This window comes from Rhizobium sp. P2_G2 (genome assembly GCF_056403555.1).
Genome location: NZ_JBFUFF010000026.1, coordinates 1 through 57164, shown reverse-complemented (window position 1 = coordinate 57164; position 57164 = coordinate 1). Strand labels below are relative to the sequence as shown.

55 protein-coding genes and 2 pseudogenes (1 of these 57 running past the window's edge) are annotated in these 57164 nt (G+C 60.0%); 37 read left to right on the top strand and 20 right to left on the bottom strand.

Annotated elements, in window-relative coordinates:
• On the top strand, positions 1–64 hold the final stretch of the coding sequence (locus AC1D06_RS19435; RefSeq protein WP_477987501.1) for a hypothetical protein. 194 nt of this gene lie to the left of the window's left edge; 64 of the gene's 258 nt are visible here — the last part of the coding sequence; the start codon falls outside the window, past its left edge; its stop codon occupies positions 62–64.
• A gap of 302 nt (positions 65–366) precedes the next feature.
• Complete coding sequence (locus tag AC1D06_RS19430) at positions 367–1080, top strand: Crp/Fnr family transcriptional regulator (protein ID WP_477877967.1); 714 nt, start codon at positions 367–369, stop codon at positions 1078–1080.
• 696 nt (positions 1081–1776) lie between these two features.
• Here the strand turns inward: AC1D06_RS19430 and AC1D06_RS19425 are convergent.
• The 3 genes from AC1D06_RS19425 to AC1D06_RS19415 all read right to left on the bottom strand — a co-directional run bounded on the left by AC1D06_RS19425 (position 1777) and on the right by AC1D06_RS19415 (position 4108).
• Entirely contained in the window at positions 1777–1953 is a 177-nt protein-coding gene (locus tag AC1D06_RS19425) for a hypothetical protein (RefSeq protein ID WP_477987500.1), read from the bottom strand.
• Between the two features lie 127 nt (positions 1954–2080).
• Positions 2081–2629 carry a sigma-70 family RNA polymerase sigma factor gene (locus tag AC1D06_RS19420; protein WP_477987499.1) on the bottom strand — a complete coding sequence of 183 codons (549 nt, stop codon included), beginning with the start codon at positions 2627–2629 and terminating at the stop codon, positions 2081–2083.
• Positions 2630–2986: 357 nt separating this feature from the next.
• The gene (locus AC1D06_RS19415) at positions 2987–4108 is read right to left on the bottom strand and encodes an AI-2E family transporter (protein ID WP_477987498.1); all 1122 of its coding nucleotides are present in this window, start codon (positions 4106–4108) and stop codon (positions 2987–2989) included.
• A 1330-nt stretch (positions 4109–5438) separates the two neighbouring features.
• On the opposite strand from AC1D06_RS19415, the gene AC1D06_RS19410 reads away from it, so the two are divergent.
• A complete protein-coding gene (locus AC1D06_RS19410; protein ID WP_477877963.1) occupies positions 5439–6218 on the top strand; it encodes a LuxR C-terminal-related transcriptional regulator in 780 nt (259 codons plus the stop codon).
• Between the two features lie 295 nt (positions 6219–6513).
• Here AC1D06_RS19410 and AC1D06_RS19405 read toward each other — a convergent pair whose 3' ends face one another.
• Positions 6514–6807: an ElaB/YgaM/YqjD family protein gene (locus AC1D06_RS19405; protein ID WP_477877962.1), complete on the bottom strand. Its 294-nt coding sequence runs from the start codon at positions 6805–6807 to the stop codon at positions 6514–6516.
• A 561-nt stretch (positions 6808–7368) separates the two neighbouring features.
• Between AC1D06_RS19405 and AC1D06_RS19400 the strand changes: the two genes are divergently transcribed.
• The 3 genes from AC1D06_RS19400 to AC1D06_RS19390 all read left to right on the top strand — a co-directional run bounded on the left by AC1D06_RS19400 (position 7369) and on the right by AC1D06_RS19390 (position 11468).
• The gene (locus AC1D06_RS19400; protein WP_477987497.1) at positions 7369–7722 is read left to right on the top strand and encodes a hypothetical protein; all 354 of its coding nucleotides are present in this window, start codon (positions 7369–7371) and stop codon (positions 7720–7722) included.
• A 126-nt stretch (positions 7723–7848) separates the two neighbouring features.
• Positions 7849–10176: a glycosyltransferase family 4 protein gene (locus AC1D06_RS19395; protein WP_477877960.1), complete on the top strand. Its 2328-nt coding sequence runs from the start codon at positions 7849–7851 to the stop codon at positions 10174–10176.
• Positions 10173–11468, top strand: a complete 1296-nt coding sequence (locus tag AC1D06_RS19390) for a glycoside hydrolase family 130 protein (protein ID WP_477877959.1) — start codon at positions 10173–10175, stop codon at positions 11466–11468. Before AC1D06_RS19395 ends, AC1D06_RS19390 begins: the two co-directional genes overlap by 4 nt.
• Positions 11469–11676: 208 nt before the next feature.
• Here the strand turns inward: AC1D06_RS19390 and AC1D06_RS19385 are convergent, their stop codons facing one another.
• Both AC1D06_RS19385 and AC1D06_RS19380 read right to left on the bottom strand, forming a co-directional pair.
• Entirely contained in the window at positions 11677–11910 is a 234-nt protein-coding gene (locus tag AC1D06_RS19385; protein ID WP_477877958.1) for a DUF6894 family protein, read from the bottom strand.
• A gap of 46 nt (positions 11911–11956) precedes the next feature.
• The gene (locus AC1D06_RS19380; RefSeq protein WP_477987496.1) at positions 11957–12394 is read right to left on the bottom strand and encodes a BON domain-containing protein; all 438 of its coding nucleotides are present in this window, start codon (positions 12392–12394) and stop codon (positions 11957–11959) included.
• A 115-nt stretch (positions 12395–12509) separates the two neighbouring features.
• Here AC1D06_RS19380 and AC1D06_RS19375 point away from each other — a divergent pair.
• Together AC1D06_RS19375 and AC1D06_RS19370 are read left to right on the top strand one after the other, a co-directional pair.
• A pseudogene (locus AC1D06_RS19375) lies at positions 12510–13002 on the top strand (class I SAM-dependent methyltransferase).
• A gap of 155 nt (positions 13003–13157) precedes the next feature.
• Positions 13158–13412: a hypothetical protein gene (locus AC1D06_RS19370; protein WP_477878710.1), complete on the top strand. Its 255-nt coding sequence runs from the start codon at positions 13158–13160 to the stop codon at positions 13410–13412.
• Here AC1D06_RS19370 and AC1D06_RS19365 read toward each other — a convergent pair.
• From AC1D06_RS19365 to AC1D06_RS19355, 3 genes are all read right to left on the bottom strand, one after another.
• Positions 13409–13672 carry a hypothetical protein gene (locus AC1D06_RS19365; protein ID WP_477878709.1) on the bottom strand — a complete coding sequence of 88 codons (264 nt, stop codon included), beginning with the start codon at positions 13670–13672 and terminating at the stop codon, positions 13409–13411. The two genes, AC1D06_RS19370 and AC1D06_RS19365, sit on opposite strands and share 4 nt — an antisense overlap.
• A gap of 305 nt (positions 13673–13977) precedes the next feature.
• Positions 13978–14358, bottom strand: coding sequence for a response regulator (locus AC1D06_RS19360; RefSeq protein ID WP_477878716.1), 381 nt, complete (start codon positions 14356–14358; stop codon positions 13978–13980).
• A gap of 214 nt (positions 14359–14572) precedes the next feature.
• Positions 14573–16807, bottom strand: coding sequence for an MHYT domain-containing protein (locus tag AC1D06_RS19355; protein WP_477987495.1), 2235 nt, complete (start codon positions 16805–16807; stop codon positions 14573–14575).
• On the opposite strand from AC1D06_RS19355, the gene AC1D06_RS19350 reads away from it, so the two are divergent.
• The 3 genes from AC1D06_RS19350 (at position 16752) to AC1D06_RS19340 (ending at position 20412) form a co-directional block, all read left to right on the top strand.
• On the top strand, positions 16752–18680 hold the full coding sequence (locus tag AC1D06_RS19350) for a sensor histidine kinase (protein WP_477878707.1): 1929 nt from the start codon (positions 16752–16754) through the stop codon (positions 18678–18680). The genes AC1D06_RS19355 and AC1D06_RS19350 overlap by 56 nt on opposite strands.
• 43 nt (positions 18681–18723) lie before the next feature.
• Positions 18724–19161, top strand: coding sequence for a hypothetical protein (locus tag AC1D06_RS19345; protein WP_477987494.1), 438 nt, complete (start codon positions 18724–18726; stop codon positions 19159–19161).
• Positions 19162–19497: 336 nt separating this feature from the next.
• Positions 19498–20412, top strand: coding sequence for a DUF4118 domain-containing protein (locus AC1D06_RS19340; RefSeq protein ID WP_477987493.1), 915 nt, complete (start codon positions 19498–19500; stop codon positions 20410–20412).
• Positions 20413–20418: 6 nt separating this feature from the next.
• Here AC1D06_RS19340 and AC1D06_RS19335 read toward each other — a convergent pair whose 3' ends face one another.
• Both AC1D06_RS19335 and AC1D06_RS19330 read right to left on the bottom strand, forming a co-directional pair.
• Positions 20419–22344 (bottom strand): hybrid sensor histidine kinase/response regulator, encoded by a 1926-nt coding sequence (locus AC1D06_RS19335; RefSeq protein WP_477987528.1) that lies wholly within the window; start codon positions 22342–22344, stop codon positions 20419–20421.
• Positions 22345–22429: 85 nt separating this feature from the next.
• The gene (locus AC1D06_RS19330) at positions 22430–23923 is read right to left on the bottom strand and encodes an ATPase domain-containing protein (RefSeq protein WP_477987492.1); all 1494 of its coding nucleotides are present in this window, start codon (positions 23921–23923) and stop codon (positions 22430–22432) included.
• 255 nt (positions 23924–24178) lie between these two features.
• On the opposite strand from AC1D06_RS19330, the gene AC1D06_RS19325 reads away from it, so the two are divergent.
• From AC1D06_RS19325 to AC1D06_RS19295, 7 genes are all read left to right on the top strand, one after another.
• A complete protein-coding gene (locus AC1D06_RS19325) occupies positions 24179–25168 on the top strand; it encodes a sugar phosphate isomerase/epimerase family protein (RefSeq protein WP_477987491.1) in 990 nt (329 codons plus the stop codon).
• Positions 25169–25195: 27 nt separating this feature from the next.
• Positions 25196–26242 (top strand): sugar ABC transporter substrate-binding protein, encoded by a 1047-nt coding sequence (locus AC1D06_RS19320; RefSeq protein WP_477987490.1) that lies wholly within the window; start codon positions 25196–25198, stop codon positions 26240–26242.
• A gap of 64 nt (positions 26243–26306) precedes the next feature.
• A complete protein-coding gene (locus AC1D06_RS19315) occupies positions 26307–27818 on the top strand; it encodes a sugar ABC transporter ATP-binding protein (RefSeq protein WP_477987489.1) in 1512 nt (503 codons plus the stop codon).
• Between the two features lie 17 nt (positions 27819–27835).
• Positions 27836–28810, top strand: a complete 975-nt coding sequence (locus AC1D06_RS19310; RefSeq protein WP_477987488.1) for an ABC transporter permease — start codon at positions 27836–27838, stop codon at positions 28808–28810.
• Positions 28807–29679 carry a MurR/RpiR family transcriptional regulator gene (locus AC1D06_RS19305; RefSeq protein ID WP_477987487.1) on the top strand — a complete coding sequence of 291 codons (873 nt, stop codon included), beginning with the start codon at positions 28807–28809 and terminating at the stop codon, positions 29677–29679. Before AC1D06_RS19310 ends, AC1D06_RS19305 begins: the two co-directional genes overlap by 4 nt.
• A complete protein-coding gene (locus AC1D06_RS19300) occupies positions 29676–30575 on the top strand; it encodes a ribokinase (protein WP_477878698.1) in 900 nt (299 codons plus the stop codon). Before AC1D06_RS19305 ends, AC1D06_RS19300 begins: the two co-directional genes overlap by 4 nt.
• Before the next feature lie 17 nt (positions 30576–30592).
• A complete protein-coding gene (locus AC1D06_RS19295; RefSeq protein WP_477987485.1) occupies positions 30593–31033 on the top strand; it encodes an RbsD/FucU family protein in 441 nt (146 codons plus the stop codon).
• A 69-nt stretch (positions 31034–31102) separates the two neighbouring features.
• Here AC1D06_RS19295 and AC1D06_RS19290 read toward each other — a convergent pair whose 3' ends face one another.
• Complete coding sequence (locus AC1D06_RS19290) at positions 31103–32926, bottom strand: HAMP domain-containing methyl-accepting chemotaxis protein (protein ID WP_477987484.1); 1824 nt, start codon at positions 32924–32926, stop codon at positions 31103–31105.
• Between the two features lie 381 nt (positions 32927–33307).
• Here AC1D06_RS19290 and AC1D06_RS19285 point away from each other — a divergent pair, with 381 nt between their 5' ends.
• From AC1D06_RS19285 to AC1D06_RS19235, 11 genes are all read left to right on the top strand, one after another.
• Positions 33308–34147 (top strand): cyclase family protein, encoded by an 840-nt coding sequence (locus AC1D06_RS19285; protein WP_477987483.1) that lies wholly within the window; start codon positions 33308–33310, stop codon positions 34145–34147.
• Between the two features lie 103 nt (positions 34148–34250).
• Complete coding sequence (locus AC1D06_RS19280; protein ID WP_477878694.1) at positions 34251–34601, top strand: cupin domain-containing protein; 351 nt, start codon at positions 34251–34253, stop codon at positions 34599–34601.
• Positions 34598–35404, top strand: coding sequence for an SDR family NAD(P)-dependent oxidoreductase (locus AC1D06_RS19275; RefSeq protein WP_477987482.1), 807 nt, complete (start codon positions 34598–34600; stop codon positions 35402–35404). The genes AC1D06_RS19280 and AC1D06_RS19275 overlap by 4 nt, the downstream gene beginning before the upstream one ends.
• Positions 35405–35406: 2 nt before the next feature.
• Positions 35407–36318 carry a 3-hydroxyacyl-CoA dehydrogenase family protein gene (locus AC1D06_RS19270; protein WP_477987481.1) on the top strand — a complete coding sequence of 304 codons (912 nt, stop codon included), beginning with the start codon at positions 35407–35409 and terminating at the stop codon, positions 36316–36318.
• A 53-nt stretch (positions 36319–36371) separates the two neighbouring features.
• A complete protein-coding gene (locus tag AC1D06_RS19265) occupies positions 36372–37658 on the top strand; it encodes an ABC transporter substrate-binding protein (RefSeq protein WP_477987480.1) in 1287 nt (428 codons plus the stop codon).
• Positions 37659–37707: 49 nt separating this feature from the next.
• On the top strand, positions 37708–38439 hold the full coding sequence (locus AC1D06_RS19260) for an ABC transporter ATP-binding protein (protein WP_477987479.1): 732 nt from the start codon (positions 37708–37710) through the stop codon (positions 38437–38439).
• Positions 38432–39136, top strand: coding sequence for an ABC transporter ATP-binding protein (locus tag AC1D06_RS19255; RefSeq protein WP_477987478.1), 705 nt, complete (start codon positions 38432–38434; stop codon positions 39134–39136). Before AC1D06_RS19260 ends, AC1D06_RS19255 begins: the two co-directional genes overlap by 8 nt.
• Positions 39137–39138: 2 nt before the next feature.
• Entirely contained in the window at positions 39139–40002 is an 864-nt protein-coding gene (locus AC1D06_RS19250) for a branched-chain amino acid ABC transporter permease (protein WP_477987477.1), read from the top strand.
• Positions 40002–41015 (top strand): branched-chain amino acid ABC transporter permease, encoded by a 1014-nt coding sequence (locus AC1D06_RS19245; RefSeq protein WP_477987476.1) that lies wholly within the window; start codon positions 40002–40004, stop codon positions 41013–41015. Before AC1D06_RS19250 ends, AC1D06_RS19245 begins: the two co-directional genes overlap by 1 nt.
• A 25-nt stretch (positions 41016–41040) precedes the next feature.
• The gene (gene kce, locus AC1D06_RS19240) at positions 41041–41979 is read left to right on the top strand and encodes a 3,5-dioxohexanoate:acetyl-CoA acetone transferase (protein WP_477987475.1); all 939 of its coding nucleotides are present in this window, start codon (positions 41041–41043) and stop codon (positions 41977–41979) included.
• Positions 41980–42022: 43 nt separating this feature from the next.
• Positions 42023–42787: an IclR family transcriptional regulator gene (locus AC1D06_RS19235; RefSeq protein ID WP_477987473.1), complete on the top strand. Its 765-nt coding sequence runs from the start codon at positions 42023–42025 to the stop codon at positions 42785–42787.
• 61 nt (positions 42788–42848) lie between these two features.
• Here AC1D06_RS19235 and AC1D06_RS19230 read toward each other — a convergent pair whose 3' ends face one another.
• Positions 42849–44294 carry an MFS transporter gene (locus tag AC1D06_RS19230; RefSeq protein ID WP_477987472.1) on the bottom strand — a complete coding sequence of 482 codons (1446 nt, stop codon included), beginning with the start codon at positions 44292–44294 and terminating at the stop codon, positions 42849–42851.
• Positions 44295–44361: 67 nt separating this feature from the next.
• Here AC1D06_RS19230 and soxR point away from each other — a divergent pair, with 67 nt between their 5' ends.
• The gene (soxR, locus tag AC1D06_RS19225) at positions 44362–44856 is read left to right on the top strand and encodes a redox-sensitive transcriptional activator SoxR (protein WP_477878713.1); all 495 of its coding nucleotides are present in this window, start codon (positions 44362–44364) and stop codon (positions 44854–44856) included.
• Here soxR and AC1D06_RS19220 read toward each other — a convergent pair.
• Positions 44827–45798, bottom strand: coding sequence for a quinone oxidoreductase family protein (locus AC1D06_RS19220; RefSeq protein ID WP_477878684.1), 972 nt, complete (start codon positions 45796–45798; stop codon positions 44827–44829). The two genes, soxR and AC1D06_RS19220, sit on opposite strands and share 30 nt — an antisense overlap.
• A 68-nt stretch (positions 45799–45866) precedes the next feature.
• Between AC1D06_RS19220 and AC1D06_RS19215 the strand changes: the two genes are divergently transcribed.
• From AC1D06_RS19215 to AC1D06_RS19205, 3 genes are all read left to right on the top strand, one after another.
• A complete protein-coding gene (locus AC1D06_RS19215; RefSeq protein ID WP_477987527.1) occupies positions 45867–46733 on the top strand; it encodes a LysR family transcriptional regulator in 867 nt (288 codons plus the stop codon).
• Positions 46734–46961: 228 nt separating this feature from the next.
• Positions 46962–47603, top strand: coding sequence for a DUF1326 domain-containing protein (locus AC1D06_RS19210; RefSeq protein ID WP_477878683.1), 642 nt, complete (start codon positions 46962–46964; stop codon positions 47601–47603).
• 9 nt (positions 47604–47612) lie between these two features.
• Positions 47613–48428, top strand: a complete 816-nt coding sequence (locus AC1D06_RS19205) for a DUF2182 domain-containing protein (RefSeq protein WP_477878682.1) — start codon at positions 47613–47615, stop codon at positions 48426–48428.
• Positions 48429–48637: 209 nt separating this feature from the next.
• On the opposite strand, the gene AC1D06_RS19200 is transcribed toward AC1D06_RS19205, so the two are convergent.
• Complete coding sequence (locus AC1D06_RS19200) at positions 48638–48850, bottom strand: DUF1127 domain-containing protein (protein WP_477878681.1); 213 nt, start codon at positions 48848–48850, stop codon at positions 48638–48640.
• A gap of 93 nt (positions 48851–48943) precedes the next feature.
• On the opposite strand from AC1D06_RS19200, the gene AC1D06_RS19195 reads away from it, so the two are divergent.
• Positions 48944–49819, top strand: coding sequence for a LysR family transcriptional regulator (locus AC1D06_RS19195; RefSeq protein ID WP_477987471.1), 876 nt, complete (start codon positions 48944–48946; stop codon positions 49817–49819).
• A gap of 124 nt (positions 49820–49943) precedes the next feature.
• On the top strand, positions 49944–50648 hold the full coding sequence (locus AC1D06_RS19190; protein ID WP_477878679.1) for an NAD-dependent epimerase/dehydratase family protein: 705 nt from the start codon (positions 49944–49946) through the stop codon (positions 50646–50648).
• Between the two features lie 592 nt (positions 50649–51240).
• On the opposite strand, the gene AC1D06_RS19185 is transcribed toward AC1D06_RS19190, so the two are convergent.
• Both AC1D06_RS19185 and AC1D06_RS19180 read right to left on the bottom strand, forming a co-directional pair.
• Entirely contained in the window at positions 51241–51966 is a 726-nt protein-coding gene (locus AC1D06_RS19185; RefSeq protein WP_477878674.1) for a helix-turn-helix domain-containing protein, read from the bottom strand.
• A gap of 33 nt (positions 51967–51999) precedes the next feature.
• Entirely contained in the window at positions 52000–52332 is a 333-nt protein-coding gene (locus tag AC1D06_RS19180; RefSeq protein WP_477987529.1) for a hypothetical protein, read from the bottom strand.
• Between AC1D06_RS19180 and AC1D06_RS19175 the strand changes: the two are divergent.
• Together AC1D06_RS19175 and AC1D06_RS19170 are read left to right on the top strand one after the other, a co-directional pair.
• Positions 52301–52444: pseudogene (locus tag AC1D06_RS19175) on the top strand (DMT family transporter); the annotation flags it as partial. The gene AC1D06_RS19180 and the pseudogene AC1D06_RS19175 overlap by 32 nt on opposite strands.
• Positions 52445–52471: 27 nt before the next feature.
• A complete protein-coding gene (locus tag AC1D06_RS19170; protein WP_477987525.1) occupies positions 52472–53002 on the top strand; it encodes an EamA family transporter in 531 nt (176 codons plus the stop codon).
• 122 nt (positions 53003–53124) lie between these two features.
• Here AC1D06_RS19170 and AC1D06_RS19165 read toward each other — a convergent pair whose 3' ends face one another.
• The 3 genes from AC1D06_RS19165 to AC1D06_RS19155 all read right to left on the bottom strand — a co-directional run bounded on the left by AC1D06_RS19165 (position 53125) and on the right by AC1D06_RS19155 (position 56913).
• Positions 53125–54306, bottom strand: a complete 1182-nt coding sequence (locus AC1D06_RS19165) for a calcium-binding protein (RefSeq protein WP_477987470.1) — start codon at positions 54304–54306, stop codon at positions 53125–53127.
• A gap of 57 nt (positions 54307–54363) precedes the next feature.
• The gene (locus AC1D06_RS19160) at positions 54364–55539 is read right to left on the bottom strand and encodes a calcium-binding protein (RefSeq protein ID WP_477987469.1); all 1176 of its coding nucleotides are present in this window, start codon (positions 55537–55539) and stop codon (positions 54364–54366) included.
• Positions 55540–55689: 150 nt separating this feature from the next.
• Positions 55690–56913 carry a calcium-binding protein gene (locus AC1D06_RS19155; RefSeq protein WP_477987468.1) on the bottom strand — a complete coding sequence of 408 codons (1224 nt, stop codon included), beginning with the start codon at positions 56911–56913 and terminating at the stop codon, positions 55690–55692.
• Positions 56914–57164: the final 251 nt, after the last annotated feature.

The window sequence follows — 57164 nt, the reverse complement described above, 5'->3', positions numbered from 1 at the left end:
GTCGATGACGGCGTCTTATATGCGATTTTTCGAGCTGACAGATGACAATGCCGGCAGGGCATGACTTCGGTCGCCCCGCTCTATGCGGCGGGGCGAGGCCGCTGGGTCATGCCGCACAGGTCCGAACGTAGGCATGACTTTAATTATCTTCAACCTGTTCATGCAGCAGAACCCTGCGGTCCGGCGAAGATAAGAGCCCTCCGACTTGTGTCCGATATCGGACAACAGCCACCCTTCCCCTTGTAAGCGATTTTGCGCGGCCTTAAACCCGACACCATTGTCGGGTATGCAAGTCCTATCGTTCACAACTCCATGGCGTGGACGGCTAGGAGACCCATTTGCTCTTGCCCTCATGAAGGAAGAGCGATGGCCTACCCGGATAGAATTCCAACCAATAACCGCCTCCTCGCCAATATGTCCGACGCTGACTTCGGCCGGCTGTCGCCGCAGATGGAGCATGTGGAACTCCCACGTGCGCTTGCTTTGGCAGCTCCGGGTCAGATCGCTGATTATTGCTATTTCATCGAGAGCGGAATCGGATCGATCGTACTCGAATTCGAAAGTGGCGTGCAACGGGCGGAAATCGGCATCGTCGGGCGCGAGGGCATGGTGTCGACGGCTTCGGTGCTGAATGCACCGTCCGCACCTTTTTCGATCTTCATGCAGGTGGCGGGTAGCGGTTACCGCCTCAACGCTGGTCTGCTCTCGTCTGTGATGGTCGAGAGCCTCACATTGCGGAATCTGCTGACGCGCTATGCGCAGACAATGTCGGTGCAAACCTCGTATACCGCCCTCGTCAACGCTACCCAGCATGTCGACCAGCGCCTCGCGCGGTGGATTTTGATGTGCCATGACCGTGTGGACGGCGACACCATCATTCTCACCCACGAATTTTTGGCGATCATGCTGGCGGTACGCCGCCAGAGCGTCACGGAGGCTCTCCCCCTGCTGGAAGGCACGGGTCTCATCAAGGCCGAACGCAGCCGCATCAGAGTACTCGACCGCCCAGGCCTGATCAAATTTGCCGGTGATTCGTATGGCGCGCCGGAGGCGGAATACAGGCGCCTCATGGGCTTTTGACGGGGTCGGTTGCTGCGTGTCCCGATCGATCCGGCGGCTGGCTGCGGCTGACCTTGAACGGGAGTGATGACGGACGATCTCGCAAAGCCGTCGCGCCTCGCGTCGTGTCGCTAAAGGTAATCGCAAAGCCCGAGTAATCTCGCTATCAAATTTGTCCGGTACCGGACATCAGTCGCTTATCGGCAGAATCGAGGCCTCGCAAGCACCCGAATCCTCTGTCCGATATCGGACCGTAATATCGCTCGCGCGTAAGTATTCAGGCGCGTAAACTCCCTTTCCGCGTCGATGTTCGTTGGTCATCGCGGCCATTATCGTCGGCGGGGGCAGCTCGGGTGGTCCGGTGCAGGGCAGACCGAACGAGGACGGTGAGGGTCCGCTCTCCTCTGGCGGTTTACCGCCACACCCGATGCACCCCCTGGCGGGGATTTTTGACCGATCTCGCGTCGCGGATCAGGCGAAGCTACCCGTGCTCCAATGAGACAAAAGGTCGAGATAGTTCGCCCCGGAATACGTCAGCCGCGACCTCGATGTCCCATGGACATGCGGGCATTCATCTGTCAGACGAAACCTCCCGACATAGGCACAGATCCGAGTGATCTCACGTGCGGACGGCGACAACGACCAAGTTCGCGCCACCCAGCAAACTGGACACCGAAGATGGCGAGGCCCTTCTGAGACCTCGCCGCTGACCGAATGCTAATTCATGACCTTCATGGCCTTTGCCATGTGCATCTTACAGTCTTTTACCTTGTTGGCCTTCATCGACACCCGGGCCATGTCCATTTCTTTCATCGCCTTGTCCTTCATGCCTTCCATCTGGGTTTTCATCATCCCCATAGAGGCGTTGTCGCACGTGGTTTCCATCGCCAGCACCGGGATCGCAACATGCTCGCGACCAGCGCGACAGCGAGTGTGAATTTCAACATTGCAGTCTCCTGGGAGTTGGCCTGATCGCCCGGCAGGTTCATTTGGCAGGTTTGCGATGATCGTCTGCCGTTTCTCATAAGCAAGCGCTGTAGGCGTCTTGGTTCGACGCGTTGCCCAGGGCCACTGTCAAGGAGTGTCTCGCGCGGCTGACGCGGCTTTTCACCGTTCCCAGCTCACAGCCCAAGCTGGCTGCGACGTCGTTGTAGCTGTGACCCATCGCGACCCGGATCACGGCGTCGCGATTGGTGGATGGAAGTTGGTCCAGCGCGGCCCGCAACTCGTTTGAACGGACTGCCCACTCCTGGGACGGCGCGACCTGGACGCTCATCGCGGCGACCTCATCGTCGACGTTCGGCTCCCGGCAAAGTCGATGGTAGCCGCTAATGAACGAGTTTCTCATGATCCTGCCGGTCCAGTTCTTCATGCTGGTTCCCGGTTGGAACCGCGCGAGCGCTCCGAGAGCGTTGAGCATCGTCGTCTGCATAAGGTCCTCCGCGTCGCAGCCGTTTCGCGAAAGCCGTAACGCCAGGCGCATCAGGAGAGGACGAACGTTCAACAACTCGCGCTCCAACGCCGCTCGCAGTTGAGGCGTCAGTATATTATCTTCGCGTTTATCGATCATCGCACCCTCCTTTGGACTGTCCGATAACGTACAATTCCCTGTATTGTTCAGGCAGCGCGGAAAATATTTGCGGGACAACGACGATGATGATGCAGAAAACAAGGTATTTTCCAAATAAAACAACAGAATTTCCCTCGTAATCAGCCTAAAAAATATTTCTTAGGCGAGATTTCGGTTTCGAAAATCTCTGACATTTCTATCGGAAAATCGATTGAAAGCATTCGTGTAAAAGTAAAAATCTCAATCACCTTCAGGTGGTTCCGAGGTAGCCGTGAAAACTCTCGGAACGATTGCATTCTCCGTTTCTTGGCGACAGCTTGGTTTCAACCAACGCCAAAATGATGGCGCTGCATTGCATTACTCCTCACCAYTTAGAAAATGCCCGATGGCGGCGAGCGGGCGAACGCCATCACAAACGATCTTGGTGATTGCCAGCATCGGCACCGCGAGAATCGCTCCTGGTACGCCCCACATCCAGAACCAGAAGATCAATGCGATGACCACGAGCACGGGATTGAGCGTGAAGCGCCGGGCGAGCAGAATAGGCGTGATGATCTCACCCTCGACAACGTGGATTGCGCAATAAAGCGCCGCCGGCAGAAGCGCCATCCAAAGCGTGTCGATGACCAGCAGACCGGCAAGAAGAAAAATCCCAACGCCGAGCAGCGGTCCCATGATCGGGACGTAGTTGAGCAAAAAGGCGGCAACGCCCCACAGGACCGGGTCACCAAGTCCGGTCAGCCACATGGCAATGCCCGTCGCAAGACCAACGCTGGCATTCATCACGGTGATGGTAACCAGGTAGGCCGAGATGTTTTTCTCGACATCCTGCGACAACTCGACGATCTGCCGCTTTTCCTTGAAATTGGGTAATATTTCGACGGCGCGTCTGAGAAAGGTGCTTCCGGATACGAGCAGAAAAAACAAGATGATGATCGTCTCGAAGAAGCTGGCAGCGAAGTGTGTCGTACCGGCAAAAAGCGTAGCAGCAATGGTTGCACCCGAGCCGCCGCCTGGCACCGACCCCTGTTGCATCAAGCCGTCGATCTTATGCAGGAATGTCTGCAAAACTCTGACGGGTTCATCCAGGAACTTCAGGCGCTCCTGCAGCCTGGGAATCCCCTCCGGCAGTTTGGCGGCCCATTCTGTCGCAGGGCCGGAGATCGCAGCTCCAATGCCGACAATGGCGCCGAAGACGAAAAGGATCAGTGCCAAGGCCGCAAGGCTTCTCGGAAGATGCAATTTCTCCAGCAATCGCATGCCCGGTTGGAACAGAAGCTTAAGAACAAGCGCCAGAACGATCGGCAACACGATTTCGGCCGCCACGTAGGCGATGCAGAGGACGGCGAGCCCAACCAGAACCGAGAGCAGAACGATAATGGGATCGGAAGGCAGGTTGAGCGGCTTGGCTTGCGTGGCTGAAACAACTTTTGAATCAGCAACGTCTGGCGTCAAATCTCTTTTGTCCTCATCTAACATGGCACTTTTCTTTTGAGTGGGGCTTCGAAGAGCCGCCGACACGATCGGCAGGAATTAACCGTCGAGGGGAAGATTTGCGCCCACGAAATCGAATGAGGTGACAGATCATAGTCGCCAAGTCAGCGAGCAATGGTGGCTCCAGGCACACTATTGACTGTAGCTGGGGGCGATAAACGCCCGGGTCTCACATCCTTGTCACGCGCTTTGACAACTGCGACCAGTCGCTTATGTTCCACGCAATAGTCCTGAGCCTGGGCTACGTCCCACGTGATGGATGCGCAAACAGGATATCTTGCGTTGGTCCGCGGGCCACTCATAGAGCTGCAGCCCTGCTGTTCAGATCCGGCGATCGAAACAGTCCTGACACCGAGCCTAGTGTTGGGCCTGCGGCAGCGCCGGACGGGGGTTTGAGTGGATCGCTGTTACGATTGATGACCTTGGATCTCGCCGACAATTAATCACAGAGCCCTGGGTTCAACAGGCGTTTGCCCCGGCCGGTTATTCGATATCCGTCAACTCGCTCAATCCACCCATTGCTCATCATATTGCGAAGTGTTTTCAAGCCAACCTTGGAGAGGGAGTTAGCGGTCACTATCGCATCGCCGGCAAAAAGGTTCAGGACCTTCAATTCTTTGGAACTAGGCTTTTCCATCATCTTATCCCTTTCGACTCGGGTAACCGACATCATACCCCACCCTTGCCAATGACGATGATGGCCAGCGACAGGCGACGGGCATCGACAGACGAGACTCATTTTCTCTTATCGGCGAACGTGAGGCAAGCGGCATAAAAGGCGCGCACCAGCGTGTCCGGCTGAGGGGCAATTTCTTTACAGGTCGTGGACGGTGCGACGATCCACTCGAAAGCCACGCTCCTTGAACATTTCTTGGGGGTCACGATGGCTCAACGGATAGTGCAACGATCAGCACACCCGCGTGAATGATCAATCTCACCTTAAACCGCCGACTTTTGAAAATCGCATTGGACGGGCGCATTGGCGCTTCGAAAAAAAGGATTGAATAATGTACGCTATCAAGTTTTTATGCATTTCCTGAAGATTATCTTTAGCGCCTAAAAAGTCAAAAAGTACGCTCAATCGCAGGCGGGGAGAATTATCTTTCGCAAAATCTCGCATGAAGAAATTTATTATTAATAGCTCTGTACCACAGCACCAATTCGGATTATGTAATAAACCACTAATGGATAATTTTATTTAATTCCGAACTTGAGTCGTCGGCGCAATGATGCGGTTACGAGTGAAAAAGATAATGACCTCAATAATCAAGAGCGACAAATCTAACACCTTTTGGGTTATCGGAGCGAGAAAGCCATGAACTCTACAATGATAACTGACGAAAACAATATTCAGACGAAGACTATCCCGCTCAATGGACTGGATCATTCGAGCACAGTTCGCAGTTCGTCCATTTCACCCGCGACTGGAACGCGTGAGCTTTTGATCGTCATCATCGATAATCGTGCCCTTGATCGGCAGTGCCTTGCGCGATGCATCACGGCAACGCGCGCCGATGTTGCGGTATTGACGGTGGATTCCGTGGAGGAATGGCGAAGGCGCGATGAAGAGGTGATGCCCGCGGCGATCCTTTTGAACATCGGCAGCACCAGAATGTCAGACCGCGTGGTCGCCGAAGAGATCCAGACGCTCGCGTCGGAATTCGCCGCACCGATCGTCATACTTGCGGATTCGGATGATCCCGCGGAAATCGTGCGAGCGCTCGAATGTGGCGCCAAAGGATATATCCCCTCCTCGGTGAACATAGACGTTTGCATCGAGGCGATCGCACTGGCAATGGCAGGCGGAATCTTCGTGCCGGCCAGCAGCCTGCTTTCGATGCGCCATGTTCTGAATACTGCATTCCCGGCGCCCCGCCCGCTTTCGGGCATGTTCACCGTGAGGCAGACCGAAGTCGTCGATGCTCTTCGCCGCGGAAAGGCCAATAAGATTATTGCCTATGAGCTCAACATGCGGGAAAGTACCGTGAAAGTTCACGTCCGCAACATTATGCGGAAGGTCAAAGCCACCAACCGCACGGAAGTGGCGTATAAGATCAACGACCTTTTTCCTATGGATATTCAGCCGACGAACTAGGCGCGCCATGAATGGATAGGGGAATTTTCTGTCACTCACGACGAACGTTCCCCATTCCGCATCGGACGATAGGAGCGCGCAAGGAGGATTGACTTCATTGACGATCAAGGAGCTTTTCTCTGATTTGGTCTTTTGAAGCCAAGCTGCTGCCGATTTGATTAGGATCATATTGCCGCGCCGAGGCCTGTTACAGGTCTTTCGCATTGACCCAGCTTTGACAATTCGGCGGTGATTGGGGCAGGGTTTTCAACTCTATAGCGGCAATGTGCGTTTCAATTGCCGCCCACCAAAAACCTTATCGCCTGCTTGTTGACGTCTGAGCTCCGCCAATAACATATCCAATGGCCAGCCCGAGGAGACCGGCTGAGATTGCAATGGTGGACGCGGTGCCAGGATTGTCCCGCACCACTGCGACCATTTCTCGCCCTTGGTCTTCGACGCGATGTGCTGCGTCGCGTAGACCGTGTGTGCTGTAGTCGAGTGCGTCACTCGCATTTTTCGAGGCAATCGATGCGATCGACTGCGACAGGTCGACGATTTCCGCTTTCAGGTCTGTGAGTTGTTCCTGCAATTCTTGCTGTGTTGCCATCTTCGCGCTCCTTGCTATCTTCCAACTGAACGGAAGCGGAGACCGCTTGTTCCACACGACCTCGCATGGTCATGTTTTGCCTGATCTCGGTCACGGCAAGAAGATATTCGACGAGTGAACGCCGCACCGGAACTTCAAGCGTTCCGACGACCAACTGCTATCTATGGTTGAATAAGCGGTGATGGCGGCCCTATCCAAGGGGATGTCTATTGTCGCAGGTCATCCAGGCGTGCCAAGGCTTGTTGCGGATCCGGGCAGCGCGGCACAATGACCGCCTACCTCCCCTGGTTCGGCGATGCAACGACCACCAGTTGATGCGAGACCGGCCGTCAAACGCTCGCGCATAAACGTCCAGCCAGGACATGGAACGTCAAAGAGTTGCGCTGTGGGCGACCACGATAAAACCCTTCCTGCCGACGCCAAAGGAAAGCGCAACTCACGTTTACGACAATGATTCCTTGCTTATCTCCGCGCGTAAGCGCATTGTTGGTTGTTAGCAGCATTTGAAGCGGGCGCTGCTTTTTAGGGTTGAAACCCTAGCCCCAACCGAAGGAGGACACGATGTCTTCCGCACCTATTCGACAATATCTCACATCCAAAGACCTGAACATGCTCGCCCGCGTGCTTGACACTGCCGGCATGTACGATGTCGCCACCGCATGGCACAACAGACAACGGGAGAACGGCGCTCGCTTTTTGATTGATCGCTTCCAAGAAGGGATTGCTACAGAAAATGAATTGTTCATAGCGCTTATCCGGAGCGTGGCCGTTCTCGACCCCTCCTCCATTCCCAATTCTCGTCGGACCAAGGTCAGGGTTCTCCCTCAAAAAAACAGCACGCGGTTCGCATCCGGATTCGCGCATCGGAGGGACACTTTCGTCAGCAAATTGCCGTGTGCGGGCGAAGCATTCTGACACGATCATTATTTTTTTGAACAGCGAAAGCGCGTCCGCTTATCCAGCGAAGAGCGCCAGGGAAATCATGCATCGCTCTCGCCTCAAGTGAAAGCGATGCATGATTTCCGATATGGAGAAACGGTTATGAACATGATTCAGCGCATAGGCTTTATCGGCAACTCCCTGCCGCGCCGCTGCGGCATCGCCACCTTCACGAGTGATCTCAGCCGGGCGATTTCCCTGTCTCCCGACAGGATTGAAACAGGCATCGTCGCCATGAGGGATGGCGATCGCATCTATTCCTGGCCGCCCGAGGTTAAATTCGAAATCCGCGACAATATTGTCGATGACTACGAGCGGGCCGCCGATCACCTCAATGCGGGCAGGTACGACATCGTGTCGCTGCAACACGAATTCGGCATCTTCGGCGGCCAGGCCGGCAGCCATGTCATGGCACTTTTATCCCACTTGCGGATGCCGATCGTCACGACGTTCCACACCGTTCTGTCGAAGCCGGATGCGATGCAGCGCATGGTGATGGAGCAGATTGCCACTGCCTCCTCCCGTGTCGTCGTCATGGCGGAAAAGGGACGCGAATTGTTGCAGACGGTTTACCAGGTGCCGGCGTCGAAGATCGATGTCATCGCCCATGGCATTCCGGATGTCGCTTTCAGCCAACCGGACGATGCGAAGGCGAAGCTCGGCTTCAGCGGGAAATCGGTCATTCTTACCTTCGGGCTCTTGTCTCCCAACAAGGGCATCGAAGTGGTGATCGACGCCATGCCGGCGATCCTGCGGACCTGCCCCGATGCGGTCTATGTGGTTCTGGGCGCGACGCATCCCAATCTGATGCGCGATGAAGGAGAAGCCTACCGCGAGAGTCTTCAAGCCAGGGCGAAAGCGCTCGGCGTCGATCGCCAGGTTATTTTTCTCAACGAATTCGTCGACCAGGCACGGCTGCTTGTCTTCATTGCGATGTGCGACGTCTACGTCACGCCTTATCTGAACGAGATGCAGATGACCTCCGGTACGCTGGCCTACAGTTTCGGCCTCGGCAAAGCGGTGGTCTCCACACCCTACTGGCACGCTCGTGAACTGCTCGACGACGGATTGGGAATCCTCGTTCCCTTCGCCGACCCGGCCGCCACCGGCGCGGCGATCGCCCGCGTTCTCGGCGACCCATCGCTGCGCCAGGACATGCGTGAGCGCGCTTATGAAAGCAGCCGGTCGATGACATGGGAGAGGACTGCGGGAAAATACCTTGCGACTTTCAATTCGATCCTGCGCGGCCAATCCAGGCAGTGGATATCGGCGCCCAGGGGAAATCTGCGGGAAACATCCGCCGTCAGGCCGGACGTGAAGATGGGCTATTTTCTGTCCATGTGCGACGATACCGGGATTTTGCAGCATGCCGTCCATTCCGTGCCGGATCGGACCCACGGTTATTGCGTCGATGACAACGCCCGCGCCCTTCTGCTGGCCTGCACCCTGGGCCTGAGCGGTGAGAAACCCATGCCTGATATCATGACCGCTCGTTTCGCCGCCTTCGTGCAACATGCCTGGAACCCGGACACGGGACGATTCCGCAATTTCATGAGTTTCGGCAGGCAATGGCTCGAAGACCAGGGGTCTGAAGACAGTCACGGACGGACGTTGTGGGCGCTCGGCGCCTGTGCATCCAACGACACCGACGCGGCCCGGCGGCGCTGGGCAGCCGCTCTGTTCTCGCAGGCGCTGACAGCGGTCGCGGGCTTCACCTCACCCCGCGCATGGGCTTTCACCCTGCTCGGCCTCGATCCCTATTGCGCAGCCGCACCGCAGGACAGTTTCGCCGCCGATTTCCGCGTCCGGCTTGCAAACCGGCTGCTTTCACGGCTCTCCCAGATCGAAACGAAAGACAGGCCGTGGTTCGAGGAAGGCCTTACTTACGATAATGCGCGCCTGCCGCAGGCACTGATCCTAACGGGCATGGCAACCGGCAGATCCGATTGTGTCGACGCCGGCCTGCGGTCGCTGGCATGGCTCATGACCCAGCAGACTGCGCCGCGGGGACATTTCAGGCCGGTCGGTACTGACGGCTTCTTCGATATCGGCAAATCCCCTCGCCCGTTCGATCAGCAACCGCTCGAGGCAACAGCGACGATTTCCGCCTGCCTCGCCGCATGGAATGTCACGGGGGACAACCACTGGCGCGAGACCGCGTTTCGGACATACGGCTGGTTCACGGGTGACAACGACCTTTCAATTTCGCTGGTCGACGCGGAAACCGGGAGCTGCCGCGACGGATTGCATAATGACCGGGCAAACGAGAACCGAGGGGCTGAATCCGTCCTCTGCTATCTCATCAGCTGCTCCGAGATCCGCCACCTTTACCGCAGTCGCAAGAATGAATGGCAAGGCAACCTGATCCCTGTCGCCGCGGTATCCCCAATCAAAAGCAACGTCGTCCAGGCGACATCGAGGCATTCTTGACCTATCCGGCATTCCTGAACCGACAGGCGCTTTACCTGCGCCCCGATCCCGCACGCGTGATCGTGCGCCCTTTCAAACCTGCCACCGAACCACGCGACCTCAACCCTACCGACAAGACGCGGGCCGACCACATCGTCGAACGGGTGCTGGCTCTCGACCCCGGTGAAACAAAGAACCAGCTTACCGATGTCCTGGAGAATTTCGAGGGGCGGCATCGTAACCTGTTACGCATCTTCGAGGCCCGAGCCCTGTCGATGGAAGAGGCGTTTTCCGGGCATGTCGCCTTCAGCCAGCAGCAAAGACAACTGATCGGCGCCTACTTCATGAACGAATATTCGTTCGAGGCGGCGGCCCTTTTCAACCCAAGCATCGTCATGCATCCAGACCAGACAGGCGTTTCAGAGGGCGCGCAACGGTTCATCCTCAGCCTGCGGGCGGTTGGCGAGGGGCACATATCGTCCCTGACCTTCCGTTCGGGCGAAATCGCCGCGAGCGGCGCTGTCCGTATCGATACCCCTGCGCGCCTCGCATCGCTGCCGGCCGTCAGTGATGCCTTAGCCGACGACGATGCCACCCGCCTGACATTCGAACAAGACAGCGACATCAGCGAACGGGTTATCTTTCCGATAACGCCATCCCAATCCAACGGCATCGAGGATGCGCGCTTCGTCGAATTCAAAGATGAGGGGAAAAAGACATATTACGCGACCTATACCGCCTATAGCGGCCTTGCCATCCGCTCGGAACTGCTCGAAACCTCGGATTTCCTTTCCTTCCGCATGACGCCGCTCAAGGGCAGCGCGGCGCGCAACAAAGGCATGGCTCTGTTTCCCCGCAAGATCGGCGGAAAATTCGCCATGATCGCCCGGCAGGACAACGAGAATCTCTATCTCGTCTATTCCGACGATCTCTATACATGGGATGGCGGGAGCATCCTCATGTCGCCGAAATATCCTTGGGAATTCGTGCAGATCGGCAATTGCGGCTCGCCGATCGAACTCGACGAAGGCTGGCTGCTTTTGACACATGGCGTCGGACCCGTACGCCGCTATTCCATCGGCGCAACCCTGCTCGACAAGCATGATCCGTCAAAGATTCTCGCGCGTTCGGTGCAGCCGCTGGTACGGCCGGAACCTACCGAGCGGGAGGGTTATGTCCCCAATGTCGTCTACACCTGCGGCGCCATACGTCACAATGATCTCGTCGTGCTACCCTATGCGGTATCCGATACGTTTTCCAATTTCGCCACTACCGATATCAAGGCGCTTCTGGCCAGCATGGAGGGGGTATAGAGAGCCGCGCCGGGTCTCGATGGCCAAGCCCCGCCGACGAGGTCGGGCTGCCGATTGTCCTGGCGCTCGTGCTCAAGCTTCTGTTCCATCCTGAGCAGAAAAATTGATGGCTTCATGCAGCCAGCAGCATCAACAGCAGTCCCGGCTCGACAACCGCCACGGCGCTTTTCACCAGCAGACGGTCTGCTCATGAGCCTTCTTCACGGCCTCAAGCCTTCAGCGCGTCCGTCACGGGAAAAGCGTCAACCAGAGCGCCTTTGGCATCATGGATTTCAAATCTTGCACGACTAAGATCTTCGCGCGCTTCGATCTGCTGAGCCAGCATGCTTCTGGCGGCGGCTTCGGCACACTGGCGCGCTGCGGCGAGATCGACCTGCTCCGTGCCGCTGATGTCGTGGGTTACGGTCTCACCATCCGTTATACTGAAAAAGTAGTTGGGCATGGGCAGGGTTCCTGTAAGTGAGGTGCGGCCGGGCCTATTGGCTCGGCTAAAGAGCCGTGGAAAGCTCGTTGCGAATGGCTTCGACGCCCTTCACACCGGCGGCAATCGCGTTGGAGCAAGAGATCTCGGCTTTCGATGAAACCCAGCCCGCCAACGTGATGTCAAGGCCGGACGCCGACACGAATATGTAGCTGCTGTCCAACTCGCCCGAACGGGCGAATGCATTCTCCACCGCGGAGACGATATCTCCAGCCTCGGGGGCGGCAGGGTAACCGGCCAAATCAAGTGGCTCGAGGCGGTCACCTGGCGCGTTCGGGTGAGGACCATATTCCTGGAACTGCCCGATAAGCACGGCAGCCGCCTGCATTCTCATCGTTTGCTGGGCTTCGTTCCGGAAATTCTTCATACCTGCATCCTCGAGAATGCCATCGAGGATTTTGGACGATGCGGCTGATCGACATTTCTGGGAGTGCTGGGAAGACATGAGTCCTCCTTTGATTGGGGCTGGGCAACCTGAATCGCCCCGGCCGGTAGCGCCCGTAAAAGTGACCACCGATAGCGTGATTTTGTCATGCCAATGTGGTCTCCATAAGGCTCCTATGGACATCGGAAGAAGAGGGCGGCTCCCGTTGAAATCCGGTCAGCGCGTTCTTGATATCGGCTGCGGCCCGGGCTGGTTTTGGGCGGCAACGGCGACGCCGCTGCCGGAAAACCTGCAGGCTGACGCTCTCCGATCTTTCTCCGGGCACGGTTCAGGAAGCCGTCGAGCAATGCAAAGCCTTATCTATCGGCGACTTCAGGGGTCAGCAGGCCGATGCTGCGGCGCTGCCGTTTGCCGACGACTCCTTTGACGCGGTGATTCAATGCATATGTGCTATCACTTGCCGGACCCGTTCAAAGCCATCGCGGAAATGTATCGCGTGCTGAAGCCGGGCGGTTCCTGGCGCTAACCTCTTATCCCCCGGCGATGAAGCCGACGAGGCGCGGCTTGCCGCGTTTCGCAAGGCAATCGACGAAGCATTTCTGGCCGGCGATGGCGTGCTCGATGTCGACAAGGAAAGTGCGCTGTTTGTCAGCCACAAAACCAACTGAATTGATCCGCCAGACCTCCGGATGGGGTCGCTAAGTTGCCGATACGCTTTCACTTGAAGCGCCCGTGCGCTGAGGGCAACAGTCGGAAAATTGTCGAAGCACCACGGAACCATTTCGAGGATAGCTGGTTGAGGCCGAAACCGATGGAGGCGCCGATGCGGGGATGGTTTGCCAGAAAATGGGTGTCGCGTGTCGAGTACGACAACACCGTCAGTGAATTTCAGCATCAAATCAACGACCTTCAGGAACAGGTGCTCCTGAACCGGCAAGCACTCGAAGCGCTGGCGCTCATGCGGTCATCCGAGCAGCTCCGGAATCCGAAGCCAGTCTGGGTGAAGCGGCGGCGAAAGCTGGTTTACCGGCACGCCCATGACAATGTGATCATCGCCAATTTCCGGGACCGCGATTAGGCGTCTTCAATCTCGCGGCCATTGTCATTGGCGGGATTCATCACGATGTCGGCAACGCGCGTCAGATGCACGTAGTGGTCTATCAGAACGATCCAACCCAAAGCGCTCGCATGGATCATGGTGCCTTCCATTTCGTCCAGGCTGAACCCGCGGTCGATGCCGTATTCTATGATAGCATCGATGGGCACACCGTCGCCGGACGGCGATCCATGCTCGGAAATATATTCCAGGATCAGGTGGAGGTGCGGGTTGGTCTTCAAGGCATTCCTTCCATACGACATGGCTTCGAAAAAGCTCCGCATGCCTGGTCAACGACCGGGCGGCACTTCCGTTCCTGTTCGGGAGGAAGCCACGGACGCGCCGCTCCGCGCAATTCGATGTCCAGGCCATCTTCGGCGCTCAAAGAGATCGTCGTGGCCCGCCTTGGATCCCTCGATGCTTTTGTGGCCTTCAGACGCTATCAGCGCAATTGAGGGGGCAGGCGCTCGAACACAATATGCGCCGCCTCACGAGGCGATGAAGTCGCCGCTGTAACGATCAATCTCGCAGCCCCATCTGCCCCGCCTCAAGCCTGAGTTCCGGATGGCCCGTCAGGAGTCGCGGCAATCGCGGGGACGGCAGCACGTGCAAGTGCTGCGGCAAGCTGGGATTCGCTGAACGGCTTGCCAAGCTGCTGGATCGCGGTCGCGGCCCGGTCGGGCAGATTGGCGTAGCCGGACACCATCAGGACGGGGGTACCGGGGTGCCGCCGCTCGACTTCGAGGATCAACTGGTAGCCGTTCATTCCCGGCATAGCGAAATCGGTCACGAGCAGATCGAATTTCCCCGAGCCGAGCTTCTGCAAGGCCTGTTCCGCCGACGTCGCCTCAGTCACCTCATGCCCGAGTTCCTCAAGCATCATCATCGTGTTCATGAGAACGAGATAATCATCATCGACGCAAAGCACGCGCAAGAAAAACTCCTAGCTCCAACCGCGGCATCGGCATTCCGCCAAACGTGTGGCGATCTCAGGGATTACCTGCCGGCGCTTTGGCCCTTTTCACGCATCTCTTATCCCGAAACCGGCTGCCGCTTTCGGGAGACATGCGTCAGCAAAAGTTCCAAACGCGCCAGAGCGCAATTGGTTCCCGACAATCCCAGGCAACAGTTGCTCAGAAATATCAGATTCTTTCGCTGGACAACAGGCGTTGCAGGGCTCTCGCCAATTGTGCAGGACCGAACGGCTTGTCGAGCGTCGGCGTGGCGCCGCGGTTGGGCAGCTCGGCATAGCCCGTGGCGATGAGAACCGGAATTGCCCGCCCGCTTCCCGTGAGACGGTGGGCCAGTTCCAGCCCCGTCATGCCCGGCATCCCCTGGTCCGTGACAATGGCATCGAAAGTGCCGTCCTTGCCGAGAATCGCCAGTGCTTCTTCGCCGCTCGAAGCTGCCTGCGCCGAATGACCCAATTCTTCCAGCATCGACACCGTGCTGAACAGAACCAGCGCATCGTCGTCGACCGCCAATATCTTCAGGCTTTTCGACGCGCCGCCGGCAATGCCTTCCGGATGGTGGGTGGGGGTGGCATCGGCGTCGGTGGCCGGCAGCCAGAGCGCCACCGTGGTGCCCCTGCCGGGAGTGCTGACCATGTCCATCCATCCGGAACTCTGTTCGACGAAACCATGCACCATCGACAGGCCCAGGCCGGTGCCTTTGGAAACGCCCTTGGTGGTGAAAAACGGGTCCGCTGCCTTTGCCAGCGTCTCCGCATCCATTCCCGTGCCATGATCGATGACCGAGAGAACGGCGTAGTGCCCCTGGGCATCGTCGGCATGAACGCCGCGAGAGTCTCGCCTTTGCGCCGCAATCACGATCGTTCCGGCGTCGCCCAGCGCGTCGCGGGCATTGACGACGAGATTGAGCAGAGCGAGTTCGAGCTGGTGGGCGTCGACAAGCGCGACCACCGGATCGTCCGGAAGCTGGAGTTCGATCTGATGGCGTGGGCCGATGGACCTCTGCAGCAGGTTCAGCATCCCCCGCACGAGATCGCCGACATCGACGGGTTTCGGATCGAGCTTCTGGCGCCGGGCGAAGGACAGCATTCGTTGCGTCAGTGTCGCGCCGCGCGTGCCCGCTTCCATGGCGGATTCGACCAGGCGGTTCAGTGGGCTCTCGGGGCCGAGCCGTTTCTTCAGGATTTCGAGGCTGCCGATGACGACAGAGAGCAGGTTGTTGAAGTCGTGCGCCACGCCGCCCGTCAACTGGCCGACCGCTTCGAGCTTCTGGCTTTGACGGAGTGCAGCCTCTGCCCTCTTTCTTGCCGTGATGTCCACGAGGCCGCCCAGGATCAACACGCTGTCGGCACTGCGGAACACCTGCGCGGAGGTCATCACGTCCAGTTCCACGCCGTCGGCGGCCTTGAAAGCGTATTCCTCCTCCGATCGGCCGGCGTCGTTCAACAGCCGCTTCAGCGCATCAAGCCAACGTCCCGGAGAATCGCCGGTCATGAAGTCTTCCAGCCGCTGACCGACGACTGCGCTCCTCGTGGTCCGCAGGAGTGCCAGGGACGAATTCGACACTTCGGTGAGCCGGCCTGCGGCATCCATGGAAAACAACGGCATCGGCGTTTCGCGATAGAGCGATCGGAACCGCTCTTCGCTGGCGCGCAGCGCCTCCGCCTCGTTTGCCGCAAGACGGGCGAAGCGCCGATCGGCGATCGACGCGACAAGCGCCAGCGCCAGAATGAAGAAGGTTGTCAATGCCACCCCTGCCGCCAGTCCCGGCTGGCTTATGCCGGTAAAGCCGCGCGTCGCGCCGGGCATTGTCATCGGGGTGTAAGAGGCCGCCATCATGCCCGCATAGTGCATCCCGGCAATTGCGGCTCCCATGAAGATGGAAGCGACAATGCGCTGCAACGCCCCAGTGCGCGCGAAAGACACCCAGAGTGCTGCCATGGAAGCGCCGATGGCGATGAGGATCGATATCGACACCCAGGTCGCGTCATAGAAGAGCGTTGCCGGCATGCTCATCGCCGCCATTCCGGTATAGTGCATTCCGGCGATGCCGGCGCCCATCAGGGCGCCGCTGAGCGGCAGTGACCAGGCTCTATGACCATGGCGGGCGACCACCAGGAAGCCTATGCCGGTCACCGCGATGGCAAGCGCCAGCGAAAGCAGCGTCAGACCGACGTCATAGGAGGCCTGCATGCCTGGAACGCTGAATGCCAGCATGGCGACGAAGTGCATCGACCAGATGCCTCCTCCCATGGCAAAGGCCGCCGCACAAAGCCATGCCGCCCAGTTCTCGCTCGAGCGTGCGGCGTTCATCCGCCCCGCAAGGTCGAGCGCGGTATAGGAGGCCGCGATGGCGATCATGATCGAAAGCAGGACGAGCGTCGGGTCCAGTGTGCCGGTGGTCATGCGTGATTCACTCCTCGCGCAGAAGTACCCGATCCGGCGTGCAGATTCCATAGCGATGAAGCCGGCGGACCGGGCGAATGGTCGGCCTCCGCAATGTCCGGACGAATACCGGACCGTGACATCGCCCAGCATTGCCTTTCCAGCAGACGCATGCGATGTCTCGCGCATCACGGAGACAACGGCCATTACATCGAGGTCCTCACTCTCGTTTCGCCTGTTCGCCCTGGTGCTCGCCGCCATGCTGCCGCTCGTCGCGATTCTGTTCTGGAACCTCTATTCGATTCGCGCAGCGAAAGAGCGGGAGGTGCATGCGGAAGCTTTCCGCGTCGGCCAGCTCGCGGCTCTTGAAATGCAGCATCTGCTGGATGGCTTCGAAAATACGCTGTCGGCGATCTCGGTCGCTCCAGCCGTCCAGAGCATCGACCCAGTGAGCTGCAACCAATATGTCGCTCGTGTCGCCAAGCATCTGCCGCAGTTCGCCGGCATCGCCGTGCTTGACGCGCAAGGGATCATTCGCTGCCGCCAGGAGCCGGCGGGCATAGGCGTCTCGCTCGTCGACAAGAACTATGTCCAGGGCGCTCTCAAGGGCAGGTTCTCGGTGGGCGAATACAGCATTGGCCGGGTGAGCAAAAAACCGATCCTGGCAGTGGCGGTTCCGGTGCAGGACGACGATGGCAAGACCATCGGCGCCGTCGCGGCCTCGCTGGACCTCAATTGGCTCGATCGCAGGCTCGCCGGGCGCAGTTACGCCCGCGACAGCAATCTCACCGTTGCCGACCGCACCGGCGTCATCCTCGCGCGTCATCCCACTCCGGAAAAATTCGTCGGCACCCGTATCCCCGAGCCGTATCAATCACTCGTTCATGCCGAAGCGCCGGGGACGATCGAGCTGATAAGCCAGGACGGGACGCGGCGCATCCTGGCTTATTTTCCACCCTCGGCGGCCCAGCCGGGTCTCTATGTCAGCGTCGGCCTTTCGACCACCGACGAATATGCGTCAGTGACGAAGGCGACATATTACGGCCTCGCCGTCACCGCGGTCGCCGGCGGGATCGCGCTGCTGCTGGCAAGCCTGACGGGACGCCACTCGATCCGGCGCCCGGTCGAACGCCTGCTTGCGACCGTGGAGGCCTGGCGCGGCCAGGACGAAAGCGCCCGAACCGGCATGGACCCGAAGAGCGGCGAATTCGGACGCCTGGGCGCGGCAATCGACGCCTATATGGACGAACTCGTCCTCGCCCGGGAGCAGCGCCGGCAGGACGAGGAGCAGCGCGAGCTTCTCGTCGGCGAGCTGGACCACCGGGTCAAGAACCTGCTGGCGACAGTGCAGGCCGTCGCCAGGCAATCATTCAAATCGGCCGGCCTCGACGCGTCGGTGCTTGAAACCTTCAATCAGCGACTGACCGCGATGGGCGAAGCGCATTCCTTGCTGATGAAAGGGCAATGGCAGTCGGCAGCGCTCAGCGAACTGGTCGAAACGTCGATCCGCCCGTTCGACAATGCCGCGTCATCGCAATTCCTGGTCTCCGGTCCTGAGCTGAGGATAAATTCGCGCGCGACGCTGGCACTCGGGATGGCTCTCCACGAGCTCTGCACCAACGCGGTCAAATATGGCGCGCTTACCAGAGAAAACGGCCGTGTCGACATCGCCTGGCGCATCGAAAACGGAGACGGCGGGGACCGCCTGACCTTCCAATGGCGCGAAAAGGATGGACCACCTGTGGTTGCTCCGGAGGGCAGCGGCTTCGGATCGACGATGATCGAGCGCATGCTCAGCCGCCAGGTCGGCGGCGAGGTCGAAACCAGCTATGAACCGGATGGGTTCAAGTTTGCCTGGCAGGTCGCGGTCACGGCCGTCGAGATGGACGGCTGACTGGGGGCTCGCTGCCGGCAAGGAGCCCGACGGCGTCGCGGCGATGGATACCAACCGCACAGGCGGTTTCTGCGGCTCGCTGGCCGACTTCTTCTTCCCGGCGGAGAACCGTGAAGTCTATGCCGAGGGCCTGCGCCGCGGCGACTTGCTCGTGACCGTCACGGACCTGGACACGACGCAACACCAGATCGCCCTCGACATTCTCGACGACCAAGGCTCGATCGATGTCGACGAATGGACAGACAGCTGGCGCGCCGAAGGTTGGACGCCCAGCGCCACCGCCGAAAGCGACCAGATCGCCAATGCCGCTCGCGCCCGCGATGCCGCCGACGAAAGCGTTGCCTCCTTCAGCGCTGGTCGCACCACGACCAGTGAACGCGTGCAAGGCGTCCGCGACGCGCGAGTCGTGGGATCGCGGGCCCGGTCCTATGTTTATGACAAGTCGGACGGGCGCAACCTGGGGGAGCCGCCGCGCGCCTGAATTCGGCGTGATGGGGCTTCGAATTCTTCCATCCGCCCGTGGAAGTCCGAGGTCCGATGGGAGCCGCGCTCGCTTGGCTGAATCCAGGCGGCGCGGAGCGGCGCTTTTCAATATGAGCAATCGGCGCCGGCAGAACGTTTATCATTTCCTTATGGACAAAGGCTCAAAGACATCTCGAACCCTTATTTTCACGTTCATATCTAAGTGTCAGGCTCGCACGCTTTGTCGTGCGCGAGCACTCGACATTTGTCCGTGGGGCTGCCGCGCGCGCCCGAAGGCACGGACCGCTGCGATTGCTGGCCCGGGATTACAGCGGCATGAAAAGGAGATGATCCGATGCCCAAGGCACATATGAGAGCCGATCGCGACGATCGGTGGCTTGCGGCTTCCGAACCTTTGCCGCATCACACACAGTCGGTCGCCGGCGCTGCTCTCGGCTATCTCGCCTCGATTGCGATGACCGCGGCGGCGACACTGATCGCCATCGGTCTCGACAGCGGCATGACAATCCCCAACCTGTCCCTGGTATTTGTCGTGCCGGTGATCATAGCAGGGATCAGTTTCGGCCTGGGACCATCTGTTGTCGCGGGCGTGCTTGGCGCGGTTTCCTACAATTTCTTCTTTACCGCGCCACGCTACTCGCTGATGGTTACCGACCCGGCGAATATCTGGGCGATCGCATTGCTGCTTGTCGTCGGCGGCATCGTCAGCACCATAGCCTTCACCGCACGCCGGAGGGCGGCGGATGACGCAAGCCTCAAACAGCGGATCGCCGTCCTGCAGCGCTACAGCCACGACATTGCAACCGCCACCGATGTGGCCGAGATCGTTTCTATCACGTCCGAGGCCCTTGCATCGGCTTTTCAAGCGCCGGCGGCGGCCATGTTGATCACGAAGGACGATGTGGTTTTGCTCAAATCGGTCGGTCGTCCCCAGCCGAAGGCGGCGGAATTCGAAGCCGCGCGGGCATCCCTGGCAAGCGGGGTCGTGGTGCGAACGCGAACCTTTCCTGCCCTGGACTCGCGTTTCGACTTCTGGCCCGTACCGACTGCGCTGCAGGAAGGCGTCGTCATCGGTCTGGCATTCGACCACAATGCCCGTCCCCCGATGCAAGACGAATTGGTGGACATTATCAGGGGCAGCCTGGCGCTCGCACTCGACCGCGTGCATTTTCGCCTACGTCAACAGCAGACGGCGCCCGGAGAACCACCTATGACCGATGCGAAATCATTACGAGGAAAACCTTTGTAACCGGCTCTACTGTGCATCACCAAGCACCTTGCCGATCTCAGTCTCCAGCTGTTCCTGCGAATAGGGCTTTCCCAGTCTAGGCAAATCAACGTTCGACCCTGGGGGGAGATCGGCATATCCGGTTGCCAAAAGAATCGGCAGGTTGGGCCTCAATTTACGAGCGGCAATTGCCAGCTGCGCCCCATTCATTCCCGGCATCGAGTAATCCGAAATCATCAGGTCGATCTGGGCGTCACCCGACAAAATCTCCAGCGCGTCCGCACCTGAATTCGCCTCGAGGACGTGATGGCCGAGGTCCTCGACCATGTCGACCGTGCTCATTGAGATCAACACATCGTCGTCGACGATCAGGATCGTGGCGGCGGATTTGACGTGTACGGGCTGCGGGTTGGTTTCGTGCGGCAATTCAATCTCCAATTCGGTGGCGGGAAACCATAGTTCCGCGGTCGTCCCGACGCCGACTTCGCTTTTCAGTTTAAGCGCGCCTTGCAGCTGCAGCGCAAGGCCGTGGATCATCGACAGGCCGAGGCCAGTCCCTTTGCCGAGTTCCTTCGTCGAAAAGAACGGGTCGATGGCGCGCTGCAGCGTTTCTGCATCCATCCCACAGCCATTGTCGGCGACGCTGAGGCAGAGATAGCGACCCTGAGGAAGATCCTCGCGCGGCTTGGCATTTTGCTCGTCCCGCAAAGATATCTCGATGGCCCCACCGCCCGGCATCGCATCGCGGGCGTTGACGACCAGGTTCAGCAAGGCGAGTTCAACCTGATTGCCGTCTGCGAGCGCCCGTGGCAATTCATTCGGAATGCGCGTGCTGATCTCGACAATGCTGCCAACCGAGCGGGCGAGCAGGTCCCGCATGCTTTCCACGAGTTGGCCGAGGTCGGTAGGAGCGATCTCAAGCTCCTGCCGTCTTGCAAAGGCAAGCAGGCGCTGGGTCAATGACGCGCCTCGCCGCGCGCCCTGCAAAGCCCCCTCGATGAGCCTCGCAGACTTGGGGTCGTCAGCCAGATTTTTCCGCAGCAGGTCCAGATTGCCGAGCACTACCATCAACAGATTGTTGAAATCGTGTGCAACTCCGCCGGTCAGCTGACCGATGGCCTCGAGCTTCTGCGACTGACGCAGTTTGGCCTCTGCATTCGCACGTTGGCTGACCTCCTCGCGCAGCGCCCGGGTGCGCTCCTCCACTCTTTGCTCGAGAGTCTCGTTCAAACGACGGAGATCGGCTTCGGCGCGTTTGCGGGGCGTCACATCCGAAGACACGCCCACGACGCGTATCGGGCGACCATCCCGGCCCTTGACAAGGCGACCACGCATCTCGACCCAGTGCTCACTGCGATCCGGCCATATCGTGCGGAACTCGATCAGGAAATCGTCGTCTGTCGAAATCGTCAACGATATGGAGCTGAGCAGGTTGGTTCGATCCTGGAAATGAATCGCACCGGCCATCTGGCCGAAGGTGAATGCGTCGTCTCCGACATGCCCGAACATCTGCCGGAACTCAGGCGAAGTGTTCAGTCCGCGTCCCTCGATGTCAAGTTGCCAGGTTCCGAGTTGACCCGCCTGCAGAGCAGTCTTCAAACGAAGCTCCCCCTCGTGCAACTCCTCGATCCGGCTGCGCGCCTCGTATTGACGACGCCTGTTGCGCAGTGCCGAATGGACGACGCTGACGAATGTCGTCGGGTGAAACGGCCGCTCAAGGAAAGTGACGTTCCCCAATGCTTCGGCAATGCGGGCGGCGGCTGGATTTCGCTCAGGCCCTGCGCCGCGATGCGTCAGCACGATGAATGGAAGATCGGACCAAGTTGGCTGTGCCGCGACCCAGCTATGGATCGGCTGGAGATTGCTGGACCGGAGCGTTTCTTCGACAAGAACGACGAATAGCGTGTTATCGGAGATATGGGTTTCCAGGTCGTGCAGACAAGCCATGATCATCGATTGCACCTGTGCCTCCCCAAGCAGGGATGCCGCCACGGCACTGTCGCGCCCGTCGGGTGCATAGATGAGCGCGACGCGTGGGTCAGAAATTGGAGTCGTCCTCCTTGAGAAGCGGTCCTTGTGAGCCGACGAATGTCGGAACCCCTCGTAGCACGCCCTGGAATTTGTCGAGCGGTTCGCCGAGCGTCAGCCCTCCCTTGCCGATCATGAACTCCCGGATCGTGTCTTCGTGTGAACCGGTGCGTTTTTTGATCACTGAAACGGCGCGCCGGACCCTGCCGAGAGCCTCGAAATAGCGGAGGAGCACGACCGTGTCGGCAAGGTAGGTTAGATCGATCGGCGATTTCATGTCCCCGACCAGCCCGTGTTGGGCGACTGTCAGGAACGTATTCGCGCCTTGGCGATTGAGGTATTGCAAAAGCTCATGTATGTGCAGGATGACGGAGCTCTCTTCGGGCATTGAAGCCTGATAGCCATTGATGCTGTCGATCACCACGGTTTTGGCCTGGGCCTCGTCGACATGTTTTCGCACTCTGTGCGCGAATTCACCTGGTGAAAGCTCGGCGGCGTCCAACTGCTCGATGTGCAGCTTGCCGCTGTCGCGCATCGCCTCCAGGTCGATCCCGATCCCTCGCATCCGATTGGACAACAAGCCAAGCTCCTCGTCGAAGATGAAGACGGCGGCATTTTCCCCACGAGCAACCGCTGCGGCTGCAAACTGTAACGTGAAAAGTGTCTTGCCGGTTCCTGCCGGGCCAAGGACAAGCGTGCTCGATCCTTGTTCGATGCCACCGCCGAGCAAGGCATCCAATTCCGCGATGTCGCTTGTGGTTGGATAGCGCTCGAAACTGGAGCGATGTTCGATCGACCTGAGGCGTGGGTAGACCATGACGCCGCCGGTCTCGATCTTGAAGTCATGATAGCCGCCCCGGTAAGATTGGCCGCGGTACTTCATGATCCTCAACCGCCGACGTTCGGCGCCATAATCCGGCGTGAGTTCATCGAGATGGATCACGCCGTGAACGACGCTGTGCACCGTCTTGTCGAACGTGTCGGATGTCATGTCGTCGAGCAACAGCACGGTCGAGCCCTGGCGGGCGAAGAAATGCTTCAAAGCGAGAATTTGGCGGCGATAGCGGAGCGAGCTCTGCGCCAGAAGCCTGATTTCGGACAAACTATCCAAGACGACGCGCATCGGCTGCAATCTTTCGAATTGTTCGAAAATCAGCTTGGTGGTTTCGCCCAGCTCAAGGTCCGACGAATAGAGCAGGCTCTGCTGGTGATCGGGGTCGAGCAGGCTTTCGGGCGGAACCAGCTCGAAAATCGTGACATTTCCGTTGATTTCCATGCCATGCGAGGCGGCGCCTTCCCTGAGTTCGCTTTCGCTCTCGGACAAGGTGATGTAGAGGCATCTCTCCCCCTGTCGTGCGCCATTCAGCAGGAAGTGGAGGGCAATGGTCGTCTTGCCGGTTCCAGGATTGCCTTCCAAAAGAAATACGTGGCCTTTTGCCAGTCCGCCTCCCAGGATGTCGTCCAACCCGGCGACGCCGGTGCTTGCGTTTTTGTTCGACGTCATTTCTGCCCCTTCCGAAAGCTGAAAAATATCTCCGCTTAAACAAATCCACAGATGCGTTTGTCTGTTCCAATCCAGATAAAATTCTGTTGGCGGCCATGGGCTCGATCAACAGCGGCGCACCCGCAAACCCGATAACCGCCGCATTCACATTTTGCAGCGCAGCATACAATTTCCGTAAGGTAAGGCTAATTTCCACTTTACAAATACTCAATTATCTGTGAAGTAGTGCATAACTTCACAGATGGGAATGAAATTTTGAACCCGACACGCTTCGCCACCCGCCTCAACTCCTTTGCTTCAGGCGCCCACCTCGAATGGCCTAGCCAGTCCGGAAGGCCCAGCATGATGCAAATGGCCGAGCGGGCAGCACGCGTGGAAGGCCTGACCGATCTCGATCTAAACTACCCCGACCATGTCGACGAAAATCCTGCGGAACTCGCTCGAAAACTGGGTGATATCGGTCTTTCGATCAATGGCTTTGCCATGCGTTACTACACCAATCCGGCATTCAAGCTTGGGGCTTTCACGCATCCGGATGCCTCGGTGCGGCGCGAAGCGATCGACATGACGAAGAAGGGCATCGACGACGCCCGCGCCGCAGGGTCCAGTCTGATGACCATCTGGCTCGGCCAGGACGGCTTCGATTATGCCTTCCAGGGCAATTACGATCGCATGTTGCAACACGAAATTTATGGAATTCGTGAAGTTTGTATGCATGATCCGGATTGCCTAGTCTCGATCGAATACAAGCCCAACGAGCCGCGCTCCTATAGCCTCATGCCGGATGCGGCCACCACGCTGCTGGTTATCAAGGAAGTCGGGGCGAACAATCTCGGCGTCACGCTCGACTTCGCCCACGTCCTTTACGCCGATGAGCAGCCGGCTTTCGCCGCAGCCCTGATCGCCCGCCATAGCCGGCTGATGGGTGTCCACCTCAACGACGGCTACGCCAAGCGCGACGACGGCCTGATGGTCGGCGCGGTGCATTCGCTGCAGACCATCGAGCTTCTACGCCAGATCCGCCGGGACGGCTATGACGGCGCGATTTATTTCGACACGTTTCCCGATCTGACCGGGCTCGACCCGGTGCATGAATGCGAGGTCAACATCAAGACCGTCCGACGGATGTTGAAGGTCGTCGACCGCCTCGAGCAGGACAATCGCCTGACTGCCGCGATTGACCGACAGGACGCCGTTTCCACGCACGCCATCGTCCAGGAACTGATGTTCGGCGCGGAAAACTGAACCACCTCAACCCCTTGGGAGGATACCATGAAGAGATTTCTTGCCGCGGCTTTCGCCGCCACCCTTTGTGCTGGCTTCGCCACAGCACAAGACCTGAAACCGCTGAATTCCGACTCCGAGCCGGACCGCATGGACTGGTCGCAGCTCGAAGCCAAATACGGCGCGCTTCCGGCTGTTGAAAAAGGCCTGAAGGTCGGCGGCGTGTCCAATACGCTCACCAATGAACATTGGCGCTCGCTCGGCGAAGGCTACCAGAAATTCGCCGACAAGATCGGTGCGACGGTCGCCTATCAGGCGGCACAGAGCGAAGGCGACCAGCTCGGCCAGCTGACGATCGCCGAAGGCATGGTGACGCAGGGCTACAAGGTGCTGCTGCTGTCGCCGCAGACCGACGCCAACCTCCAGCCGGTCATGGAAGAAGCCAAGGCCGCAAACGTGCCGGTCGTCAACGTCAATGACGCCGTGATCCCGCAGGCCGAGCATTATGTCGGCAATGTTCAACGTGACAACGGCGTGCGCGTTGCCAAGTGGTTCCTCGAAAACCGCAAGGATGGCGGCAAGGTCGCCATCATCGAAGGCCAGGCCGGTGTCTATGCCGCCGTGCAGCGCACCGACGGCTTCAAGAAGACCATCGAGAAAGGCGGCAAATTCCAGGTCGTCGCCAGCGTTCCGGGCAACTGGGATCGCCAGACATCGTATGACGCGGCGACCACCATCCTGCAGCAGCATCCCGACCTCGTCGGCTTCTACTGCAACAATGACGGCATGGCGCTCGGCGTGGTCGAGGCGGTGAAGGCCGCCGGCCTGCAGGGCAAGGTCGTGGTGTTCGGCACTGACGGTATTTCCGATGCCTACAAGTCGATTGCCGCCGGCGAACTGACCGGCACCGTCGACAGCTTCCCGGTCCTGACCGGCGAAGTGGCGATGGAAACCGCGCTGCGCCTGGTTTCCGGCCAGAAGCTGCCGCGCGTCGTCGCCACCCCGCAGGCGTTGATCACTGCCGACAACTACAAGCAGTTCCAGGGCACCCCGGACGAAGTCCGCGCCGTGCTGATGAAGGCTGCCGGCAAGTAATCCGCCTCCCAAGCGGGACGGCCGGCATGTCCGGCCGTCCGAACTCTCACGAGGTCACCTTTCCATGGCAAGTCCCAGACTGGCGTTCGACAACATCTCCAAGGTGTTTCCCGGCGTAAAGGCGCTCTCCGACGTCTCCTTCGAGGTCGCGCCCGGCGAAATCCACGCGCTGCTCGGCGAGAACGGCGCCGGCAAATCGACGCTGCTGCGCATTCTCTCGGGCGTCTTCCGCCCGACGGCAGGCGAGGTCCGTGTCGACGGCACCTCATACCACTTCCGCAAGCCAGACAATGCCCGCCAGGCCGGAATCGCCATGATCCACCAGGAACTGCAGCAGGTGCCGCACCTGACCGTGGCGCAGAACATGTTTCTCGGTCATTCGCTGACGCGTGCCGGCGGCCTGCTGGTCGATCGCCGCGAACAGGAACGCCGCGCCGCCGAGGCACTGGCCGCCATCGACCCGATGATCAATCCGGCGGCGCCGATATCGACGCTCAAGGTGGCGCAGCGCCAGGTCGTCGAGATCGCCCGCGCCCTTCTCGACAAGGCGAAGATCGTTGCCATGGACGAGCCGACGTCGAGCCTGACGCCCAGCGAGTTCGACCGGCTCGCCGAGGTCATCGAGCGTCTGGCGGCGAGCGGCGTCTCGATCATCTATGTTTCACACAAGATGGACGAGGTTTTCCGTGTCTGCCAGCGCGCCACGGTCATGCGTGACGGCAAGGTCGTCGGCAGCAATGTCGACCTGCGTAAAACCGCCCCCGACGATGTCATCGCCATGATGGTCGGCCGCGAACTGCTGGTCGAAGCGCATCATGCGCATGCCACGGCGACCGTCAGCGTCGAGGTCCGCAACCTCTCGTCCCATCGCGTCCGCGACATCTCCTTCGACCTGCACAGAGGCGAAGTGCTCGGCGTGGCGGGCCTGGTCGGCTCCGGCCGCACGGAACTCCTGAGAGCGCTTTCCGGCGCCGACAAGGTGGTGTTGGGCACGGTCAAGATCGACGGCAAGCCGCTGACGCTGTCCAATCCCCGCGCCGCGATCGCCGCGGGCATCGGCCTGCTTCCCGAAGAGCGCAAGCGCGAGGGCATCATTCCCGGCCGCTCGGTCACCAGCAACATGGCGCTGCCGTCGCTCGGCCGCTTCTCCAGGGCCGGCATCATCAACCATCGCAAGGTCAGGCGCACCGCCGAAGACCTGCTCAGGCGCGTCAATCTCAGGCCGTTCCTGCTCGACCGCCAGATCAGGCTGTTTTCCGGCGGCAACCAGCAGAAAGCGATCATTGCCCGCTGGCTCGCCGCCGGCTCGCGCATTCTCCTGTTCGACGAGCCGACGCGCGGCATCGATGTCGGCGCCAAATCGGAAATCTACCACCTGATCGAAGAGCTCGCTGCCGAAGGCCATTCGGTAATCGTCGTCTCCTCCGAGCTTCCGGAAGTCATGCGGGTCTCCGATCGGGTGCTCGTCATGCGCGACGGCGCCGTCGTCGCCGAACTCGGCCGCGACCGGCTTTCCGAGGAAGCAATCGTCTCCCACGCCGTCGGCACGGCCGGCCGCCGCATCGACGCGGCATGACCAACAGGAACCACCCTATGTCTAACACGACACATACTGCAGCCGTGCCTTCGTCCAACCTCCTCGCATCGTTCACCCTGCGCGATGCCGGCACGCTGATCGGGCTGGTCGCGATCATGGTAATCTTCGGATTGCTAGCCCCGGACTTCCTGTCACAGCGCAATTTGCTCAACATCCTGCAGCAGTCGAGCATCAATGCCTGCCTGGCGCTCGGGATGACGCTGGTCATCATCTCCGGCGGCATCGACCTGTCGGTCGGTCCGACCGCGGCGATCGCGGCGGTCATCTCCGCCACACTCTTGGTGGCGGGTGTGCCGATCCCGCTTGCGATCCTTGCCGGCCTCGGCATCGGCGTGGTCTGCGGCCTCGTCAACGGCGTACTCGTCGCTTATGTCGGCCTGCAGCCCTTCATCGTGACACTCGGCACGCTCAGCACCTATCGTGCCATTGCGCTGATCTACACCGGCGGCAATCCGGTGCTCGGCGTGCCCCAAGGTTTCCGCGCGCTGTTCAACGGATCGCTGTCGGGCATCCCGAATTCGGTGGTCATGGTTGCGGTCGTGGCGCTGCTTGCCTGGGTCCTGCTCAAGAAGACCCCGCTCGGCGAATATCTGCTCGCCGTCGGCGGCAACGAGGAAGCCGCCTATATCGCGGGCGTTCCGATCGCCGTCACAAAGATCACCGCCTATGTCATCTCCGGCACGCTTGCCGCGCTCGCTTCGATGATCCTCATCGGCCGTCTGGGTGCCGCCGAGCCAATCCTCGGCAATCTCTGGGAGCTGGATGCGATCGCGGCGTCTGCGATCGGCGGAGCCTCGCTGATGGGCGGCAAGGGCAGCGTCATTGGCACGATCCTCGGCGCGATCATTCTCGGCAGCATGCGCAACGGATTGACGCTGATGAACGTGCAGGCCTTCTACCAACTTCTGGCCACTGGCCTTATTATCCTTGTCGCGATGATGATCGATCGCGTCACAAGGGGAAGAGGATGAATTCTGCAGATGATCCCAAGGCGGTAGGCCCGCGCATCCGGATGATGATGCCGCAGCTTACGCCTCTGGAGGCGCGGGTGGTGGAGACGGTGTTCGGACTGCGCGATTTCTCAGAGGAGACCGCGCTCAAGGACATCGCCGAGGAAGCCGGCGTGTCGGAGGCGATGGTGGTGAAGATCGCCAAGAAGCTCGGCTTCGGTGGTTATCGCGATTTCCGTTCCGCCGTATCGAGCTACAATAGGCTGCCCACGGCCGAGATGCATCAGGAGCTCTCCGTCGAGGATAGCTCGCGCGAGATCATCCAGAAGGTGTTCCGGACATCCATCCATGCGCTTGAGGAAACGATGGCGATATTGGACATCGAAGCCTTCGACAGGGCATCGGCACTGATCGCCCAGGCGCGCCAGAGGGATTTTTATGGCGTCGGCGGCTCGGCCCAGATCGCGCGCGACGTGGCGCACAAGTTCCTCCGGATCGGTGTGAGGGCGACGGTGCAGGACGACTCGCACATGATGCTGATGTCGGCCTCGCTGCTCGGGCCGGACGACGTCGCCATCGGGTTCTCGCATTCCGGCAACACCACGGCCGTCATCGACGCCGTGCAGCTTGCGCGCAAGAACGGCGCCAGGACGATCGCGATCACCAATTACGGCGGCTCGCCGCTGGCGCAGGTCGCCGACATCGTGCTCTGCTCGACAGCGCAGGGATCGCCGCTGATGGGCGAGAACGCCGCCGCACGGATAGCGCAGCTCAACATCCTCGACGCGCTCTTCGTTGCCGTGGCGCAACGCGACTACGGAGCTGCGGAACGCAACCTCGGCAAGACGATGTCCGCGGTGACATCGAAACGAAAGGACAAAATCGTATGAGCGCGACCGCCCCCACAGTGATCGTTTTCGGCAGCCTGCATTACGACATCATGGTCCGCGGCCCGGCGCGGCCGCGGAAAGGCGAGACCGTGACCGGCACAGCCTGGTATCCAAACTGCGGCGGAAAAGGTGGCAACCAGGCCGTCTCGGCGGCGAAGACTGGGATCAGGACTTCCATGATCGGGGCAGTCGCAGACGACGCCTTTGGGGTGGCTCTGCTTGGCAATCTCCATCGCGGCGGGGTTGACAGACAGTTCGTGAAGACGGTGTCCAACGTCGGCAGCGGCATGAGTGTCGCGATCTTCGACAGCGACGGAGATTACGGCGCCGTGATCGTTTCCGGCAGCAACCTGACGCTAGAACAAGCGGATGTGGATGCCGCTGCCGAACTGTTTTCCCCAGACGGCGTCCTGATATTGCAGAATGAAGTCCCGGACGCCGCCAATGTCGCTGCCGCCAAGGCGATGAAGGCGGCTGGCGGCCAGGTGGTGCTGAATGCCGCGCCTGCGCGTGACGTCTCCTCCGATTTGGCAGCGCTTGTCGATATCCTTGTTGTCAACGCAATCGAGGCCGAGCAGCTCACAGATACGGCTGTGTTTGATACGTTGGAAGGCGCGCTCGAAGCTGCCCGGCTTCTGACGAAATCCTATCCGATCGCCGTCGTCACCGCCGGAGGCGCAGGCGTCGCCTATGCCACGCGATCGGGAGAAGAAGCCATGATCGAGGCGGTCAAGGTCAAGTTGGTCAGCACGCACGGTGCCGGCGACGAGTTCACGGGAGTGCTGGCTGCCGAGATCGCGAGGGGCGCCAAAATCGAAGCAGCGTTGCGGGCTGCGAACAAGGCGGCGGCGGTGCTTGTCAGCACGCCTCGCCAAGACCATGACAGAGCCGCTTGACGGGAAAGGACAGACGAATGCTCAGGGGTATCGACCCAGTTATCAACGCCGAACTGATCTATGTGCTGATGCTGATGGGTCATGGCGACGAACTGGTCATCTGCGACGTCAACCATCCTGCTCAAACCATTGCAAAGGAAACGACTTACGGAAAGATCGTCGACGTTTCGGGATGCAGCATCGCTCGCGCACTCGAGGCGATCCTGAAACTGTTTCCACTGGACACCTTTGTCGAAGCGCCGGTGAAGAGAATGCAGGTGGTTGGCGATCCGGAAAGGCAGATGCCCATCTTCAAGGAGGTTCAGGACCTCGTCGAGGCTGCGAATGGGAGTGCCGTGACAATCCACGCGCTCGAGCGATTCGCCTTCTATGAGGCCGCCAGGAAATCCTTCGTCGTCGTTCGCACCTCCGACCCAGGCCCTTACGGCTGCTTCATCCTGAAGAAGGGCGTGATCTAACGCAGGTCTCCCGAAGGCTTGGCCTGTATTTCATCACAACGACATTCGGTCTGGTGGAGGCCAGCCGGATTATGCCGTCTTGCGTAATGGATGGGATTGTCGTGCCGTCGCGCTGCCAACGTTGAATGCGGCAATCAGGTCGCGCAATGTGGCGCTCTCGTTGGCCAGAGAGGCGGAGGCGGCACTCGCCTCCTCGACCATGGCGGCATTCTGCTGGGTCGTCTGATCGAGGCTGTTGATCGCAGTGTTTATCTCGGCCAGACCCACCGACTGCTCGCGGGCCGATGCGGCAATCGCATCGACGTGCTGGTTCATCGCCGTCACGAGTTCACCGATCTGCTTCAAGGCGCCGCCGGTTTTCGACACTAGGTCGACACCGGTTGCCACTTCGCCGCTCGATGTCTGGATCAGCGCCTTGATTTCCTTTGCCGCTTTAGCGGAGCGCTGCGCCAGTTCGCGCACCTCCTGGGCGACGACGGCGAAACCCTTGCCGGCCTCACCGGCGCGTGCAGCCTCTACGCCCGCATTGAGCGCAAGCAGGTTGGTCTGGAACGCGATTTCGTCGATGACGCCGATAATGCTCGATATCTCGTTGGAGGATTGCTCGATCCGGCTCATAGCTTCGACCGCCTGGGTGACGATCTTGCCGGATGTCGCGGCGCTGGCATTGGCCTCGGCTGCGACCCTGCGCGCCTCCTCGGCGCGTTTGGACGATGAGGCGACATTGGCCGTGATCTCGTCGAGTGCCGCGGCCGTTTGCTCCAAAGCTGCAGCCTGCTGTTCGGTGCGTCTTGCGAGGTCATTGGAGCTGTGGGCGATCTCGTTCGATCCGCTATCGATGCCGACCGTCGAGCCTGCCACTTTGCCGAGCGTCCGGCAGAGCTGGGCTACAGCGCTGTTGAAGTCGGTTCGCAGCGCCTCGAAATCAGGATCGAACGGCTCGCTGATCTGGGTTGTGAGATCGCCATCGGCCAGCTTCTTCAGGTTTCCGGCCAGTCCGTTCGTCGCCTGGGCCATGGCTGCCGCCCGTGCCCGATCGGCTTCCTCGCGCCGCCGCCGTTCGCCATCCGACAGGACACGGTTTGCCTCGATTTCCTGGTCGGCCTTGATCTTTGCCAATGCCGTCTGCCTGAAAACCTCGACCGCTCCGGCCATCGCGCCGATTTCGTCCGTCCGGTCCGCATAGGGGATGGAGGAAGACGTATCGCCCGCGGCGAGCCCCGTCATCGAGTGCGTGATCGCCTTGATCGGACGGGAGATTTGTGCGGCAATATAGGCAATCGCTCCAGCAACGATCGCCAGCACCAGGGCGATGAGCCCCCAGGTGCTCCAAAGGATGGTCGCATAAGTCTGCTTGCTGCTTTCATAGGAGGCGTCCGAGCCCTGGACGTTGATGTCCAGTAGTTCGCCTGCATCCTTTTCGGCGTCCTCGACGACAGGCTCCATATCCTTGTAGAAGATGATCTTGGCCGCATCGTTGTCGTTCTTGCGGGATTTCACCAGCATCGGCTCGGCCGCATTCTCATAATCGCTGGCGCGTTTTCCGATCTGGTCCAGCAAGTCCTTCTCGCGCGGCGATGATATCAGCGGCGTGTAGGCATCGATCGCTTGTCCAAGCTCCTGCTTTTTCGCGATCACCTGTTTTTCCGCCGCTGCGATCGCCTCATCGCTGATAGACATGATGTGATTTGCATAGGCGAACTTCATTTCCTGAAGTTTCAATTGCATGTTCCGAACCACGGAAACGCTCGGCAGCCAGTTTTTGGCGATGGCGGTGGTATCCCCATTCACCTGTCGCACGCTACCGAGCGAGAAAAATGCGAAAGCGAGAAAAATGAATGCGAACGTCAGATTGATGACGACCAGGGAGGTTCGGACGGTAGGCCTGCGCATAGATCTCACTCCTTCGGAACGAGTCAGCCGAAATCGCCACTTGGCGTTTGGTAAGCATTTTATGAATTTTAGCATTGGCTGTTTAACCAAACGTCAACCCGCATTTGGTGTGCCGGCGCTTTAGGCTCGCACTCAAAAGGAGTTTCAGCGTCCGTGCGGCGCCCCCCTTCCGCTGACATCTCCACACTTTCCGCCCGTCACGCCGCATCGCGGGCTGCAAAAGAAATCCACATCGCGATGCATGCATATCGGCCAACGATACATATTGACTGCAATGCAGTGCGGGTGTATCGAAATTATCAGCAGATCGCTCGGGAGCAGCTTTCGCCAGATTTGAAGCATGGGACGCGGCGCGTGGTGTTGCCGCGAAGGAGGAGATGCATGACTATCACCGTCCGCGGGATCGAATTCCAGGATAATCTCGACAACCCGATGGGTATCGAGTTCTACAATCTCTCGCACCGCTTCGGCTTCCAGAACCCTAACTGGCCCTATTTCCAGGACACGCATATCGAGCGCATCCACTACATGGCCAAATCCGGCGTGCTGTCGCAGCGCATAACGACAACCATGCATGCGACGACGCATATCGATGCCCCCGCACACGTGGTGCAGGGAACGCCGTTCATTGACGAAGTGCCGCTCCCGCATTTCTTCGGTTCCGGCATCGTTGTGTCACTACCGAAGAAGAAGTGGGAGCCGATCACCGGCGAAGACCTGGAAAAGGCGTGTGGTCATGCGATCCGCAAGGGCGACGTGCTGATCGTCAACACCGGCTGGCACAAGCAGTACGAAGACGGCGACTATTTCGCCTATTGCCCCGGCTTCGTGCCGTCGGCGGGCGAATGGATGGTTGAAAAGGGCGTCAAGGTCGTCGGCCACGACACCCAGGCCAATGACCATCCGCTGGCAACAGCGATCGGCCCGCAGCGCAATGGCCCGCTTCTGCCGCATCTCAAGCAAGAATATTTCGAATGGTCCGGCGGCCGCGACTGGAAGGACGACTTCCCGGCATGGGAACCCGTCCACAATATCCTGTTCAAGAACGGCATTCTGGGTATCGAAAATGTCGGCGGCGACCTCGATGCCGTTACCGGTAAGCGCTGCACCTTTGCATTCTTCCCATGGAACTGGGACCGCGGTGATGGCTGCATCATTCGCCTCGTCGCGATGATCGACAAGGGCCAGAACTATCGCATCGAAAAGGGCGACACTTTCTGAGGACGACCTCGGTGCGGCGGGCCGTATCGATGCAGTGCCGGGGATGAGGAGTTCCCGGCGTTCCAAGCGCTTCCTCACGGAGGCGCGGAAATCTGGAGGGATCATGTTCACAAAGCGTTTTAGCGAGGCAAAGCCTTACGATGCGCCCAATCACCGAGGCGTCGTCGGCCTGCGGCTGCAGGGCTTCGAGGAAGACGGCCCGAAGAACCAGTGGGTGGGCCTGTCGCAGTTCCTGCCGGGTGGCGGGGCGGGACCCGATTCCACGCCGTTCGAAAAGGTCTACGTGGTGCTGGATGGCGAAATGACTGTGATCGTCGACGGCAAGGAGACGGTGCTCAGGGCGCTCGACAGCTGTACGATCCCGCCTGGCGAAGTCCGCGAGATCGTCAATCGGACCAATCATGTCTCAAAAATGCTGGTCGTCATCCCCTACCCGCCGGGAGCAAAATCATGAGCAACGAGGTATTCCTCAAGAACCCAGCCGCGCTGTTCGACATCAGCGGCAAGGTCGCGATCGTGACCGGCGCGTCCGGCGCATTCGGCGCTCTGGCGTCCAAAATTCTCGCCGGTGCAGGGGCAAAGATCGCTCTGGTGGCCGGCAATGCCGATGCTCTCGCCGAGACCGCCGGTGCCTGCCAGGCGCTGGGCAGCGAGGTGCTGACCATCAATCGCAGGCCGAGCGACGAAGCCGCCTGCGACAGTATCGTCGGCGACACCGTGGCGCGTTTCGGACGGGTCGATATCTTGGTTGTCGCGTCGGGCAAGAACGACGTCTCGAAGATCGTCGACATGGCCCCGTCGCGTTTCCTCGACGTGATGGACGCCAATGTCACGCAGTCCTGGCTGATGGCACGGGCGACAGGCAAGCGGATGCTCGAACAGGGCGAAGGCGGCAAGGTGGTGCTGATGTCGTCAGCGCGCGGACTGCTCGGCCATCCGGCAGGATACACCGCCTATTGTGCCTCGAAATCAGCTGTGGACGGCATCACCAAAGCTCTCGGCTGCGAATGGGGCGAGACCGGAATTACGGTGAATGCCATCGCGCCGACCGTGTTCCGCTCGCCGCTGACGGCCTGGATGTTCGAGGACACCGAGCGCGCAAACGAGGTCCGCAAGGGTTTTCTCGCCCGCGTGCCCAAGGGCCGGCTCGGCGAGCCGGACGATCTCGCAGGCCCTCTCCTCTTCCTGTCATCCAGGGCGTCGGATTTCTACACCGGACACATCCTTTACGCCGATGGCGGCTATACGGCGGGTTGACGATGGGCGATACAAAGCAGCGGATTGCAGTGATCGGAGCCGGCCTCATGGGCCACGGCATCGCGCAGGTTTTCGCAGTTGCTGGGCACGCGGTCCGGGTCTATGACCGCGAGCCCGCCGCGCTGGCCTCCCTTCAGGCGAGGATCGCCAAAAACCTCAGCGACCTCGGCCTTCCCCCGGGTGCGGAAAAGCACGTGACCGGGTTCGTTACGATCGGCGAAGCTGTGTTCGAAGCCGACTTCGTCGTCGAGGCCGCGCCTGAGAAGCTGGAGCTAAAGCGGGCGATCTTTGCCGAACTTGTGGTCCGAGCACCGCGCCACGCCATTCTGGCATCGAACACCTCCGTCATCCCGATCACCGAAATCGCGGGAGAGCTTGACACGGCGGACAGGATACTCGGCACCCACTGGTGGAATCCGCCATTCCTGGTGCCGCTTGTCGAGGTGGTCGGGACCGCCAAAACTGATACCGAAGTGATCCGCGAAACTATCGCTTTGCTCGAAGGCGTGGGCAAGACGGCGGTGCACGTTAAGAAGGATGTCGCCGGCTTCGTCGGCAACCGCCTGCAGCATGCCCTCTGGCGGGAAGCGATCGCTATCGTTGCCGAGGGGATAGCCGATGCGCGCACGGTCGACACCGTGGTGAAAGCGAGCTTCGGCCGCCGTCTCGCCGTGCTCGGACCGATCGAGAATGCCGACCTCGTCGGCACCGACCTGACGCTCGACATCCACAACGTCGTCCTCAAGCATCTCAACCGCGACTCTGCCCCGTCTCCCTACTTGAAACGGCTGGTGGATGACGGAAAGTTGGGCATGAAATCGGGAGAAGGCTTTCGAACCTGGACCAAAGACGAGGCCGACAAACTGAGGGCCGACGTCTACACCTATCTGAAGAATTTCACGCCGCCGGCCTGAGTTGGAGGACAAAGGCGCGCGGCGACAACCGAGTGAAAATCTGGGAGGAATTCATGCAAAGAAATCTCACACTGAATGGAAAGATCAACCGCCGCGCAGTGCTCAAGGGAGCGGCGGCAATGCTCGCTGCACCCGCTATCCTGCATTTCACACAGGCCTATGCCGACAATCCGGTGATCAAGGTCGGCCATGTCAGCCCTGTCACCGGGCCGCTGGCGGGTTTCGCTGAAGCCAATGACTACGTGCTGGCGGGCGTGAAGAAGGCGCTCTCTGGGATCGAGAACAACGGCAAATCCTGGACCGTGGAGGTGATCTCCAAGGACAGCCAGTCGAACCCCAACCGAGCCGCCGAAGTGGCCGCCGACCTGATCCTGAAGGACGAGGTCAACATCATCGTCGCCGCCTCGACGCCGGACACGGTCAATCCGGTCTCCGACCAGGCCGAAGCCAACGGAACGCCCTGCATCACCACCGACTGCCCGTGGCAGCCCTATTTTTTCGGCCGCAACGGCAACCCGGCGGAAGGTTTTGAAAACACCTATCATTTCTTCTGGGGCCTCGAGGACGTCATCGGCGCCTTCCTATCGCTCTGGGATCATCCCGGCGTCGGCAAAAGCGTCGGCGGCCTGTTCCCGAACGATGCGGATGGCAATGCCTGGGGCGACAAGGAGCGCGGCTTCCCCAAGCCGCTCAGCGAAGCGGGCTACAAGCTGACCGATCCGGGCCGCTACCAGCCGATGAACGACGACTTCACCTCGCAGATTTTGGCGTTCAAGTCGGCAGGCGCGGAGATCGTCACGGGCAACATGATCCCTCCCGACTTCGCCACCTTCTGGAGCCAGGCGGGCCAGCAAGGCCTGAAGCCGAAGATCGTCACCATCGGCAAGGCGCTGCTTTTCCCTTCGGTCATCGCGTCGCTGGGCGAAAGAGGCATCGGCCTGTCGTCGGAAATCTGGTGGTCGCCGAACCATCCGTTCTCGTCCAGCCTGACAGGCGAAAGCTCGAAGGCGCTGGCGGAAGGCTATGTGACGGCGACCTCACGGCCGTGGACGCAGCCCATCGGCTTCAAGCACGCCCTCTTCGAAGTCGTCGCCGACGTCGTCAAGCGGTGCTCGGATCTCGGCGATGCGGCTGCGATCGTCGCGGCGATAAAATCGACCAATCTCAAGACCATTGTCGGTCCTGTTGACTGGTCCAAGGGGCCTGTGAAGAATGTCACCAAGACGCCGCTCGTGGCAGGCCAATGGCAGAAGGTCGACGGCAAGGCCGCGCTTGTGATCACCACAAACAAGACGGCACCGGAAATCCCGGTCGGCGGCCAATTGCAGCTGCTTGGCTGATCACGCCCCGCCCCGGGATGGGGCGGCGAAATCCACCGGAGCCTGAAACGTGCCAATTGTCGAAATGGATTCCGTCTGCAAGCGCTACGGCCAGCTTCAGGTCACCGACCACGTGTCGCTGTCGCTGGAAGCGGGCGAAGCGCTGGGCATTATCGGTCCCAACGGCGCGGGCAAGACCACGATCTTCGGGCTGATCTCCGGCACGGTCGCGCCGGATTCCGGCCGGATCGTCTTCGACGACCGGGATGTTTCCCGGCTTCCGGCGCGGACCCGTTGCCATCTCGGCATCGGCCGTTCGTTCCAGATTCCGCATCCCTTCGTCGGCATGACGACCTACGAAAACGTGCTGATCGGCGCCGCCTTCGGACGGCAGCGCTCCGAACGCGACAGCGCGGCGAAGGCGGTCGAAATCCTCGAACTCACGGGATTGAAGCGCAAGGCGAACGCGCTCGCGGGCACGCTCACGCTTCTCGAACGCAAGCGCCTGGAGATGGCCCGCGCCCTGGCCAGCGATCCGAAGCTCCTGCTGCTCGACGAGATCGCCGGCGGCCTGACGGAACCCGAATGCAAGGAACTCGTCGCGGCAATCCGGGAGGTCCGGGCTCAGGGCGTGTCGATCATCTGGATCGAGCACGTCGTCCATGCGCTCACGGCGATCGTCGACCGGATCGCCGTCATCGATTTCGGCAGAAAGATAGCCGAAGGCGAGCCGCAGACCGTGATGGCGAGCAAGGTGGTCGCGGAAATCTATATGGGCATGGAAGGTGAAGCGCATGCCTGAGCCCATCCTGTCCCTCCGCAACCTCAAGGCAGCTTACGGCGACTTCCAGGCGCTTTTCGGCGTGAGCCTCGACGTCTTCCAGGGCGAGGTCGTTTCGCTGATCGGCGCGAACGGTGCGGGCAAATCCACCTTGATCCGCTCGATCATGGGCCTCGTGCCCTCGGCGCGCGACATGATCCACTTCAAGGGCGAGGCGATCGGCGGGATGCGGCCCGACTTGGTCGCGCGCCGCGGCATCGCTCTGGTTCCCGAAGGCCGGCGGCTCTTCAGATCGCTGACGGTGGAAGAAAACCTTGTGATCGGCGGGGAGCGCGGCCGGCCCGGACCCTGGATACTCGATACTGTCTATGACCTCTTCCCCGTACTGAAGGAAAAGCGGAAGAATGCGGGAACCGCGCTGTCGGGCGGTCAGCAACAGATGGTCGCCATCGGGCGCGCGCTGATGGCCAATCCGGAACTGATCCTGTTCGATGAGATATCGCTCGGCCTGGCCCCGGTCATCATCAATGACATCTACGCGGCCTTTCCCTCGATCACCGGCACAGGCGTATCCGTCATCCTGGTCGAGCAGGACGTCAGCCGGGCGCTCGCCTTTGCCCACCGCTTCGTCTGCATGCAGGAGGGCAAGGTTTCGCTCGCCGGCGAACCGAAGACATTTTCGCGCGCGGAAATCACCGCCGCCTATTTTGGAACCTAGCTATGGATTGGATCAACGCGCTCCTGCAAGGGATCATGCTCGGCGGCCTCTACGCGCTCTTCGCGGCGGGACTGTCGCTGATTTTCGGGGTCATGCGGCTCGTCAATATCGCGCATGGCGACCTGATTGTGCTCGCGGCCTACATTGCCATGGTCGTGGTCAACCTGACAGGACTGCATCCGCTGCTATCGGCGGTTCTGGTCGTGCCGCTGATGGCCGTCATCGGCTATGCGATGCAGCGGTTTCTGCTTAACCCGACGATCGGCAAGGACCTGCTTTCTCCTCTCCTCGTCACGTTCGGCATATCGGTCATCATCCAGAACGGGCTGCTTGCCGGCTTCACCGCCGACAGCCGCCGGCTGGCTGCCGGACCGATCGAAACCGCCAGCATAGCCCTCCTGCCGGGATTGAATGTTGGCGTCCTGCCGCTTCTCATGTTTGCGGTTTCCGTCGCACTGATCTTTGGGCTCGAATGGCTGTTCTTCAAGACGAAGCTCGGCCGCGCCTTCAGGGCGACATCCGACGACGCCGAAATGGCTCAGGTCATGGCGCTCGACCGCGGCCATGTATTCGGGATGGCCATGGCGCTGTCGGCCGCGGTCGTCGCCATTGCCGGCATTTTTCTCGCGATCCGCACCAATTTCGATCCAGCCTCCGGCCCGACACGGCTGATCTTCGGCTTCGAATCCGTCATCATCGGCGGCCTCGGCAATCTCTGGGGCACACTCGCAGGCGGCGTGGTGCTCGGCGTCGCCCAGGCGATCGGCGCGCAGATTTCGCCGGGCTGGCAAGTGCTCGCCGGACACCTTGTCTTCTTCGCGGTTCTGGCGATCAGGCCCCGCGGTCTCTTCCCGAGGATGGATTGATGGCCCAGGCTTTCGAAATACGCCGCTCAACACTATCGAGCCGCTTCGGCACCGCACTGTTCGTCGTGATCCTCGTGGCGTTGATCGCAGCGCCTTGGTGGGCTGGACGAGCCAATGTCCGGCTGCTTGGTGAGGTCTATTCCTTCATGGCGCTGGCATGCCTGTGGAACCTTCTGGCAGGCTTCACCGGTCTGGTATCGGTAGGCCAACAGGCCTGGGTGGGATTCGGCGGCTATATGCTGTTTGCTCTGGCAATGTTCCTGGGCATCCATCCTCTCCTCGCCATCGTGATCGCCGGCGCGGTTGCCGCAGTTCTGGCACTGCCGATCGCTCCCCTGCTCTTCCGGCTTCAAGGCGCCTATTTCGCCATCGGAACATGGGTTTTGGCGGAAGTCTTCCGTCTCTCCTTCGCCCAGGTCTCCGTACTGGGCGGCGGATCGGGGTCGAGCCTGCCCACATCGGTGATCACACACGTCGCCAAGAACCGCGAACTGCGCGAGATGATGATTTATTGGACCGGGCTGGCCCTCGCCGCGGGGACCCTGATTTTCGTGGTGCTGCTCCTACGATCCAAAACGGGCTTGGCTTTGACGGCGCTCCGCGACAGCGAGGTCGCCTCCGACAGTCTCGGCATCAGCGGAGGCAGGACGAAATTGGCCGTTTACGTCTGCGTCTCCGCCGTGACGTCGATGATCGGCGCATTCATCTTCCTGCAAAAGCTTCGTATCTCACCTGACGCCGCCTTCAGCGTCAACGACTGGACGGCCTATGTGATATTCATCGCCGTGATCGGAGGCATTGGCACGATCGAGGGGCCGATCATCGGCACCGTGCTGTTCTTCCTGCTGCGCGAGACGCTCGCCGATCTGGGCACGACCTACCTGCTTGTCCTCGGTGCGGTGGCGATCGCCATCATGCTCAAGGCCCCACGCGGCATCTGGGGCATGTTCACGGAAAAGACCGGGATCACGCTGGTGCCGATCCGCCGCCATGTCGTCTACGGCGCCGACTGACATCCGAATACGAAAGGAACAACTCATGGCCGACCTCTCCAAGAAAGTGATCATCACCTGCGCGGTGACCGGAGGTATCCATACGCCGACAATGTCGGACGCGCTGCCATTCACGCCCGAGGATATTGCACGCCAGTCGATCGAGGCGGCGGAGGCCGGGGCGTCGATCCTGCACCTGCATGCGCGCAATCCCGACGATGGCCGGCCAACGCCCGACCCCGCAGTCTTCATGCAATTCCTGCCGCGCATCAAGCAGGCGACCGACGCGGTCATCAACGTGACCACAGGCGGCGGTCTCAACATGACGGTCGAACAGCGTCTCGCTGCGCCTTTGGTCGCCAAGCCGGAAATGTGCTCGCTCAATATGGGATCGATGAATTTCGGCATCTATCCGCTGGCGGATCGCTATTCGTCGTGGAAATACGACTGGGAGGAAGCCTATCTCCGCGGCACCGACGACTTCATCTTCCGCAACACATTCAGGGACATCGAGCGCATCCTCAAACTGCTTGGCGAGGAACATGGCACCAAGTTCGAGCATGAATGCTATGACGTCGGCCATCTCTACAACCTGGAGCATTTCGTCGATCGCAAGCTCGTCAAACCACCCTTTTTCGTACAGATGATCTTCGGTATTCTCGGCGGCATCGGTCCTGACATGGACAATCTGATGTTCATGAAGCGGACCGCGGATCGGCTGTTCGGTTCGGACTACAAATGGTCGGTGCTCGCCGCGGGGCGTTTCCAGATGCCGTTCGCCACGCAGAGCGCCATGCTCGGCGGCTCCGTTCGCGTCGGTCTCGAAGACTCGCTCTATATCGGCCGCGGCAAGCTCGCGGCGTCCAATGCCGAGCAGGTCGCCAAAGTGAGACGCATTCTCGAAGAACTCGGGCATGAAATTGCAACGCCCGCCGAAGCCCGGCAGCTTCTTGGTCTCAAGGGCGGCGATCTGGTAGGCTTCTGATTTCGCCCAGCAAATGTTAGAGGCCGTCGATTGGAAAGACGTGATGGATACGAACGAAAAAGACGCTGACAGCCGCTCGGGCATCCAGGTGATTGCACGTGCTGCCGCCATCCTGAGGGCGCTGAAGAACGAGAACGACGGCCTGAGCCTTGGCCAGATCGCCGAACGCGTCGACCTGCCGCGATCGACCGTGCAACGCATTGTCGGAGCGCTGYAGTCGGAGCAGTTCGTCATCACCGCAAGTCCCGACCGGGGCATCCGGCTCGGGCCTCAGCTTGCAGCCTTGGCCGACGCCGCCAAGATCGACATGGCGGAAAAACTCCGACCCTTTCTGGTCGATCTCGGCAAGCGCACCAAGGAGACCGTGGATCTTGCGGTATTGCGCGGCAAGCGGCTTGTCTTCCTTGATCAGATAGCGGGCACCCACCGTCTGCGCACCGTCTCCCAGGTGGGCGAGACCTTTCCATTGACCGACACCGCCAACGGAAAAGCCTGCCTGGCCAAGATGGCCGAGAAGCAGTTGCGTGCCATCCTGGACAACGAAAGCGTCACGAAGGAAGCCGAGGTCACGTTGCTGCGGGAACTGGAAGATGTCCGTGACAGCGGAGTTGCGTTCGACCGTGACGAGCACACGGACGGCATCTCTGCCGTTGGTGCTGCCTTCTTCGATCGCCAGGGCGACCTCTATGCCGTCTCGCTGCCGACGCCGAGTTCAAGGTTCCGGCTCGAGGAGACACGGCTTGCCGAGAACCTGCTGCAAACCATGAAGCAGATCGCGCGGCTCGAACTGACTGACAATGGCCGCTGAGCAGCTACCTTGCCGGTCTCGGTCGGCCTTACGGCAGAGCCATCATCCTCTGTGCGATGACTTATCGGTCTCGGCGGCTTTCCCCGCTCATGGAACGGCGCGTCAAAGCGGCCAGCGCAATCAGCGCAAGCGCCCCGAACGGCAGGCCGCCCAGAAATATCGAGCGCGCGACACGTATCGCCTCCTCCGGCACGGCAAGCGACTGCATGCCGGCGGCATTGGCCACGCATCCGAGATAGGCGGAGCCCAGCGCATAGCCGAGGCGCATCATGGTGGGCACGGCGCCCGAAATGCGCTTGGCCTCGGCGGGCGCTGCACGCGATGTGGTGAAGCGCAGGAGGAAGGTCCAGGCCATGCCGAGACCGCCGCCTTCCATCAGGGCGAAGACAGCATTGAGCCAAGCGGGGCCATTGGGGACGGCATAGAGAAAGCCCAGGATGCTGGCGACCGTCATGGCGATACCGCAGGCAATCAGCACTCGGTCGCGCCGCTCCGGCGATCCGCTGACCAGGACCGCCATGATCGTCCAGCCGATCGACGAGCAGGCCAGAATATAACCCGCTTCCATGGGGGAGATGCCGTGGATGCGGATCAGCAGCAGCGGGCCAAAGGCTGTGATCGCCGTCGTCGCAATCGATATTGCCAGGATCAGCAACAGAGCTGCACCCGGAGTGCTGCGGGGATCGAGTGTCCGCATTGGAAACAGCCTTCTCTCCCCCGTGCGTCCGTCAAGCCAGAAGAACAACCCCAGTGCTATCAGGCCTGCACAGGCCACCGCCGCGGTGCGAAGAAAGCCGGTTTCGATGCTGCCCAGCGATATAAGCACGACTGCCAGGCAGAGAAGCGCCAGACGGCCAAGCGGCAGGCTCGGCACCGCATCGACATCAGACACTTTTTCGGTACCTGGCCTGAGCGCGATCCAGCCCGCCAGGGCAAAACCCTGCAAGGCAAAGAAGCCGAATCCCCAGCGCCATGTCGCATATTCCACGAACACCCCGCCCACGAGCGGCCCGAGGAAGGCCGAGAGACCCCAGAGCATCGACACGGTTGCCATGGCGCGCGCCGTGTAGCGGCGGGCAAACAGAGAATTGACGGCAATGAACGACATCGCCACCAAGCCGCCACCGCCCAGCCCTTGTAGCGCCCGGCCCACCAGGATCAGCGGCATGTCGGGGCTGAAGGCGCTGGCGAGACAGCCGCAGCCGAACAGCAGCGCCGCAGCGCTCATCGGCCGTCTCAGCCCCAGCCGCATGGTCAGCAAGGCGCTCGCAGCACCGGCAACGATCGAGCCGATTTCATAGAGCGACACGGACCAGCCGATGAAGGCGCTGCCGCCGATATCGTCGACGATGACGGGCAGCATCGTCGCCATGATCATGCTGTCTGCCGCATGCAGCCAGACGGCAAGACAGACCAAAGCCAGCGGCCCCAGATGCGAACCGATCAAGAATTCCCGCCACGGCACGAAGGCGCCCGCCATCCTCCCGCTCTCCACTCCATCCGTCATGCCTTGCTCCTTCTGAGAGCACAGTGCTACAACCTCAACATTGGTTGAGGTCAAGAGGCAAATTCAAATGGCGAAAAGCGTTCTGTCGGTCGGAGAGGTTGCCCGGCGCAGTGGCCTGCCGGTCTCGACGCTGCATTTCTACGAGCGCAAGGGGCTGATTGCGGCGGAAAGAACCAGCGGCAACCACCGGCTCTATCGCCGCGAGGTGCTGCGTCGCGTGGCCGTGATCAAGGTAGCGCAGAGTGTCGGCATTCCGCTGGCTGAAATCGCCGCCGCGCTGTCGCATCTGCCGACGGAGTCGATGCCCGACACCGAGGATTGGGCTCGCATTTCAGAGGCTTGGCACAACGATCTCACACGCAGAATCAATCTGTTGACCGCATTGCGTGACAAGATGGCGCTGTGCATCGGCTGCGGCTGCCTGAGTGTCAACCGCTGCCCGCTGGTCAATCCAGATGACCGGCTGGCCCTGGAAGGTGCCGGCGCCCGGATGCTCGTCGACGGTGAGAGTTTGGATGAACAGGCATCCGCGCTAAGGGATCAGCAGAATACTGCCGGCTGATCGTCCCGCCTCAATGTCCTCATGCGCCTTCGCAACGTCTGCCAGGCTGTATTCGTCGCTGATCTCGGAAACGATGCCCGTCTCCATGGCGCGGATTGCCGCATGGGCGGCCTCGCGATAGCGCCCGATGTCGGCGCACCATGCCATGATGCTGGGTTGCGAGAGCGACTTGCCCGGCCGGAGCTCCTCGACCGGGACGGGCGGGATCGGGCCGGCAGCCTGGCCGATCGTGACCGCCATGCCGAAAGGCCGGACCGAACGGATGCTTTTGATCAGCATGTCGCCGCCAATTCCGTCATAGGCGACATCGACGCCGATCCCGCCTGTCATTTGCTTGACGTCCGCGACGATATCGGCTCCTCGTCCAACAATCAGATGGTCTGCTCCATAGGATTGGGCAAGTGCCGCCTTTTCAGCTGTGCTGACAGTGCCGATGATGGTGGCGTTAAGCGACCTGGCCCAGCGAACGAGAATGCTGCCAAGCCCACCCGCAGCCGCGTGGATCAACACAGTGCTTCCGTCACCAAGCTCATAGGTCTTCTTCAGCAGCATATAAGCGGTCATGCCCTTGAGCAGCGAACTCGCGGCTGTCTTGGCAGAAACCGTATCGGGGAGCCGCACCACCCTCTCCGCCGCAATGTTCCTCGTCGAGCAATAGGCGCCGACAGGCGGTCCCGCATAGGCGACGCGGTCGCCCGGCTTGAAGTCGGCGATATCAGGACCGACGGCTTCCACCACACCCGCGGCCTCGGCGCCGATCACGGCGGGATAGGATGGCAGCACGTAGACGCCCTTGCGGTGATAAACATCGAGGAAGTTCGTGCCGATGGCCTGATGACGGATCTTGATCTCGCCCTCACCGGGAGGGCTCGTCTGTTGATCCTCAATCCGAAACTGGCTGATGTCGCCGGGTGCGTTCAGCAATACGATTTGGTCGGTCATCCCTGATCTCCTTTTCGCACGCAGATTATTCCCTGGGCAGATGTGTGAAAATTCCCTATTGTCTCACAATGGATGGGAAGGAATTCACACATATGGACTGGGACGACTTGCGCCATTTCCTGGCGCTTGCCCAGGCGGGAACGTTCCTCGGCGCGGCCAAACAGATCGGCGTCGAGCACGCGACGATCAGCCGGCGCGTCGCCTCGCTTGAAGGCAGGCTGGGGCGCAAGCTCATCGACCGCCGCGGGCGGCGCGTCAGCCTGACCGCCGACGGAGAGCGGGTTGCCAGGCATGCGGCGCTTGTCGCCTTGCAGACCGCCGCGATCGAACAGCTTGGCCGCAGTAGCGCCACAGAGATGCAGGGCCATGTCAGGATCAGCGCCCCACCCGCTCTATCGAGCGTGCTGGTGGCGAGACCTTTGGTCGCCATCAGGCAAGCCTATCCGGGCATAGAGATCACGCTTGTCGGCGAGAAGCGGCTCGCCTCGCTCAATCGGCGGGAGGCCGACATTGCGGTGCGGCTGTCGCGGCCGGAAGAAGGYGACTATACCATCACCAAGCTCGGAGAGATCGCTTTCCACCTCTACGCATCGAGGTCCTATCTTGAGGCCGTTCCGCCATCCGAATGGACCTTCATCGGCTACGACGAGAGCATGAGTGCTTCGCCACAGCAGGCACGTCTCATCGAACTTGCGGCCGGCCGGCCGATCGCGGTGAAATCATCCGTTCTGGAATTCCAGGCCGCAACCGCCAAGCTTGGCGGTGGTGTCGTCCTGCTGCCCGATTTCGCCGTGGCGGACACGGATGGTCTCGTACGGATCAAGGACGACAACCCGCTGAGACGGGAAGTTTGGCTGGTGGTTCACGCGGAGATCAAGGACCTGCCGGCGGTTCGCACCGTCATGGAGGCGTTGAAAAGCACCTTCGGAAGATAGTTTGCCAACAACCGGGACCGCTCGCGTGCTGCGGACGGCCTGCAATCTATCCGGGGCGAACGGAAGTTTCAGATCTCACAACATCCAGAAATAGTCTTCAACGGTGCCGGCCCGATCGGGAATTTACGATCATCGCCGAGGGATGCCGCTTGTTCCACTATCGCGCCGGAAAGATTAGTGATAACTGTATTAGCGGTCATCAAGACCGATTTTCGAGGGGAGACAGTCATGACGCCTTGGGAAATCGACGGGCTGGAAATGGCGAATTGCAATTGCGATTTTGGATGCCCGTGCCAGTTCAATTCACTGCCCACACACGGCAATTGCGAGGCCGCCGTGGGTTTCATCGTGAAGTCAGGCCATCATGGCTCGGTTCGCCTGGACGGCATCAAATTCGCCTTGACGGCGCAATGGCCCGGTCCAATCCATCTCGGCAACGGAACGGTGCAGTTGGTGGTGGATTCGAGCGCCACGCCGGAGCAACGCGACGCGGTGGCGACGATCGTGTCCGGCGGCGACACCGAGGACATGGCGACCATGTTCTGGGTCTTCAGCAAGATGGCGCCGAACAAGCTCGAAATACTGTCCAAGCCGATCGACGCTGAGATCGATATGGATGGGCGAACAGGACATGTCCGGGTGCCTGACGTCTTCGATCTGACGGTCGAGCCGATCCGCAATCCGGTGACGGGCGCCGAACATCGGGCACGCATCAACCTGCCGCACGGCTTCGAATACCGCGTCGCCGAAATGGCCAGTGGCACGACGCGCACCTCTGGTGCGATTTCGCTCGAGAAGAGCAACAACACACATGCACATATCTGCCGGATATATATGAACGGCCAAGGCGTTATCGATCACGCAGCCTGAGGTCGGACCGTGGACCAGTCGGGTGTCGAACGCATCCTTACCCGTGACCGCCTGATTGTCATCGCGGCGCTCCTAGTTGGCGTCACCCTTTCAGCCTGGTTCATCCTTGAAGGCGGTGGAACGGGCATGTCCGCGATCGGCATGTCCTTGCAAACCGGACCGGCAGGCGCGCTCCTCTCCGGTGCGCCGGATATGGTCAGCCCCTATGTCTGGACGCTTCGCTACGCTGCTGTCATCTTCTTCATGTGGTGGCTGATGATGGTCGCGATGATGCTGCCGAGCGCCTCGCCCGTCGTCCTTCTCTATGGGGCTCTCCATCGTCACCGCGGCGCCCTGGGGGCACTTGAATTTCTCTCCGGCTATCTCTCCGTATGGGCGGTGTTCAGCCTGGCGGCGACGCTGATACAGGGCGTGCTCGCGGCAAGCGGGCTGATATCGGCGATGTATATGAACCTCGCGACCACCACGCTGGCGGCGGTGGTCCTGATCGGCGCCGGTCTCTATCAACTGACTCCGGTGAAAGCCGCCTGCCTGGCGCACTGTCGCGGCCCGGTCGAGGCGCTGACGCATCATCGACGGACCGGGCGTGCGGCAGCATTCCGCATGGGACTTGTCCACGGCCGCTATTGCCTCGGCTGCTGCTGGGCCCTGATGGCGTTGTTGTTCGTTGGCGGCATTATGAACATCTGGTGGATCGTCGCCATCACGCTCTATGTCGCAGTGGAGAAACTGGCGCCCGGCGGAAGGCGGCTGTCACAGTTGATGGCGGCCGTGCTTCTTGTCGCCGGRCTGTCTCTGCTGGTGAAAACGGCAAGCGGCTTCTGACGAAACCATCTACTCCACGCCGTGATCCCTTTCTACTGGGCCAGGATAGGTCCCTTCTTCGCTTGCCAAGCCGACAATCCAAGCTTGGCGCGCTCGTTGTTGATGGAATCGATGTACATGGCCTGGATTACACTATCGAAGACGACTGCAGCTGGGACACGCTGGTCGGCAGCTTCGCGCCGGGAACGGACTTTGCCGCAAGCGGGCTTTCAGTTGGCGTCCCAGAACCATGACCTGGAAGAGTGTTCTCGTAGTTCCGCACGAATGACGCCGATGTCCTTGAGCTGGTCGTCGGAGAGATCGGTCAGGCGGGGCAATCTTCTTCCCCGCCGATTGCGGATCCGGACGGCAATGGCACAGATGGCGCGAATGCCTTTTGATAGCTTCCGGACCATTTGAGTGCTTTCCAAATCCAACGCCATGTCAGCCCCCGTTTCGCAACAGAGTGGAAATATCACTGGCCGAAGCCAGAGACATCCCTTATGGATTAAATGCAATTCATAAGGATATCTTTGGTGTTGAATCTCGACCACATCGCAACGTTTTTGGCTGTCGCGGAACTTGGAAGCTTCACCGCAGCTTCACAACGGATCGGCCTGACGCAGCCGGCGGTGAGTCTGCAGATCAAGCTCCTGGAGCAGCGGCTGGGCGTGAAGCTCATCGAGCGCATCGGCCGACGTGCGCAGCCGTCGCCGGCAGGGCTTGATTTTGTCGTCCATGCGAGACGGATTCTCAGTGAATGCTCCGCAGCTGAAGACGCGATGGCTCCCTATCGCGACGGTGGCGTTGGTCGCGTGAGGATCGGCAGCGGCGGCACCGCGTCCATCCATCTTCTTCCGCGCGCCGTCGCCGCAGCCAAGCAGCGGATGCCGGGCCTGGAAATTGTCGTTCGGATCGGCAACACCGATGAGATATTGCGCGACCTAGAGATGAACACGCTCGATCTCGCCGTGGTCACCCTTCCCGCATCCGGCCGATCCCTGGATATCGACCCCTTTTACGTCGAGGAGTTTCTCGCCGTCGCACCCGAGGGAAGCCAGATGCCGGAAGGCGGGCCGGACGCGGCATTTTTAGCCGACAAGACACTGATGCTTTACGACGGCGGCAACACCCGCGCGGCCACGGACGCCTGGTTCACAGCAGCGGGAATCCGACCTGAACCGAAGATGGAATTTGGAAGCGTGGAAGCGATAAAGGAGCTTGTCTCCGCGGGATTGGGATGGTCCTTGCTTCCTGCCATGGCTCTCAGGCCGGAACGAGCCCATGGTTTGAGGACGTCACCGGTAAGCCCCACATTGACGCGACAGTTGGGCCTGGCAATTCGTCGAGACAAACATCTGACACGTGGGCTGCGCGAGATCATCAAACAGTTGCGCGAGCATCAGCAGTGATACGTCATCCTGTGCAGGCTTGCGAGTGACAGGCGCAAGCGCCGGCACGCTTGAGCCCAAATTGAAATGCTCTCCGTGAAAGGCCATATGCCCAGGCCGAGACGAAGAATTGGGGGAATCCGCAATGGCAGACACCGTCTTTTTGGCCGGCGCCACGGGCGCGATTGGACGCAAGTTGCTGCCGATGCTCGTGCAGGCAGGTTTTGCGGTTTATGGCACGACGCGAAAACCTGACCGCCAGGACGGCATTCGCCAAGCCTGCGCGATCCCGGTGGTTGTCGATGTCTTCGATACCGAGGCACTGAAAACGGCGGTGGCCATGGCGAAGCCGCGGATCATCATCCATCAGTTGACCGACTTGCCCTTCGGCCTCGACCCAGCGCAGATGGAAGAAGGCCGTCGCCGCAATGCACGCCTCAGAGAAATCGGCACGAAAAACCTGGTCGACGCCGCCGTTGCGGCCGGTGCGGAAAGAATGATCGCGCAAAGCATCGCCTGGGTCTATCAGCCGGCGGCCCCATCGATCACGGAAGAGATGCCGCTGCAGGAAAGTGCTGCCGCAGTCCGGACGCTGGAGCAGCTGACGCTTGAAACAGTTGGTATTGCCGGCACGGTCCTGCGCTATGGCCTGCTTTACGGGCCGGAAACAGGCAGCGACGCGCCGTCCGGTTCGACAGTGCCGCATGTCGACGATGCAGCGCGCGCCGCATTGCTGGCGGCGAAAGCGACGGTTTTCGGCACCTTCAACATCGTCGACGACGGGGGCCCGGTCTCCAACGCCAAAGCAAAATTCATGCTTGCCTGGTCTCCTGTCAGGCACGAGGTGTGACTGGAAATATCCCACGCGATTTCCAGGATTCGCTCAGATCGCTTGCTCGCCGCGCCGTGCGCAGAGCGTCGAGCGACGGCGGTTCGTTTCCGTGCCCCAACAGAAGCGGCCTTTTTGCAACGGGGGCAATTTCTCGCTTACACGCTGGAACGCGAGGGGTCGTCGGTCGTTCAGGCATGGGGCTGGCTTCACGGTCGATGCTTTTCAGGCTCGTTACCCAACCGCCGAGGCGGCCCCACCTCTCTCGACCTTCACATCAGTTTCTCGAAAAACGGCCCGGCTCCGTCTGCAATTTCGCGGAAAATACGTCACGGGCAAAGCGCTCGTGGAACTCGCGATTCCCGACATCGTTGTTGGTTTCAGGGGTCACCATGAACCCACAACGACACCTGATGCCCTATGAAGACGTCTAATGGACTGCGAGGACTCGATCGAAGACCGCTTCCTGGAAATGGTCGACGAAGCCCGTGAGAACGGCTGGAACGCGGCGGAGATTGCGCTCGCGCTCAACAATCTGGCCCGGCGCTTGCGCCCCAGGCCGCATTTTGTTGGCAGTTCGATAATGATCCTCGCTTGCCGGGTGCGTTGCCGGCTACACCAATGCGTCAGCCTCAATGCCCAGTTCATCGCAGAAGAAGCGAGCGCCAGCGGATGTCACGGTGATGGTACGGCGCTTCGAACCCGGAACCAGATATCCCCGGTCCAGCATCATTTCCGTCAGCTTGGCGCCGAGATAGCCGCCAAGATGATTGCGCCTTTCCGTCCAATCCAGGCAAAGCCTCACCCGCGCTCTCTGTTTTGACGGCGGCGGCAGCGGATGTTGCGCATGCCGCTCGAACCAGGCTTGGCCTGCCTCGCTGAAATCGAGACCATCGGGCTTGAGCACCAGCAGGTTTCGCTCCGAAAGACGATCGAGCAGCCTCACCCCGAGCCTCCCTGCAAGATGATCATAGCAAAGTCGCGCATGGCACAGAGCAGCATCGTGCCGGACCCGGTGAACAGGAGGGCTCGCCCAATTGGACAAGCTTTCGATGATCTCGGCGATTTCTCCAGACGCCAGGCGATAGAAGCGGTGTCGCCCTTGCCTCTCAACGGCCAGCAGTCCGCCATCGACCAGTTGGGCAAGGTGCGGGCTTGCCGCCTGTGGCGAAGCGCCTGCCAGGAAGGCCAGTTCCCCCGCGGGCCGTGTCGTGCCGTCACTCAAGACCATAAGGATCGCCGCCCGCACGGGGTCACCGATCAGGGCACCCAGTTCGGCCAGCGAAACCGGGGAGATGTTTTTCTCAGGCGAAGCTGAATGTGCAGGAATAGCGGTCATGCCATCGTTATAGATGCAAGCACRGGCTCGATGCTAAAGGAATTTCTGAAACATCGCGGGCGCGGATGGGATCAAACTTGCAGGCATCACAACAAGGATGCAGCGATGACGGCTCCCATGAAAATGCAAGGCTTTGATATCGTCCGAGGCATAGCTCTCCTCGTCCTTTCGGCCGTGGCGTTCAGCTCGGCAGGCTTTTTTACCCGCAAAGCGCCCATCGATCTCTGGGCGATGATTTTCTGGCGGAATTTCTTCGGCACGATTGCCCTTGCCTTCGTGGTTGCTCTTACCTCGCGCGGCTCCCGTGGCCAACGATGGAAAATCGGCCGTCAGCATGGCTGTCATCGCCTTCAGCAGCTTCGGCACGGTCACCTATCTTGCGGCATTCAAATATACTGCTGTCGCCAATATCTCGATCATATATGCAGCCGCGCCTCTCACGACCGCCGCGATCGCCTGGGTTTGGCGGCATGAAAGAATGGCTCGGAAAACCCTGATAGCGTCCATGATTGCGTTGCTGGGCGTAAGTCTTACCGTCTTCCACTCGCTCGAGGTCGGAACAAGCTTTGGCGACGCACTCGCTCTTTTGATGACGCTCTCTCTTTCTCTGATGACCGTGGCCGCTCGCGGCAGCGACGTGCCGGCGCTGGTGATGTCATTGCTCGCCTCGGCGACGGCTGGTCTCATCGTTCTGCCGCTCGGCCATATGCAGGGCGCGAATTTTTCCATAACGGCAGCGGATGCGTTCTGGCTGGCGGGATTCGGCGTCGCCACGATGGCGATCGCACTGCCCTGCTATCTCGCCGGCGCCTCCCGGGTGGCCGCTGGCCGGGCCATGTTGATCAGCGCACTCGAAATGCCTCTGGCACCGCTCTGGGTGTGGCTTGCATTCGGAGACATTCCAGCTCTCGCCACGGTATTCGGAGGCATCCTGGTTGCCTGCTCGATTTTCTACGATCTGCGGGCGGGCAAAGCCTCGTCTGGCTCGATAGATGGCGCATGGGACCAAGTGGTCCCCCTGCCCCCAGAACGATGATTGCCCCATATCGATCGTTTTCCGCAGGTTCTGCGCGCCACGGGGGTCTTTGCATTTCGACCCCGGGGCTGTTCTCTCATTCTTCAGGAGATTTTTGTTTCGCATGCTGCCGACCTTCGGCATCAACTGAAGAGAAAGTCGTCCGCCGTCAGCGTCGTGGAATCAAAGGCGTGCAGGATCAGCTTGTCGTGGCCAAAGGTGATCCAGGTATCTGCGTCATGCTGGCTGATATGGGACTGAAGGCTAGAATAGTTGGTGATCCCCGCAAACTTCAGTATGGCGATATAGTCCGACCCGTGGGTAAAATCGGTGATGGTATCGATGTCGTTGCCCTTTTTGAATTGAAAAGTATCCTGATCGTCGCCGCCGGTCAGGGTGTCGTTTCCCTTGCCGCCATTCAGGACATCCAGGCCAGCTTCGCCGTAGAGCGTATCGTTGCCCATACTGCCGGTGATGTGATTGTCCAGCGCATTGCCGTGACCGGTAAGACCACCGGTGCCGAGCAAGATGAGCTGCTCGATATTGTCGCCCAGCGTGTAGTTGACCGTCGATTTTACCGTATCGGTTCCCTGCCCGGCGCTTTCCGAAATATCGATTGCCTGGCTTGAAACAATAAAGGTATCGTTTCCAAGCCCACCTTCGATCTCGCCATGCACAGTTCCGCCGCGTGTATCGACAAGGTCACGGCCACCGGCGAGCAGGATATCTCCGACGATCGTGCCATGATTGACGATTTTCATTTTGTCCGAGGTGTCAAACACCGCCGTTGGGCCGTGGATCTCGCCCTCGTTGATCAGCGTTGTCACGACGGACGCTCCCCCGCGGATATCGAGAGCGGTGTTGTTCCGGCTGGTGATCGTCCCCGAAGAGGTGTTGACGATCGTGCCTCCCGCCGCCATAGCAATCGTGTCGCCGGAACCGGAAGCGATAGAGCCGGAATTCGTCAGATCGATGCTGGTTAACGAATCGATGGCCGCAAATTTCGGGTCGATCGTTCCGTTGTTTATGAGGGACGTGCCGGTCGCCTGATTGATGAGGCCAACATCGCCGGTGAGCTCGCCACCTTTTTCGATCGTGATCTGATTGTCGTTGCCAGCCACCCCAATATCATAGCCGTGCTCGCCTGTCCCGGAGACCGTGCCGGAGATATCTAGCGTATTCGAAGATGCCTCGGGATAAAGCAGGATGACCGGCTCGTCGGTCGCGTCCTTCAGGGTGGCGGTCGCCATGATGATCCAGCTGTCGCCCGCGGTTTTGATTGCCAATTGATCATGGCTGTTCTGCTTGATCGTGTGGGTGGTCATGACGGTTCGCTCATTTTTCAGGGGGGTTTTGGTTTTGCAAGTTGCCGGTCTTCGGCATCAACTGAAGACAAAGTCGTCCGCAGTCAGCGTCGTGGAATTGACGGCGTGCAGGATCAGCTTGTCGCCGTCGCCAAGGGTGATCCAGGTGTCCGAACCGTGCTGGCTGATATGGGACTGGAGGCTCGAATAATCCGTGATCCCGGAGAATTTCAGGATATCGATGTAGTCGGAGCCGTGAACGAAATCGGTAACGGTGTCGACACCGTTGCCTTTGACGAAGACAAAATTGTCCTGGTCGGCGCCGCCAGTCAGTATGTCATTGCCTTTTCCGCCATTGAGGAAGTCCAGCCCTGCTCCGCCGGAGAGCGTGTTATTGCCGGCATTGCCGGTGATGTGATTGTCTGAATCGTTGCCTTGCCCGGTGGTGTTGCCCTTGCCGAGCAGGACCAGCATTTCGATATTCTCGCCGAGAATGTAACTTACGGTCGATTTGACCGTATCGTTGCCGCCGCCACTGCTTTGCACGATGTCGACATTCTGGCTCGACACGAGATAGGTGTCGTTGCCTCCGGATCCATCGACTTCGCCATGCACGGTTCCGCTGCGCGTATCGAGGAAATCATTGCCGTTTCCGAGATAGACGAGGCCCGTGATCTTGCCATGATTGACGATTTTCACACGGCCGTCGTCATTATCGTGCAGGGCGGCCCCCCCAATGATGCTTCCGTCATTGATGATTTTCGTCGCCCCTGAACCGGTGAATTCCAGCCCAAAATTGACGCCCTGGATCACCCCGCCGGCCTTATTGATGACGGTGCTGSCGGCTGCGCTGATAAAGGCGTTTTCCGCGCTTGCCCCAAGAGTTCCGCTATTGACAAAGTGAACGGCGCCGGTGGAATCAAAGCCGATGTCTTTAGCCTCGATAGCACCATCATTCACGTAATGATTTCCGTCCCGGTAATTGGCAATACCTTCAAACCCGGAAATCGAGCCACCCTTTTCGATGGTGATCGCCGTATCCTCGCCGTAGCAGTCCAGACCTACGCCCTTCTCGCCTTTGCCGATCACCTCACCGAATATGTTCAGCGTGTTGGAGTCATCGCCTATGTCGAAGAAAATGGCGGCTTGGTCCTTGACCGCCAGCGTTACACCGGCCTCGATGATCCAGTTGGAATGGGTCGTACTGATCGTCAGTTCCGTGTTGCTGTCGTGCTTGATGCGGTATGTCGGCATGGTGGTCGCCTCCTTAGAAGCCTGAATGGTCTGGTCTTTAGATTTTGCTGAAAGGCAAAGCCGCGGGTCGTGGTGTCCATTCGGACAGCAGGCGCGACTATCGCCTCAAAGGCTTGTAGCGAGATGCGCGTGGGCGGTGCCGGACGATTTCTAGATGTTGAATTCGAAGTCGTCGGCCGTCAGTGTGGTTGCCGTGACATGGTCAAGTACCAGTCTTTGACCCTGATCGAAGTCGATCCATGTGTTCGCCCCATGCTGGGTAATGTGCGAAGATAGATCGGCAAAGCTGCCGTAGCCCTTGACGCCATCGACGTCGATATAGTCCATGCCCTTGGTGAAGTCGGTGACGGTGTCGATGCCGTTGCCGGTGCGGAAGACAAATCGGTCCGCGTCCAGACCGCCGGTCAACATGTCGGCGCCCTTGCCGCCGTCGAGGTAGTCGACGCCGGCACCGCCATCGAGCGAATTGGCTCCGGCGTTTCCGGTGATGTGATTATCAAGCTCGTTGCCCGTTCCACTCAGGTTGGCTTTGCCGAGCAAAACGAGGTTTTCCAACTCATCGCCGAGATGGTAGCTCACCGTCGATTTGACGGTATCGGTGCCACCGTTGGCAAGCTCGGTGATATGCGTCTTCTGGCTGGACACCATATAGATATCGTCGCCTTCAAGCCCGGAAATCTCGCCGCTCAGTTTATTATCGCTGCGGACATCAATCACATCATCGTAATTGCTGAGAATGATATCTCCCGTAATCGAACCGTGATCAACGATCTTGACGGCGTTGCTGTGGTAATGCGCGTCTATCGCCAAATTGGCGGAGCTGATCGTCCCATCGCTGATAATCGTTGCCTTGCCGATGCTGTTGCTATTGGTATCGTCGCCGACAACCACTGCCGCGTTTGAAGCTTTAATCGTCCCAAGCGACAGGTTTTTCATTACGCCGCCAGTAAAGGCGACACCAAAATTTGCGCTTTGTACCAATCCGTTGTTGACAATGGAGCTCGATTCTGTCGCAGCAATCGCATACCCTTTTTCAGACGTGTTATAGATCTTGCCCGAATTGCCGACTGTATTCTCGCCGCCAGCCAGCAATATTGACGCGATGCCCACGCCATGAATCTCCGCATCCTTACCGACCTCGATACTATTGTTGCTTCCATAGACTTGGACCGCGGCATCGCCGGTGGTATCCGCCGCCGATTGCAGAAGGTCGCCGTCGATCGACAGTTTGATGAAACCGACCCCCTCGGGGACCATGATGTCGCTGTAAGCGGAGACAGCGATTTTTACCGAGTTGGGAATATCCCATTCGTCATATTTGCTGCTGAGTGTGAGGGTCTTGGTGAGATTGTGGTCCAAAACATATTTGCTCATTGCGTCCACTTCCTGGAGATCTGGGTTGCCGCCAACGCTCGAAGCAGAGGCGAGACGTGGCGGCGCCTCTATCGGATAAGTTTCTGCTCACACGCCTTCCAATCCTCAGCGGGTTGGCGCTGTGGGCGTAGGAAGCGCTCTGCGAGCAATCATCGTCCTAAGAAGAGCACAATTGGCCCGGTTCATCTTTGCGTTTTCGACCAGGAAGCTTGGCGATTTTGCCCAAAAGCGAGCGGAGAACAGTATATTAT

Bases quoted from the DNA above. Each gene is read 5' to 3' on its own strand.
- AC1D06_RS19430 (WP_477877967.1), top strand. From the start codon at position 367: ATGGCCTACCCGGATAGAATTCCAACCAATAACCGCCTCCTCGCCAAT.
- AC1D06_RS19420 (WP_477987499.1), bottom strand. From the start codon at position 2,629: ATGATCGATAAACGCGAAGATAATATACTGACGCCTCAACTGCGAGCG.
- AC1D06_RS19410 (WP_477877963.1), top strand. From the start codon at position 5,439: ATGAACTCTACAATGATAACTGACGAAAACAATATTCAGACGAAGACT.
- AC1D06_RS19405 (WP_477877962.1), bottom strand. From the start codon at position 6,807: ATGGCAACACAGCAAGAATTGCAGGAACAACTCACAGACCTGAAAGCG.
- AC1D06_RS19400 (WP_477987497.1), top strand. From the start codon at position 7,369: ATGTCTTCCGCACCTATTCGACAATATCTCACATCCAAAGACCTGAAC.
- AC1D06_RS19395 (WP_477877960.1), top strand. From the start codon at position 7,849: ATGAACATGATTCAGCGCATAGGCTTTATCGGCAACTCCCTGCCGCGC.
- AC1D06_RS19385 (WP_477877958.1), bottom strand. From the start codon at position 11,910: ATGCCCAACTACTTTTTCAGTATAACGGATGGTGAGACCGTAACCCAC.
- AC1D06_RS19380 (WP_477987496.1), bottom strand. From the start codon at position 12,394: ATGTCTTCCCAGCACTCCCAGAAATGTCGATCAGCCGCATCGTCCAAA.
- AC1D06_RS19370 (WP_477878710.1), top strand. From the start codon at position 13,158: ATGCGGGGATGGTTTGCCAGAAAATGGGTGTCGCGTGTCGAGTACGAC.
- AC1D06_RS19350 (WP_477878707.1), top strand. From the start codon at position 16,752: ATGGCGATCATGATCGAAAGCAGGACGAGCGTCGGGTCCAGTGTGCCG.
- AC1D06_RS19355 (WP_477987495.1), bottom strand. From the start codon at position 16,807: ATGACCACCGGCACACTGGACCCGACGCTCGTCCTGCTTTCGATCATG.
- AC1D06_RS19345 (WP_477987494.1), top strand. From the start codon at position 18,724: ATGGATACCAACCGCACAGGCGGTTTCTGCGGCTCGCTGGCCGACTTC.
- AC1D06_RS19340 (WP_477987493.1), top strand. From the start codon at position 19,498: ATGCCCAAGGCACATATGAGAGCCGATCGCGACGATCGGTGGCTTGCG.
- AC1D06_RS19335 (WP_477987528.1), bottom strand. From the start codon at position 22,344: ATGATCATGGCTTGTCTGCACGACCTGGAAACCCATATCTCCGATAAC.
- AC1D06_RS19330 (WP_477987492.1), bottom strand. From the start codon at position 23,923: ATGACGTCGAACAAAAACGCAAGCACCGGCGTCGCCGGGTTGGACGAC.
- AC1D06_RS19320 (WP_477987490.1), top strand. From the start codon at position 25,196: ATGAAGAGATTTCTTGCCGCGGCTTTCGCCGCCACCCTTTGTGCTGGC.
- AC1D06_RS19315 (WP_477987489.1), top strand. From the start codon at position 26,307: ATGGCAAGTCCCAGACTGGCGTTCGACAACATCTCCAAGGTGTTTCCC.
- AC1D06_RS19310 (WP_477987488.1), top strand. From the start codon at position 27,836: ATGTCTAACACGACACATACTGCAGCCGTGCCTTCGTCCAACCTCCTC.
- AC1D06_RS19305 (WP_477987487.1), top strand. From the start codon at position 28,807: ATGAATTCTGCAGATGATCCCAAGGCGGTAGGCCCGCGCATCCGGATG.
- AC1D06_RS19300 (WP_477878698.1), top strand. From the start codon at position 29,676: ATGAGCGCGACCGCCCCCACAGTGATCGTTTTCGGCAGCCTGCATTAC.
- AC1D06_RS19295 (WP_477987485.1), top strand. From the start codon at position 30,593: ATGCTCAGGGGTATCGACCCAGTTATCAACGCCGAACTGATCTATGTG.
- AC1D06_RS19290 (WP_477987484.1), bottom strand. From the start codon at position 32,926: ATGCGCAGGCCTACCGTCCGAACCTCCCTGGTCGTCATCAATCTGACG.
- AC1D06_RS19285 (WP_477987483.1), top strand. From the start codon at position 33,308: ATGACTATCACCGTCCGCGGGATCGAATTCCAGGATAATCTCGACAAC.
- AC1D06_RS19280 (WP_477878694.1), top strand. From the start codon at position 34,251: ATGTTCACAAAGCGTTTTAGCGAGGCAAAGCCTTACGATGCGCCCAAT.
- AC1D06_RS19275 (WP_477987482.1), top strand. From the start codon at position 34,598: ATGAGCAACGAGGTATTCCTCAAGAACCCAGCCGCGCTGTTCGACATC.
- AC1D06_RS19270 (WP_477987481.1), top strand. From the start codon at position 35,407: ATGGGCGATACAAAGCAGCGGATTGCAGTGATCGGAGCCGGCCTCATG.
- AC1D06_RS19265 (WP_477987480.1), top strand. From the start codon at position 36,372: ATGCAAAGAAATCTCACACTGAATGGAAAGATCAACCGCCGCGCAGTG.
- AC1D06_RS19255 (WP_477987478.1), top strand. From the start codon at position 38,432: ATGCCTGAGCCCATCCTGTCCCTCCGCAACCTCAAGGCAGCTTACGGC.
- AC1D06_RS19250 (WP_477987477.1), top strand. From the start codon at position 39,139: ATGGATTGGATCAACGCGCTCCTGCAAGGGATCATGCTCGGCGGCCTC.
- AC1D06_RS19245 (WP_477987476.1), top strand. From the start codon at position 40,002: ATGGCCCAGGCTTTCGAAATACGCCGCTCAACACTATCGAGCCGCTTC.
- kce (WP_477987475.1), top strand. From the start codon at position 41,041: ATGGCCGACCTCTCCAAGAAAGTGATCATCACCTGCGCGGTGACCGGA.
- AC1D06_RS19230 (WP_477987472.1), bottom strand. From the start codon at position 44,294: ATGACGGATGGAGTGGAGAGCGGGAGGATGGCGGGCGCCTTCGTGCCG.
- soxR (WP_477878713.1), top strand. From the start codon at position 44,362: ATGGCGAAAAGCGTTCTGTCGGTCGGAGAGGTTGCCCGGCGCAGTGGC.
- AC1D06_RS19220 (WP_477878684.1), bottom strand. From the start codon at position 45,798: ATGACCGACCAAATCGTATTGCTGAACGCACCCGGCGACATCAGCCAG.
- AC1D06_RS19210 (WP_477878683.1), top strand. From the start codon at position 46,962: ATGACGCCTTGGGAAATCGACGGGCTGGAAATGGCGAATTGCAATTGC.
- AC1D06_RS19200 (WP_477878681.1), bottom strand. From the start codon at position 48,850: ATGGCGTTGGATTTGGAAAGCACTCAAATGGTCCGGAAGCTATCAAAA.
- AC1D06_RS19190 (WP_477878679.1), top strand. From the start codon at position 49,944: ATGGCAGACACCGTCTTTTTGGCCGGCGCCACGGGCGCGATTGGACGC.
- AC1D06_RS19185 (WP_477878674.1), bottom strand. From the start codon at position 51,966: ATGACCGCTATTCCTGCACATTCAGCTTCGCCTGAGAAAAACATCTCC.
- AC1D06_RS19170 (WP_477987525.1), top strand. From the start codon at position 52,472: ATGATTGCGTTGCTGGGCGTAAGTCTTACCGTCTTCCACTCGCTCGAG.
- AC1D06_RS19165 (WP_477987470.1), bottom strand. From the start codon at position 54,306: ATGACCACCCACACGATCAAGCAGAACAGCCATGATCAATTGGCAATC.
- AC1D06_RS19155 (WP_477987468.1), bottom strand. From the start codon at position 56,913: ATGAGCAAATATGTTTTGGACCACAATCTCACCAAGACCCTCACACTC.